This is a genomic window from Vibrio fluvialis, assembly GCF_900460245.1.
In the GTDB taxonomy this organism is placed as follows: Bacteria; Pseudomonadota; Gammaproteobacteria; order Enterobacterales; family Vibrionaceae; genus Vibrio; species Vibrio fluvialis.
In genome coordinates this window covers 3,111,362-3,169,032 of sequence record NZ_UHIP01000001.1, presented here as the reverse complement: position 1 = coordinate 3,169,032, position 57,671 = coordinate 3,111,362, and the positions used below count along the sequence as shown (strand labels likewise).

The 57,671-nt window shown below is 47.5% G+C and carries 43 protein-coding genes, 4 tRNA genes, 6 rRNA genes, 2 pseudogenes and 1 riboswitch (2 of these 56 running past the window's edge); of the genes and pseudogenes, 18 read left to right on the top strand and 37 right to left on the bottom strand.

What is annotated here, in order from left to right:
- The 4 genes and pseudogenes from glnL to add form a co-directional block, all read left to right on the top strand.
- Positions 1-261: part of a nitrogen regulation protein NR(II) coding region (gene glnL, locus DYA43_RS14995; RefSeq protein WP_256593274.1), annotated on the top strand (this coding region is incomplete at its 5' end). The annotated region extends 202 nt beyond the left edge of the window; the window shows 261 of its 463 annotated nt.
- 54 nt (positions 262-315) lie between these two features.
- Positions 316-1,718, top strand: a pseudogene (glnG, locus tag DYA43_RS14990) (nitrogen regulation protein NR(I)).
- 62 nt (positions 1,719-1,780) lie between these two features.
- Positions 1,781-4,338: pseudogene (gepA, locus tag DYA43_RS23275) on the top strand (phosphodiesterase GepA).
- Positions 4,339-4,419: 81 nt separating this feature from the next.
- Positions 4,420-5,424, top strand: coding sequence for an adenosine deaminase (add, locus tag DYA43_RS14980; RefSeq protein WP_061057121.1), 1,005 nt, complete (start codon positions 4,420-4,422; stop codon positions 5,422-5,424).
- A 428-nt stretch (positions 5,425-5,852) separates the two neighbouring features.
- Here add and DYA43_RS14975 read toward each other — a convergent pair.
- The 10 genes from DYA43_RS14975 to DYA43_RS14930 form a co-directional block, all read right to left on the bottom strand.
- Positions 5,853-5,929, bottom strand: a tRNA-Asp gene (locus tag DYA43_RS14975).
- Between the two features lie 32 nt (positions 5,930-5,961).
- Positions 5,962-6,077 (bottom strand): 5S ribosomal RNA (gene rrf, locus DYA43_RS14970).
- Between the two features lie 94 nt (positions 6,078-6,171).
- A 23S ribosomal RNA gene (locus tag DYA43_RS14965) occupies positions 6,172-9,057 on the bottom strand.
- Positions 9,058-9,349: 292 nt separating this feature from the next.
- Positions 9,350-9,425 (bottom strand) — tRNA-Ala (locus DYA43_RS14960).
- A 42-nt stretch (positions 9,426-9,467) separates the two neighbouring features.
- A tRNA-Ile gene (locus DYA43_RS14955) sits at positions 9,468-9,544 on the bottom strand.
- Between the two features lie 65 nt (positions 9,545-9,609).
- Positions 9,610-11,162 (bottom strand): 16S ribosomal RNA (locus DYA43_RS14950).
- A 294-nt stretch (positions 11,163-11,456) separates the two neighbouring features.
- A 5S ribosomal RNA gene (rrf, locus tag DYA43_RS14945) occupies positions 11,457-11,572 on the bottom strand.
- Positions 11,573-11,666: 94 nt separating this feature from the next.
- Positions 11,667-14,554, bottom strand: a 23S ribosomal RNA gene (locus DYA43_RS14940).
- A 301-nt stretch (positions 14,555-14,855) separates the two neighbouring features.
- Positions 14,856-14,931 (bottom strand) — tRNA-Glu (locus DYA43_RS14935).
- A gap of 100 nt (positions 14,932-15,031) precedes the next feature.
- A 16S ribosomal RNA gene (locus DYA43_RS14930) occupies positions 15,032-16,584 on the bottom strand.
- Together the 16S, 23S and 5S rRNA genes with 4 tRNA genes alongside form the textbook arrangement of a ribosomal RNA operon.
- Before the next feature lie 537 nt (positions 16,585-17,121).
- Between DYA43_RS14930 and DYA43_RS14925 the strand changes: the two genes are divergently transcribed.
- Complete coding sequence (locus DYA43_RS14925) at positions 17,122-17,583, top strand: RNA recognition motif domain-containing protein (protein ID WP_024373767.1); 462 nt, start codon at positions 17,122-17,124, stop codon at positions 17,581-17,583.
- Here the strand turns inward: DYA43_RS14925 and murI are convergent.
- From murI to DYA43_RS14910, 3 genes are all read right to left on the bottom strand, one after another.
- The gene (gene murI, locus DYA43_RS14920; protein WP_024373766.1) at positions 17,546-18,346 is read right to left on the bottom strand and encodes a glutamate racemase; all 801 of its coding nucleotides are present in this window, start codon (positions 18,344-18,346) and stop codon (positions 17,546-17,548) included. The two genes, DYA43_RS14925 and murI, sit on opposite strands and share 38 nt — an antisense overlap.
- A 73-nt stretch (positions 18,347-18,419) precedes the next feature.
- Positions 18,420-19,094, bottom strand: coding sequence for a Dph6-related ATP pyrophosphatase (locus DYA43_RS14915; RefSeq protein ID WP_061057120.1), 675 nt, complete (start codon positions 19,092-19,094; stop codon positions 18,420-18,422).
- Positions 19,095-19,137: 43 nt separating this feature from the next.
- Complete coding sequence (locus DYA43_RS14910; protein WP_061057119.1) at positions 19,138-20,961, bottom strand: TonB-dependent receptor domain-containing protein; 1,824 nt, start codon at positions 20,959-20,961, stop codon at positions 19,138-19,140.
- A 48-nt stretch (positions 20,962-21,009) separates the two neighbouring features.
- Positions 21,010-21,208, bottom strand: a riboswitch (cobalamin riboswitch).
- A gap of 150 nt (positions 21,209-21,358) precedes the next feature.
- On the opposite strand from DYA43_RS14910, the gene trmA reads away from it, so the two are divergent.
- Positions 21,359-22,468: a tRNA (uridine(54)-C5)-methyltransferase TrmA gene (trmA, locus tag DYA43_RS14905; RefSeq protein ID WP_061057248.1), complete on the top strand. Its 1,110-nt coding sequence runs from the start codon at positions 21,359-21,361 to the stop codon at positions 22,466-22,468.
- 245 nt (positions 22,469-22,713) lie between these two features.
- Here the strand turns inward: trmA and DYA43_RS14900 are convergent, their stop codons facing one another.
- The 5 genes from DYA43_RS14900 to DYA43_RS22965 form a co-directional block, all read right to left on the bottom strand.
- Positions 22,714-23,925, bottom strand: coding sequence for a RelA/SpoT domain-containing protein (locus tag DYA43_RS14900; protein WP_001280596.1), 1,212 nt, complete (start codon positions 23,923-23,925; stop codon positions 22,714-22,716).
- Entirely contained in the window at positions 23,922-24,389 is a 468-nt protein-coding gene (locus tag DYA43_RS14895) for a Panacea domain-containing protein (protein ID WP_000649312.1), read from the bottom strand. Before DYA43_RS14895 ends, DYA43_RS14900 begins: the two co-directional genes overlap by 4 nt.
- 219 nt (positions 24,390-24,608) lie before the next feature.
- A complete protein-coding gene (locus DYA43_RS14890) occupies positions 24,609-25,316 on the bottom strand; it encodes a hypothetical protein (protein ID WP_123946169.1) in 708 nt (235 codons plus the stop codon).
- A 26-nt stretch (positions 25,317-25,342) separates the two neighbouring features.
- Positions 25,343-26,980 carry an RNA-directed DNA polymerase gene (locus DYA43_RS14885; protein ID WP_061057117.1) on the bottom strand — a complete coding sequence of 546 codons (1,638 nt, stop codon included), beginning with the start codon at positions 26,978-26,980 and terminating at the stop codon, positions 25,343-25,345.
- 65 nt (positions 26,981-27,045) lie between these two features.
- Positions 27,046-27,183, bottom strand: coding sequence for a hypothetical protein (locus tag DYA43_RS22965; protein WP_155724448.1), 138 nt, complete (start codon positions 27,181-27,183; stop codon positions 27,046-27,048).
- Between the two features lie 216 nt (positions 27,184-27,399).
- Between DYA43_RS22965 and radC the strand changes: the two genes are divergently transcribed.
- The 7 genes from radC to DYA43_RS14850 all read left to right on the top strand — a co-directional run bounded on the left by radC (position 27,400) and on the right by DYA43_RS14850 (position 30,529).
- Positions 27,400-27,873 (top strand): RadC family protein, encoded by a 474-nt coding sequence (radC, locus tag DYA43_RS14880; protein ID WP_061057116.1) that lies wholly within the window; start codon positions 27,400-27,402, stop codon positions 27,871-27,873.
- A complete protein-coding gene (locus DYA43_RS14875) occupies positions 27,870-28,307 on the top strand; it encodes a DUF2787 domain-containing protein (RefSeq protein ID WP_061057115.1) in 438 nt (145 codons plus the stop codon). The genes radC and DYA43_RS14875 overlap by 4 nt, the downstream gene beginning before the upstream one ends.
- Before the next feature lie 51 nt (positions 28,308-28,358).
- Positions 28,359-28,802, top strand: coding sequence for a DUF2787 domain-containing protein (locus DYA43_RS14870; protein WP_055467186.1), 444 nt, complete (start codon positions 28,359-28,361; stop codon positions 28,800-28,802).
- Positions 28,803-28,805: 3 nt separating this feature from the next.
- Positions 28,806-28,982, top strand: a complete 177-nt coding sequence (locus tag DYA43_RS14865; RefSeq protein ID WP_001914530.1) for a hypothetical protein — start codon at positions 28,806-28,808, stop codon at positions 28,980-28,982.
- A gap of 138 nt (positions 28,983-29,120) precedes the next feature.
- A complete protein-coding gene (locus DYA43_RS14860) occupies positions 29,121-29,855 on the top strand; it encodes a WYL domain-containing protein (RefSeq protein WP_061057114.1) in 735 nt (244 codons plus the stop codon).
- A gap of 30 nt (positions 29,856-29,885) precedes the next feature.
- Entirely contained in the window at positions 29,886-30,254 is a 369-nt protein-coding gene (locus tag DYA43_RS14855; RefSeq protein WP_061057113.1) for a hypothetical protein, read from the top strand.
- 47 nt (positions 30,255-30,301) lie between these two features.
- The gene (locus DYA43_RS14850) at positions 30,302-30,529 is read left to right on the top strand and encodes a hypothetical protein (RefSeq protein ID WP_061057112.1); all 228 of its coding nucleotides are present in this window, start codon (positions 30,302-30,304) and stop codon (positions 30,527-30,529) included.
- A gap of 346 nt (positions 30,530-30,875) precedes the next feature.
- Here DYA43_RS14850 and DYA43_RS14845 read toward each other — a convergent pair whose 3' ends face one another.
- The 3 genes from DYA43_RS14845 to DYA43_RS14835 form a co-directional block, all read right to left on the bottom strand.
- Positions 30,876-32,627 (bottom strand): UvrD-helicase domain-containing protein, encoded by a 1,752-nt coding sequence (locus DYA43_RS14845; protein WP_061057111.1) that lies wholly within the window; start codon positions 32,625-32,627, stop codon positions 30,876-30,878.
- Positions 32,624-34,615, bottom strand: a complete 1,992-nt coding sequence (locus DYA43_RS14840) for an ATP-dependent nuclease (RefSeq protein ID WP_061057110.1) — start codon at positions 34,613-34,615, stop codon at positions 32,624-32,626. The genes DYA43_RS14845 and DYA43_RS14840 overlap by 4 nt, the downstream gene beginning before the upstream one ends.
- Before the next feature lie 141 nt (positions 34,616-34,756).
- Complete coding sequence (locus DYA43_RS14835; protein ID WP_061057109.1) at positions 34,757-36,274, bottom strand: EAL domain-containing protein; 1,518 nt, start codon at positions 36,272-36,274, stop codon at positions 34,757-34,759.
- Between the two features lie 236 nt (positions 36,275-36,510).
- Between DYA43_RS14835 and DYA43_RS14830 the strand changes: the two genes are divergently transcribed.
- Both DYA43_RS14830 and DYA43_RS14825 read left to right on the top strand, forming a co-directional pair.
- Positions 36,511-37,431 carry a LysR family transcriptional regulator gene (locus DYA43_RS14830; RefSeq protein WP_061057247.1) on the top strand — a complete coding sequence of 307 codons (921 nt, stop codon included), beginning with the start codon at positions 36,511-36,513 and terminating at the stop codon, positions 37,429-37,431.
- Positions 37,432-37,543: 112 nt separating this feature from the next.
- On the top strand, positions 37,544-38,722 hold the full coding sequence (locus tag DYA43_RS14825; RefSeq protein WP_001127567.1) for an MFS transporter: 1,179 nt from the start codon (positions 37,544-37,546) through the stop codon (positions 38,720-38,722).
- Between the two features lie 468 nt (positions 38,723-39,190).
- Here the strand turns inward: DYA43_RS14825 and DYA43_RS14820 are convergent, their stop codons facing one another.
- From DYA43_RS14820 to DYA43_RS14785, 8 genes are all read right to left on the bottom strand, one after another.
- Positions 39,191-40,030, bottom strand: coding sequence for a mechanosensitive ion channel family protein (locus DYA43_RS14820; protein ID WP_000400157.1), 840 nt, complete (start codon positions 40,028-40,030; stop codon positions 39,191-39,193).
- Positions 40,031-40,111: 81 nt separating this feature from the next.
- Positions 40,112-41,080: a calcium/sodium antiporter gene (locus DYA43_RS14815; RefSeq protein WP_061057108.1), complete on the bottom strand. Its 969-nt coding sequence runs from the start codon at positions 41,078-41,080 to the stop codon at positions 40,112-40,114.
- A 12-nt stretch (positions 41,081-41,092) separates the two neighbouring features.
- Entirely contained in the window at positions 41,093-41,896 is an 804-nt protein-coding gene (locus DYA43_RS14810; RefSeq protein ID WP_061057107.1) for an undecaprenyl-diphosphate phosphatase, read from the bottom strand.
- A gap of 375 nt (positions 41,897-42,271) precedes the next feature.
- Positions 42,272-42,718, bottom strand: coding sequence for a ribonuclease HI (locus DYA43_RS14805; protein WP_061057106.1), 447 nt, complete (start codon positions 42,716-42,718; stop codon positions 42,272-42,274).
- An 82-nt stretch (positions 42,719-42,800) separates the two neighbouring features.
- Positions 42,801-43,001 (bottom strand): AlpA family transcriptional regulator, encoded by a 201-nt coding sequence (locus DYA43_RS14800; protein WP_001211743.1) that lies wholly within the window; start codon positions 42,999-43,001, stop codon positions 42,801-42,803.
- Positions 43,002-43,065: 64 nt separating this feature from the next.
- Positions 43,066-43,662 carry a YagK/YfjJ domain-containing protein gene (locus DYA43_RS14795; RefSeq protein WP_061057105.1) on the bottom strand — a complete coding sequence of 199 codons (597 nt, stop codon included), beginning with the start codon at positions 43,660-43,662 and terminating at the stop codon, positions 43,066-43,068.
- A 54-nt stretch (positions 43,663-43,716) separates the two neighbouring features.
- Positions 43,717-44,391 carry an inovirus Gp2 family protein gene (locus DYA43_RS14790; protein ID WP_061057104.1) on the bottom strand — a complete coding sequence of 225 codons (675 nt, stop codon included), beginning with the start codon at positions 44,389-44,391 and terminating at the stop codon, positions 43,717-43,719.
- A gap of 64 nt (positions 44,392-44,455) precedes the next feature.
- Entirely contained in the window at positions 44,456-45,091 is a 636-nt protein-coding gene (locus tag DYA43_RS14785; protein ID WP_061057103.1) for an inovirus Gp2 family protein, read from the bottom strand.
- Between the two features lie 464 nt (positions 45,092-45,555).
- Between DYA43_RS14785 and DYA43_RS14780 the strand changes: the two genes are divergently transcribed.
- Positions 45,556-46,455: a hypothetical protein gene (locus tag DYA43_RS14780; RefSeq protein ID WP_061057102.1), complete on the top strand. Its 900-nt coding sequence runs from the start codon at positions 45,556-45,558 to the stop codon at positions 46,453-46,455.
- A gap of 73 nt (positions 46,456-46,528) precedes the next feature.
- Here DYA43_RS14780 and DYA43_RS14775 read toward each other — a convergent pair whose 3' ends face one another.
- The 3 genes from DYA43_RS14775 to fabR all read right to left on the bottom strand — a co-directional run bounded on the left by DYA43_RS14775 (position 46,529) and on the right by fabR (position 49,080).
- Positions 46,529-47,788 (bottom strand): tyrosine-type recombinase/integrase, encoded by a 1,260-nt coding sequence (locus DYA43_RS14775; RefSeq protein WP_000166747.1) that lies wholly within the window; start codon positions 47,786-47,788, stop codon positions 46,529-46,531.
- A gap of 279 nt (positions 47,789-48,067) precedes the next feature.
- Positions 48,068-48,439: a YijD family membrane protein gene (locus tag DYA43_RS14770; RefSeq protein ID WP_020331975.1), complete on the bottom strand. Its 372-nt coding sequence runs from the start codon at positions 48,437-48,439 to the stop codon at positions 48,068-48,070.
- Complete coding sequence (gene fabR, locus DYA43_RS14765; protein ID WP_020331974.1) at positions 48,439-49,080, bottom strand: HTH-type transcriptional repressor FabR; 642 nt, start codon at positions 49,078-49,080, stop codon at positions 48,439-48,441. The genes DYA43_RS14770 and fabR overlap by 1 nt, the downstream gene beginning before the upstream one ends.
- 289 nt (positions 49,081-49,369) lie before the next feature.
- On the opposite strand from fabR, the gene sthA reads away from it, so the two are divergent.
- On the top strand, positions 49,370-50,770 hold the full coding sequence (gene sthA, locus DYA43_RS14760; RefSeq protein WP_020331973.1) for a Si-specific NAD(P)(+) transhydrogenase: 1,401 nt from the start codon (positions 49,370-49,372) through the stop codon (positions 50,768-50,770).
- Between the two features lie 57 nt (positions 50,771-50,827).
- On the opposite strand, the gene dinF is transcribed toward sthA, so the two are convergent.
- From dinF to DYA43_RS14740, 4 genes are all read right to left on the bottom strand, one after another.
- Positions 50,828-52,132: an MATE family efflux transporter DinF gene (gene dinF, locus DYA43_RS14755; RefSeq protein WP_051141215.1), complete on the bottom strand. Its 1,305-nt coding sequence runs from the start codon at positions 52,130-52,132 to the stop codon at positions 50,828-50,830.
- Positions 52,133-52,242: 110 nt separating this feature from the next.
- Positions 52,243-53,055, bottom strand: coding sequence for a class I SAM-dependent methyltransferase (locus DYA43_RS14750; RefSeq protein ID WP_061057101.1), 813 nt, complete (start codon positions 53,053-53,055; stop codon positions 52,243-52,245).
- Positions 53,056-53,141: 86 nt separating this feature from the next.
- Entirely contained in the window at positions 53,142-53,768 is a 627-nt protein-coding gene (lexA, locus tag DYA43_RS14745) for a transcriptional repressor LexA (RefSeq protein ID WP_047459704.1), read from the bottom strand.
- An 89-nt stretch (positions 53,769-53,857) separates the two neighbouring features.
- Positions 53,858-54,220, bottom strand: a complete 363-nt coding sequence (locus tag DYA43_RS14740; RefSeq protein WP_024373760.1) for a diacylglycerol kinase — start codon at positions 54,218-54,220, stop codon at positions 53,858-53,860.
- 203 nt (positions 54,221-54,423) lie between these two features.
- Between DYA43_RS14740 and plsB the strand changes: the two genes are divergently transcribed.
- Positions 54,424-56,847, top strand: a complete 2,424-nt coding sequence (gene plsB, locus DYA43_RS14735) for a glycerol-3-phosphate 1-O-acyltransferase PlsB (protein WP_020331966.1) — start codon at positions 54,424-54,426, stop codon at positions 56,845-56,847.
- 57 nt (positions 56,848-56,904) lie between these two features.
- Here plsB and ubiA read toward each other — a convergent pair whose 3' ends face one another.
- Positions 56,905-57,671, bottom strand: the 3' portion of a protein-coding gene (gene ubiA / locus DYA43_RS14730; RefSeq protein WP_061057100.1) for a 4-hydroxybenzoate octaprenyltransferase. 88 nt of this gene lie beyond the right edge of the window; 767 of the gene's 855 nt are visible here — the last part of the coding sequence; the start codon falls outside the window, past its right edge; it ends in the stop codon at positions 56,905-56,907.

The window sequence follows — 57,671 nt, the reverse complement described above, 5'->3', positions numbered from 1 at the left end:
CTGCGCACCAGAACAGTGCACCAAGCCAATATTCACGGCCAGCGACATAAGTTGGTGGCCAGAATCGAAATTATTGATAACGGTCCGGGCATTCCGCTAGAACTGCAGGACACCTTGTTCTACCCCATGGTCAGCGGCCGTGAGGGAGGAACCGGGCTCGGCTTATCCATTTCGCAAAACCTGATAGACCAGCACAATGGAAAAATAGACGTAGAAAGCTGGCCAGGAAGAACAACATTTACGATTTATTTACCGATTTGAACGACGTGACCATTCTCACCATGAGAATGGGGGCTGCTGTTGAGGAACCAAACTATGAGTAAAGGATACGTATGGGTTGTCGATGACGACAGCTCGATTCGCTGGGTGATGGAGAAAACCCTGTCATCAGCCAACATCAAGTGCGAAACATTTTCCGATGCCGAAAGTGTGTTAATGGCACTCGAAAGAGAAACGCCTGACGTGCTGGTGTCCGATATTCGCATGCCCGGAATTGACGGCATTGAGTTGCTCCATCAGGTGCACTCACGCTCACCAGAGCTGCCCGTGATCATAATGACCGCGCACTCCGATCTGGATGCTGCCGTCAACGCTTACCAAAAGGGGGCATTCGAATATCTGCCTAAACCGTTTGATGTGGATGAAACCCTGACGCTGGTCGAACGTGCCATCGCCCACGGCCAGGAGCAGCGTAAAGAGCAGTCACAACGCCTGACCCCAACCTATGATGCTCCGGAAATCATCGGCGAAGCGCCGGCGATGCAGGAAGTGTTTCGCGCCATTGGCCGTTTGTCCCGCTCGTCGATTTCAGTGCTGATCAATGGTGAATCCGGTACCGGTAAAGAATTGGTGGCTCATGCACTGCATCGTCACAGCCCACGCGCGCAGAAACCCTTTATCGCACTTAACATGGCGGCCATTCCGAAAGACTTGATCGAATCAGAGCTGTTTGGTCACGAAAAAGGTGCCTTTACCGGCGCGAACAATGTGCGTCAGGGACGTTTTGAGCAGGCCAACGGCGGCACTCTGTTTCTCGACGAAATCGGTGATATGCCTTTAGATATTCAGACGCGCTTGCTGCGCGTACTGCCGATGGGCAATTTTATCGCGTCGGCGGTCACTCTGCGATCAAGGTGGATGTACGTATTGTCGCGGCCACACACCAGAATCTTGAGAAGCTGGTGCATCAGGGTAAGTTTCGTGAAGACTTGTTTCACCGCCTCAACGTGATTCGAATCCAGATCCCGTCATTGCGTGAGCGGCGTCAGGATATTGATAAATTAACTAAACATTTCCTCGCTTTGGCCGCAAAAGAGTTAGGCGTGGAGATGAAAACCCTGCATCCTAAGACCATCGAGATTCTTAATCGCCTCGACTGGCCAGGCAACGTTCGCCAGTTGGAAAACATGTGCCGCTGGCTGACCGTAATGGCGAGTGGGACAGAGGTACTGCCGAGCGACCTGCCTTCCGAGTTGCTGGCCGAGAAGAAAAACGTCGATTTCGACAGTGATGTCAGCTGGCAGAAACAGCTGGAGTCCTGGGCGAAATCCGCTCTCGCTTCAGGAGAAACTGAGATACTGTCTTACGCACTCCCGGAGTTTGAACGTATACTTTTAGAAGCAGCGCTCAACCATACCAATGGCCATAAGCAGGATGCCGCAAAAGTATTAGGCTGGGGACGCAATACACTCACACGTAAATTGAAAGAGTTGTATTAAAGGACTTTTGTTGTCTCCACTGCCAATGCCCGAATCACAGGCCATTATTGCAGAATCAGGATATGCCGTTCAGACAACAGATGACTTTGAAAACCGCTGTGTTATTCCCTTTCGTGATCATTATTCTGGTGACGATCGGTGTCATTGGAGCGGTTCAGAAATACAGCTACGAACAGATGGTGCAGGATGTGAGCCGCAAACAGCTCACCTTCCTGACCCACAACGTTGACCAACGCTTACACGCCTTTCTCGATGAACCGTTCCGTGCTAATCAGAGCATGAGCCACAGCATCGGCTTTCACCATCTGTATCAGCCCAATGACTCACAGCAGATCGAACAATTTCTGGTTTCCGGCTTCAGCGACCTGTACCGCCCGATTTCTCAAATCGATGTGATGAGTTTTGCTGGCATCAACGGCGAATTTGTCGGCTTTCGCAAGGAAGACAATCAGAGCTTCACGCTGATGCTCAAAGACAGCCGCACAAAGCAGCAGCTCACGATTTACCATGGCGATTCTGTCAGCGATGAAATCCGTTCCGTGATAGCCGGATACGATCCCCGTACTCGTCCCTTCTATACGCCAGTGGCAGCGAATCCACATCCGATGTGGTCATCGGTGTATACCAACATGGACGAACGCCAGGACATCACGTTATCTGCTCTGACACCAGTGATGCAACAAACCCAGTTTGTCGGCGTCATGGTCACCGACGTCAAAATCAGCACCTTTAACACTTTTCTCCACATGCTGAAACGTGAAACTAATGCCGACGTGTATATCTTTGACGAAACCCAGCGCCTGATCGCACATTCAGCGCCAACGGGCGTTGTCTCGTGGGGCACCGAGTATTCACCCAAAAGGATCGACTCACCACTCAGGAAAACCCGAATCCGGTGTTGAAAGCCAGTGCCATCGAGATTTCCCGCGTTCTGCAAAGCGCGCATACCCTGCCGAAAGAGGTGTTCAGTACCGAGGTCGATGGCGCGCGCTATTTCAACCAAGTGACGTCGGTCGAGGACGAACATGGGCTCAAGTGGTACATCAATGTCACCATCTCCGAAGCAGACCTTCTAGGCTCTCTGCCGCAAAACCAGCGCAACAGCTGGTTGCTGGGCCTGATCGTCAGCCTGTTTGGGATTGGCATCGGCTTTATCACCTTTAACCGCATCACGGCGCCCATTACCTCTACCGCGGCGGCAGCAAAACATCTGGCGCAGGGAGATTGGGACAGCCCAATGCCCAAACCGGGCAAGATCTACGAAACCAGTATGATGGTGTTTGCCTTTACGGAAATGGCGAACAACCTTAAAGCGTCATTTAAAGCGCTGCGCGAGCAACTCATCTACGATTTCGCTGACCAAGGTTTACAGTCGCGAAGGCATGATAGACAGCTGTAACCAATTGCCAACGTTGCATGGCAGCCTGTTCTTGATTGGCATCGATAAGTTTAGAGACATCAATGACAGCCTTGGCCATCACCAGGCCGATCAGCTGCTCGTCCTCATCGCCCAACGCCTGAAAACCGTCAGTCACGACAACAGCTACATCGCCCGTATCGGTGGTGATGAGTTCGCCATCTATCTTCCTCAATGCGATGACATTCGGCCATCAAGCAGTTTGCCCAACAGTTGCTGCAACTGTTCGCCACGCATTCAATATGCCGAATGAAAACATCGCCGTGAACATATCGGTGGGTATTGTTCATGGGCTTGAACCTGCCAGCATGACGGTGTGGCTGCGCAACGGCAGCATCGCATTAAGTAACGCCAAGCAAGACTCGACCCGTCTCAGTTACTATGTGCCGGAGATGGCCGATGTTTCTCGCAAGCGAACCCAAATGGTGACGCAGATTAAGCTGGCGCTGGAAAACCACGAGTTTGTTCCGTTCTATCAACCAAATAGTTGACCTGCACAGCGGCGAAGTGTTGGGAGCAGAAGCCTTAGCGCGCTGGCTGTCGCCAGAATACGGTTTAGTACCACCCATGGACTTCATCCCGATTGCAGAAGAAAGCGGGCTTATTAACGCGATTGGCGAACAAATCCTGCGACAAGCATGCTGCGATACCGTGAAAGGTATCGAGCAAGGGAAATGGGCCGCCGACTTCCAGATGCACGTTAATTTGTCAGTCAATCAGCTTTCCCATCCTGAATTCATGCCACAGCTTGAAGAAACGCTGCGTGTCACGGGCATGCAACCGAACAATCTGACGCTGGAAATTACCGAATCCCGTATCGTCAATAACGACCCGGTGATTTTAAACACCATGCACTCCATCAAGCGCTTGGGGATCCGTCTGGCGATTGACGACTTTGGGACCGGCTACAGTTCGCTCGCCTATCTGTATAAGCTGCCTTTCGATTGCCTTAAGATCGATCGTGCTTTCGTTTCTCTACTAAAGCAAGAACAGTATGAAAGCAGCATTGCAGCCACCATCATCAATCTGGCCAACAGTTTTAAGGTCAACATCGTTGCAGAAGGCATTGAAACACCTGAACAGGCCGAATTGCTAGCCAAACTTGGCTGCCCACAAGGACAGGGGTTCTTGTTCAACAAACCGATGTCGTACCATGAGTGGCCAACAGATCTGGTTAACATGAAGAGAATATCAGCAAAATAGCACTCGATTCGCCATTCTCACTACTGACACCGCAAGGTTTGGTTTTTATACTTAGCGCAGATTTTGACTTGGTAGACGATAATGATTACGAAAAATATTCCACTCACTGATTTACACCGCCATCTTGACGGTAACATTCGCACTCAAACCATTCTCGACCTCGGTCAAAAATTTGGTGTGGCTCTGCCAGCCTACACCGTTGCGGATCTCACTCCGCACGTACAGATCGTTGAAGCTGAGCCATCACTGGTTGCTTTCCTGTCTAAACTAGACTGGGGTGTGGCAGTACTGGGCGATCTGGACGCTTGCCGCCGCGTTGCGTATGAAAACGTGGAAGACGCACTCAACGCGCAAATTGATTACGCTGAGCTGCGCTTCTCACCGTACTACATGGCGATGAAACACAACTTGCCTGTCGCGGGTGTAGTTGAAGCGGTTGTCGACGGCGTAAAAGCCGGCGTGCGCGATTTTGGCGTACAAGCCAACCTGATTGGCATCATGAGCCGTACTTTTGGCACAGACGCTTGTCAGCAAGAACTGGACGCGATTCTGAGCCAGAAAGATCATATTGTGGCCGTCGACCTTGCCGGTGATGAGCTCGGCCAGCCCGGCGATCGTTTCGTCAGCCATTTTAAACAGGTACGCGATGCAGGCCTGCATATTACTGTTCACGCAGGAGAAGCGGCTGGTCCGGAAAGTATGTGGCAAGCGATTCGTGACTTAGGCGCGACCCGTATTGGTCATGGGGTGAAAGCGATTCACGATCCGCAGCTAATGGATTATTTAGCAAAACATCGCATTGGTATTGAGTCATGTCTGACATCCAACATTCAAACCAGTACAGTAGAAAGCTTGGCATTACACCCTCTCAAGCGCTTTCTTGAGTATGGAGTACTCGCCTGTCTAAATACTGATGATCCTGCCGTAGAGGGCATTGAGCTGCCATACGAGTATGAAGTTGCTGCTCCTCAAGCCGGATTGAGCCAAGAGCAGATTCGTCAGGCGCAATTAAACAGCTTGGAACTGGCATTCTTGTCCGATACCGATAAACAGACGCTGAAAGCCAAAGTCGCTCAACGCGTTTAGTATAAAGAATCTATCTCTTACCAAGCCGATGTCCTGCATCGGCTTTTTTATATCTTTGCTCTCCCCTAACCACTCAGAAACACCGCACCAAGGGTCACAACTTTCGGCCCAGATTCGCACACTCTCTTCCGCAAGCCTTCAAGACAAGGTTCTGTAGTGCACCAGTCTGAAGCCAACCTGAGCAATGCCAAGCAAGAGAAGCCAGGTCTATCTTTACCAAACAGAGGCGCGATGACAACAAAGCCGAAGGGGTAAGAGCCTGAGATAGGTAACAATCCGTTAGCCGTTAGGAATAACACTTAAGAGCGACAAAGCGCTGGGGCGAGAGAAAGAGGAGAGCGAAGCGCTCAGTGAGGCTGGTGAGTGTAGAGGTTTACCACTCCCAGATAACAAAAAACCCCAGCATTGCTGCTGAGGTCTTAAATAAGTGGCGGAGCGGACGGGACTCGAACCCGCGACCCCCGGCGTGACAGGCCGGTATTCTAACCAACTGAACTACCGCTCCGCACTGGTTAGACTCAAGAGTCTAAATTTAAAGCCTGGCGATGTTCTACTCTCACATGGGGAGACCCCACACTACCATCGACGCTGTTTCGTTTCACTTCTGAGTTCGGAATGGGATCAGGTGGGTCCAAAACGCTATGGTCGCCAAGCAAATTCTTAAAATTCGGAAAGCTGTTTTTCGTTCTCTCAACACATTCTTATGCGCTTAGCTTTGAGTCCACTACAAAACCCCTTGGGTGTTGTATGGTTAAGCCTCACGGGCAATTAGTACAGGTTAGCTCAACGCCTCACAACGCTTACACACCCTGCCTATCAACGTTCTAGTCTCGAACAACCCTTTAGGATACTTAAAGTATCAGGGAAGACTCATCTCAGGGCTCGCTTCCCGCTTAGATGCTTTCAGCGGTTATCGATTCCGAACTTAGCTACCGGGCAATGCGTCTGGCGACACAACCCGAACACCAGAGGTTCGTCCACTCCGGTCCTCTCGTACTAGGAGCAGCCCCTTCAATCTTCCAACGCCCACGGCAGATAGGGACCGAACTGTCTCACGACGTTCTAAACCCAGCTCGCGTACCACTTTAAATGGCGAACAGCCATACCCTTGGGACCGACTTCAGCCCCAGGATGTGATGAGCCGACATCGAGGTGCCAAACACCGCCGTCGATATGAACTCTTGGGCGGTATCAGCCTGTTATCCCGGAGTACCTTTTATCCGTTGAGCGATGGCCCTTCCATACAGAACCACCGGATCACTATGACCTGCTTTCGCACCTGCTCGAACCGTCATTCTCGCAGTTAAGCGGGCTTATGCCATTGCACTAACCTCACGATGTCCAACCGTGATTAGCCCACCTTCGTGCTCCTCCGTTACTCTTTGGGAGGAGACCGCCCCAGTCAAACTACCCACCAGGCACTGTCCTCACCCCGGATAACGGGGCTAAGTTAGAACATCAAACATACAAGGGTGGTATTTCAAGGACGGCTCCAACGCAACTAGCGTCACGTCTTCAAAGCCTCCCACCTATCCTACACATGTAGGTTCAATGTTCAGTGCCAAGCTGTAGTAAAGGTTCACGGGGTCTTTCCGTCTAGCCGCGGGTACACTGCATCTTCACAGCGATTTCAATTTCACTGAGTCTCGGGTGGAGACAGCGTGGCCATCATTACGCCATTCGTGCAGGTCGGAACTTACCCGACAAGGAATTTCGCTACCTTAGGACCGTTATAGTTACGGCCGCCGTTTACCGGGGCTTCGATCAAGAGCTTCGCTTACGCTAACCCCATCAATTAACCTTCCGGCACCGGGCAGGCGTCACACCGTATACGTCATCTTACGATTTTGCACAGTGCTGTGTTTTTAATAAACAGTTGCAGCCACCTGGTATCTGCGACTCTCATCAGCTCCATCCGCGAGGGACTTCACCATCAAGAGCGTACCTTCTCCCGAAGTTACGGTACCATTTTGCCTAGTTCCTTCACCCGAGTTCTCTCAAGCGCCTTGGTATTCTCTACCCGACCACCTGTGTCGGTTTGGGGTACGATTCCTTACAATCTGAAGCTTAGAGGCTTTTCCTGGAAGCATGGCATCAATGACTTCACTACCGTAGTAGCTCGACGTCGTGTCTCAGCCTTAGAGAGAGCCGGATTTACCTAACCCTCAAGCCTACGCACTTGAACCTGGACAACCGTCGCCAGGCCCACCTAGCCTTCTCCGTCCCCCCATCGCAATTGTAAGAAGTACGGGAATATTAACCCGTTTCCCATCGACTACGCCTTTCGGCCTCGCCTTAGGGGTCGACTTACCCTGCCCCGATTAACGTTGGACAGGAACCCTTGGTCTTCCGGCGGGGAGGTTTTTCACCCCCCTTGTCGTTACTCATGTCAGCATTCGCACTTCTGATACCTCCAGCATGCTTTACAACACACCTTCAACGGCTTACAGAACGCTCCCCTACCCAATACGATAAATCGCATTGCCGCAGCTTCGGTTTACAGCTTAGCCCCGTTACATCTTCCGCGCAGGCCGACTCGACTAGTGAGCTATTACGCTTTCTTTAAATGATGGCTGCTTCTAAGCCAACATCCTAGCTGTCTGAGCCTTCCCACATCGTTTCCCACTTAGCTGTAATTTGGGACCTTAGCTGGCGGTCTGGGTTGTTTCCCTCTCCACGACGGACGTTAGCACCCGCCGTGTGTCTCCCGGATAGTACTTACTGGTATTCGGAGTTTGCAAAGGGTTGGTAAGTCGGGATGACCCCCTAGCCTTAACAGTGCTCTACCCCCAGTAGTATTCGTCCGAGGCGCTACCTAAATAGCTTTCGGGGAGAACCAGCTATCTCCGAGTTTGATTGGCCTTTCACCCCTAGCCACAAGTCATCCGCTAATTTTTCAACATTAGTCGGTTCGGTCCTCCAGTTGATGTTACTCAACCTTCAACCTGCCCATGGCTAGATCACCCGGTTTCGGGTCTATATCCAGAGACTGAACGCCCAGTTAAGACTCGGTTTCCCTACGGCTCCCCTAAATGGTTAACCTTGCCACTGAATATAAGTCGCTGACCCATTATACAAAAGGTACGCAGTCACCCCACGAAGAGGCTCCTACTGCTTGTACGTACACGGTTTCAGGTTCTATTTCACTCCCCTCACAGGGGTTCTTTTCGCCTTTCCCTCACGGTACTGGTTCACTATCGGTCAGTCAGGAGTATTTAGCCTTGGAGGATGGTCCCCCCATATTCAGACAGGATAACACGTGTCCCGCCCTACTCGATTTCACTGAACATGCGCTGTCGGCTACGGGGCTATCACCCTGTTTCGCGGTCCTTTCCAGAACCTTCACCTGACGCATGTAAAGCTTAAGGGCTAATCCAATTTCGCTCGCCGCTACTATCGGAATCTCGGTTGATTTCTTCTCCTCGGGGTACTTAGATGTTTCAGTTCCCCCGGTTCGCTTCATTAACCTATGTATTCAGTTAATGATAACTGCTTATGCAGTTGGGTTTCCCCATTCGGAAATCTCAGACTCAAGTGGCTGTTACTGCCTAATCTGAGCTTATCGCAAGTTACTACGTCCTTCATCGCCTCTGACTGCCAAGGCATCCACCGTGTACGCTTAGTCACTTAACCATACAACCCGAAGGAGTTTCGGGTTGTTGTTAAACAACCTAGGTGTCACACATTTATTTTTCATGAGTGTGTGACTGATTTTGCCGGACTCAATTTGAAGACTTACTGAAACAGTAAGCTTCGATACCAAGCACACTTGAATGTGTTTGTTGGTGTATTCCGTTAAGGAATACATTGAGAACTTTACAAACAATCTTTTAAAAGATTGTTTTGTCAGCTTTCCAAATTGTTAAAGAGCAGATTTTCTACTGAAAACCATGTTTAAGAACACTTAAGCAAATGTGCTTAAAGATGGTGGAGCTAAGCAGGATCGAACTGCTGACCTCCTGCGTGCAAGGCAGGCGCTCTCCCAGCTGAGCTATAGCCCCATCAGGTGTTGATACTGTGTGCCAATCCTCTGGGAGGAAGATTGGTGGGTCTGAGTGGACTCGAACCACCGACCTCTCGCTTATCAGGCGAACGCTCTAACCACCTGAGCTACAGACCCAGTATCGTCTCTAAAACGTATAAACCATCAATCTGTGTGAACACTCATCGCAATAATCATTCGTATAAGGAGGTGATCCAGCGCCAGGTTCCCCTAGCGCTACCTTGTTACGACTTCACCCCAGTCATGAACCACAAAGTGGCAAGCGTCCTCCCGAAGGTTAAACTACCTGCTTCTTTTGCAGCCCACTCCCATGGTGTGACGGGCGGTGTGTACAAGGCCCGGGAACGTATTCACCGTGACATTCTGATTCACGATTACTAGCGATTCCGACTTCATGGAGTCGAGTTGCAGACTCCAATCCGGACTACGACGCACTTTTTGGGATTCGCTCACTTTCGCAAGTTGGCCGCCCTCTGTATGCGCCATTGTAGCACGTGTGTAGCCCTACTCGTAAGGGCCATGATGACTTGACGTCGTCCCCACCTTCCTCCGGTTTATCACCGGCAGTCTCCCTGGAGTTCCCGACATTACTCGCTGGCAAACAAGGATAAGGGTTGCGCTCGTTGCGGGACTTAACCCAACATTTCACAACACGAGCTGACGACAGCCATGCAGCACCTGTCTCAGAGTTCCCGAAGGCACCAAAGCATCTCTGCTAAGTTCTCTGGATGTCAAGAGTAGGTAAGGTTCTTCGCGTTGCATCGAATTAAACCACATGCTCCACCGCTTGTGCGGGCCCCCGTCAATTCATTTGAGTTTTAATCTTGCGACCGTACTCCCCAGGCGGTCTACTTAACGCGTTAGCTCCGAAAGCCACGGCTCAAGGCCACAACCTCCAAGTAGACATCGTTTACGGCGTGGACTACCAGGGTATCTAATCCTGTTTGCTCCCCACGCTTTCGCATCTGAGTGTCAGTATCTGTCCAGGGGGCCGCCTTCGCCACCGGTATTCCTTCAGATCTCTACGCATTTCACCGCTACACCTGAAATTCTACCCCCCTCTACAGTACTCTAGCCTGCCAGTTTCAAATGCAATTCCGAGGTTGAGCCCCGGGCTTTCACATCTGACTTAACAAACCACCTGCATGCGCTTTACGCCCAGTAATTCCGATTAACGCTCGCACCCTCCGTATTACCGCGGCTGCTGGCACGGAGTTAGCCGGTGCTTCTTCTGCAGCTAACGTCAAAAGATACCGCTATTAACGATACCTCCTTCCTCACTGCTGAAAGTACTTTACAACCCGAAGGCCTTCTTCATACACGCGGCATGGCTGCATCAGGCTTGCGCCCATTGTGCAATATTCCCCACTGCTGCCTCCCGTAGGAGTCTGGACCGTGTCTCAGTTCCAGTGTGGCTGATCATCCTCTCAGACCAGCTAGGGATCGTCGCCTTGGTGAGCCCTTACCTCACCAACTAGCTAATCCCACCTGGGCATATCCTGACGCGAGAGGCCCGAAGGTCCCCCTCTTTGAGCCGAAGCTATCATGCGGTATTAGCCATCGTTTCCAATGGTTATCCCCCACATCAGGGCAATTTCCCAGGCATTACTCACCCGTCCGCCGCTCGCCGCCCAACAAATCCCCCGAAGGTTCAATGTTGTCGCTGCCGCTCGACTTGCATGTGTTAGGCCTGCCGCCAGCGTTCAATCTGAGCCATGATCAAACTCTTCAATTAAAGTTTTGGCTCAATGAATACTGATAACATTACTATGTAATGTTGAATTGACTGTGCTCGATACCGAAGTATCAAATTGGTCACTCAGTTCATTGATAAATCTTTTGCGATTATCATCAACGAGTGCCCACACAGATTGATAGGTTTATATTGTTAAAGAGCTTTGCTTTCAGTGCGTTAGCACGTAGGCAGGACGCGTATATTACGCTTCACACCGTGAAAGTCAACATAAAACTCTAAGTTTTTTAGAGCCCTATGGTGACTTGCTTAAAGTTTAAGCAAGTGCAAATTAAAGCCTGGCGATGTTCTACTCTCACATGGGGAGACCCCACACTACCATCGACGCTGTTTCGTTTCACTTCTGAGTTCGGAATGGGATCAGGTGGGTCCAAAACGCTATGGTCGCCAAGCAAATTCTTAAAATTCGGAAAGCTGTTTTTCGTTCTCTCAACACATTCTTATGCGCTTAGCTTTGAGTCCACTACAAAACCCCTTGGGTGTTGTATGGTTAAGCCTCACGGGCAATTAGTACAGGTTAGCTCAACGCCTCACAACGCTTACACACCCTGCCTATCAACGTTCTAGTCTCGAACAACCCTTTAGGATACTTAAAGTATCAGGGAAGACTCATCTCAGGGCTCGCTTCCCGCTTAGATGCTTTCAGCGGTTATCGATTCCGAACTTAGCTACCGGGCAATGCGTCTGGCGACACAACCCGAACACCAGAGGTTCGTCCACTCCGGTCCTCTCGTACTAGGAGCAGCCCCCTTCAATCTTCCAACGCCCACGGCAGATAGGGACCGAACTGTCTCACGACGTTCTAAACCCAGCTCGCGTACCACTTTAAATGGCGAACAGCCATACCCTTGGGACCGACTTCAGCCCCAGGATGTGATGAGCCGACATCGAGGTGCCAAACACCGCCGTCGATATGAACTCTTGGGCGGTATCAGCCTGTTATCCCCGGAGTACCTTTTATCCGTTGAGCGATGGCCCTTCCATACAGAACCACCGGATCACTATGACCTGCTTTCGCACCTGCTCGAACCGTCATTCTCGCAGTTAAGCGGGCTTATGCCATTGCACTAACCTCACGATGTCCAACCGTGATTAGCCCACCTTCGTGCTCCTCCGTTACTCTTTGGGAGGAGACCGCCCCAGTCAAACTACCCACCAGGCACTGTCCTCACCCCGGATAACGGGGCTAAGTTAGAACATCAAACATACAAGGGTGGTATTTCAAGGACGGCTCCAACGCAACTAGCGTCACGTCTTCAAAGCCTCCCACCTATCCTACACATGTAGGTTCAATGTTCAGTGCCAAGCTGTAGTAAAGGTTCACGGGGTCTTTCCGTCTAGCCGCGGGTACACTGCATCTTCACAGCGATTTCAATTTCACTGAGTCTCGGGTGGAGACAGCGTGGCCATCATTACGCCATTCGTGCAGGTCGGAACTTACCCGACAAGGAATTTCGCTACCTTAGGACCGTTATAGTTACGGCCGCCGTTTACCGGGGCTTCGATCAAGAGCTTCGCTTACGCTAACCCCATCAATTAACCTTCCGGCACCGGGCAGGCGTCACACCGTATACGTCATCTTACGATTTTGCACAGTGCTGTGTTTTTAATAAACAGTTGCAGCCACCTGGTATCTGCGACTCTCATCAGCTCCATCCGCGAGGGACTTCACCATCAAGAGCGTACCTTCTCCCGAAGTTACGGTACCATTTTGCCTAGTTCCTTCACCCGAGTTCTCTCAAGCGCCTTGGTATTCTCTACCCGACCACCTGTGTCGGTTTGGGGTACGATTCCTTACAATCTGAAGCTTAGAGGCTTTTCCTGGAAGCATGGCATCAATGACTTCACTACCGTAGTAGCTCGACGTCGTGTCTCAGCCTTAGAGAGAGCCGGATTTACCTAACCCTCAAGCCTACGCACTTGAACCTGGACAACCGTCGCCAGGCCCACCTAGCCTTCTCCGTCCCCCCATCGCAATTGTAAGAAGTACGGGAATATTAACCCGTTTCCCATCGACTACGCCTTTCGGCCTCGCCTTAGGGGTCGACTTACCCTGCCCCGATTAACGTTGGACAGGAACCCTTGGTCTTCCGGCGGGGAGGTTTTTCACCCCCCTTGTCGTTACTCATGTCAGCATTCGCACTTCTGATACCTCCAGCATGCTTTACAACACACCTTCAACGGCTTACAGAACGCTCCCCTACCCAATACGATAAATCGCATTGCCGCAGCTTCGGTTTACAGCTTAGCCCCGTTACATCTTCCGCGCAGGCCGACTCGACTAGTGAGCTATTACGCTTTCTTTAAATGATGGCTGCTTCTAAGCCAACATCCTAGCTGTCTGAGCCTTCCCACATCGTTTCCCACTTAGCTGTAATTTGGGACCTTAGCTGGCGGTCTGGGTTGTTTCCCTCTCCACGACGGACGTTAGCACCCGCCGTGTGTCTCCCGGATAGTACTTACTGGTATTCGGAGTTTGCAAAGGGTTGGTAAGTCGGGATGACCCCCTAGCCTTAACAGTGCTCTACCCCCAGTAGTATTCGTCCGAGGCGCTACCTAAATAGCTTTCGGGGAGAACCAGCTATCTCCGAGTTTGATTGGCCTTTCACCCCTAGCCACAAGTCATCCGCTAATTTTTCAACATTAGTCGGTTCGGTCCTCCAGTTGATGTTACTCAACCTTCAACCTGCCCATGGCTAGATCACCCGGTTTCGGGTCTATATCCAGAGACTGAACGCCCAGTTAAGACTCGGTTTCCCTACGGCTCCCCTAAATGGTTAACCTTGCCACTGAATATAAGTCGCTGACCCATTATACAAAAGGTACGCAGTCACCCCACGAAGAGGCTCCTACTGCTTGTACGTACACGGTTTCAGGTTCTATTTCACTCCCCTCACAGGGGTTCTTTTCGCCTTTCCCTCACGGTACTGGTTCACTATCGGTCAGTCAGGAGTATTTAGCCTTGGAGGATGGTCCCCCCATATTCAGACAGGATAACACGTGTCCCGCCCTACTCGATTTCACTGAACATGCGCTGTCGGCTACGGGGCTATCACCCTGTTTCGCGGTCCTTTCCAGAACCTTCACCTGACGCATGTAAAGCTTAAGGGCTAATCCAATTTCGCTCGCCGCTACTATCGGAATCTCGGTTGATTTCTTCTCCTCGGGGTACTTAGATGTTTCAGTTCCCCCGGTTCGCTTCATTAACCTATGTATTCAGTTAATGATAACTGCTTATGCAGTTGGGTTTCCCCATTCGGAAATCTCAGACTCAAGTGGCTGTTACTGCCTAATCTGAGCTTATCGCAAGTTACTACGTCCTTCATCGCCTCTGACTGCCAAGGCATCCACCGTGTACGCTTAGTCACTTAACCATACAACCCGAAGGAGTTTCGGGTTGTTGTTAAACAACCTAGGTGTCACACATTTATTTTTCATGAGTGTGTGACTGATTTTGCCGGACTCAATTTGAAGACTTACTGAATCAGTAAGCTTCGATACCAAGCACACTTGAATGTGTTTGTTGGTGTATTCCATTCAGGAATACATTGAGAACTTTACAAACAACAATAAATTGTTGTTTTGTCAGCTTTCCAAATTGTTAAAGAGCAAGATTCACTTTCTGTATCAGAAAGAAACCATTTTTAAAGATTCTAAAGGTAAAACCTTTAAAGATGGTATCCCGTAGGGGAGTCGAACCCCTGTTACCGCCGTGAAAGGGCGGTGTCCTAGGCCTCTAGACGAACGGGACACAGCAGTGTATCTCCGCACTAAAGGGCAGAGGTACGAATCTCTTCACTTTATTAAACACTATCAATCTGTGTGAACACTCATCGCAATAATCATTCGTATAAGGAGGTGATCCAGCGCCAGGTTCCCCTAGCGCTACCTTGTTACGACTTCACCCCAGTCATGAACCACAAAGTGGCAAGCGTCCTCCCGAAGGTTAAACTACCTGCTTCTTTTGCAGCCCACTCCCATGGTGTGACGGGCGGTGTGTACAAGGCCCGGGAACGTATTCACCGTGACATTCTGATTCACGATTACTAGCGATTCCGACTTCATGGAGTCGAGTTGCAGACTCCAATCCGGACTACGACGCACTTTTTGGGATTCGCTCACTTTCGCAAGTTGGCCGCCCTCTGTATGCGCCATTGTAGCACGTGTGTAGCCCTACTCGTAAGGGCCATGATGACTTGACGTCGTCCCCACCTTCCTCCGGTTTATCACCGGCAGTCTCCCTGGAGTTCCCGACATTACTCGCTGGCAAACAAGGATAAGGGTTGCGCTCGTTGCGGGACTTAACCCAACATTTCACAACACGAGCTGACGACAGCCATGCAGCACCTGTCTCAGAGTTCCCGAAGGCACCAAAGCATCTCTGCTAAGTTCTCTGGATGTCAAGAGTAGGTAAGGTTCTTCGCGTTGCATCGAATTAAACCACATGCTCCACCGCTTGTGCGGGCCCCCGTCAATTCATTTGAGTTTTAATCTTGCGACCGTACTCCCCAGGCGGTCTACTTAACGCGTTAGCTCCGAAAGCCACGGCTCAAGGCCACAACCTCCAAGTAGACATCGTTTACGGCGTGGACTACCAGGGTATCTAATCCTGTTTGCTCCCCACGCTTTCGCATCTGAGTGTCAGTATCTGTCCAGGGGGCCGCCTTCGCCACCGGTATTCCTTCAGATCTCTACGCATTTCACCGCTACACCTGAAATTCTACCCCCCTCTACAGTACTCTAGCCTGCCAGTTTCAAATGCAATTCCGAGGTTGAGCCCCGGGCTTTCACATCTGACTTAACAAACCACCTGCATGCGCTTTACGCCCAGTAATTCCGATTAACGCTCGCACCCTCCGTATTACCGCGGCTGCTGGCACGGAGTTAGCCGGTGCTTCTTCTGCAGCTAACGTCAAAAGATACCGCTATTAACGATACCTCCTTCCTCACTGCTGAAAGTACTTTACAACCCGAAGGCCTTCTTCATACACGCGGCATGGCTGCATCAGGCTTGCGCCCATTGTGCAATATTCCCCACTGCTGCCTCCCGTAGGAGTCTGGACCGTGTCTCAGTTCCAGTGTGGCTGATCATCCTCTCAGACCAGCTAGGGATCGTCGCCTTGGTGAGCCCTTACCTCACCAACTAGCTAATCCCACCTGGGCATATCCTGACGCGAGAGGCCCGAAGGTCCCCCTCTTTGAGCCGAAGCTATCATGCGGTATTAGCCATCGTTTCCAATGGTTATCCCCCACATCAGGGCAATTTCCCAGGCATTACTCACCCGTCCGCCGCTCGCCGCCCAACAAATCCCCCGAAGGTTCAATGTTGTCGCTGCCGCTCGACTTGCATGTGTTAGGCCTGCCGCCAGCGTTCAATCTGAGCCATGATCAAACTCTTCAATTAAAGTTTTGGCTCAATGAATACTGATAACATTACTATGTAATGTTGAATTGACTGTGCTCGATACCGAAGTATCAAATTGGTCACTCAGTTCATTGATAAATCTTTTGCGATTATCATCAACGAGTGCCCACACAGATTGATAGGTTTATATTGTTAAAGAGCTTTTCCGCTATCGACCTTGCTTTCAAAGCACTGTCGCTAGGGGTGCGTATAATACGCTTAAATTTCTGAGAGTCAACAGTTATTTTCAAACTTTCTTAACTCTTCACCGCTAACCACTTTGTGATGTTTGTCTCACTCCGTGTCGGTGAGGCGGCATTATAGGGAGGTCTGGAATTATGACAAGCACTTTTTTCAAATAATTTTTCGTTCGATTAAAAAGCCAGCAAATCGCTGTTTATCGAATAAAATTCCAACATTTGAGGGGGGTCACAGCAATTGGTTGGAAAAAAACCAAGCATATACGTAAGATTCATGTGTCTATTTTGTTAATCGTAGACATGCATCTTATTTTTATCTGATAAGTAGTATTTCAATATGAACTCTAATAAATCGATGTTATGGATTATCGCGCTGGTTATTCTGGGCGCTGTTATTTTCTCTCAGGTATCGACTCATCCTTCGGTGAGTTTTGTTCTTGGTGTAGTGGCTGCAGCTATTATCTTTAAACTTTTTACTTCTACTTCTTCACCCAAGGAGTCTCATGACGAGTCTTCGACTGCAACCAAAACACTGTATGTTGGTAACTTGCCTTACAAGGCGAATGAATCCCATGTGCGCGATCTGTTCGCAGAACATGGTGATGTGTTTGCTGTTCGCTTAATGAAGGATAAACGTACGGGTAAGCGTCGTGGGTTTGGTTTTGTGGTTATGGCCGCCGGTCATGCACAAGCGGCCATCGATGCTTTAAATGAGCAGGATTATATGCAGCGTACATTAAAGGTACGAATTGCGAATGATCCTAAGCACCCTGAAGAGGGAATGGACGAACAGGACTAAATCCTAGTTGTTCCAGCTTTTCATTCAGTGCGTCTTCCTCCCAGGGAGGCGCACTGGAGAAAATGCTGTGTCGATGTCCTTGTGCACAGCCTGTCTCTAAACGCAGTAAATCTTGTACCCGCCTTGCAATCGCTTCTCCCGAATCCACCAGCATGACATCCTTGCCTAATACCGCCTGAATTTCTTCTTTAATAAGAGGGAAATGGGTGCAGCCAAGTACAGCGACATCAATTTGCTGACGAAGCGGACTTAAGATACTTGCCAATTCATCCATATCAACGGCTTTACCACGCAGCTTTTCTTCCGCCATATCGACCAGACGTGTTGAGCCCAGCAGTTCGACATTTTTATCAGAAGAGAAATCGCGGATCAGATCATGCGTATACTGCCGTGTAATTGTTGCAGGAGTGGCGATAAGCCCAACTGCTTTACTGGCTAACATGGAGGCTGGCTTTATCGCTGGCACAACACCAACCACCGGAATAGAGAGTTTCGCCCGCAGACGTGGCAGAACAACCGTGCTGGCAGTATTACAGGCGATCACGACGATATCGAACCCTTGCTCGGCCACCAACTGTGTGATCAGCATATCAACGCGCTGCAGTAACGTTTCCTGAGCCAACTCGCCATAAGGATAGGCAGCGTTATCAAACAGGTAGGTGTAACTTACTTGCGGCAGACGCGCCTGTATCTCTCGATAGACAGACAACCCACCCACGCCGGAATCAAAAATAAGCGCTTTATATTGAGGATGTTCAGACACGCAATACCCCGATGGTTAGCATCAGTCGGAAAAGAAAACGCTCCGATCATACTCCCTCTTTGTGAATAGGCAACTACTGCTCAATCTCCTCCAGCGATGCCTGATAACGTTGATGGCAAAACCGCTCGCCACGTTGCACATGCGTCAAAGTAAGTTGAATAGGCTGTCGGAACCCAGGCGCAAATGTCACTAATGTGTGGAATTCACCATCTTCACCACAGGGATCCACATTCTCCGGTAAGCTTTGGATAAACTCAGTGCTGTACCATTGCCCACAATAGGATGCATCCAACGCCTGACCATCCGTGGTGACCACCAGCGTTACAATGCCGCGCGCTACGATTTCCTGAGCCAGCGCAGACGAGTCTTCGCCCAGTAACGGCAACACGCATTCCCAGCCAGCTGGCTCAATGTAGCTTTTGCGATACTCGGCAATGCCGTTACAGAACATGTCGCCAAACGCGACAGCTTCCACACTCAGCCCACAGCGCTTAATCCCGTCAACAATCAGAGATTGATAGACCGGGTTACTGGGAAACACTTCGGGTAATGCAATCTTGACCAAGGGTAACCCGAGTGCCTCGGCCTGCATCTCGACCACATTCAATGGCGTGGCCTGAAACGGCACTTCATCAGCCACATACGTGGTGTACAACCCCACCACTTCGTAGCGTGGGTCTTCTTGCAATCGCAACAGTGTCAGCGTCGAGTCTTTGCCGGATGACCAGCTCACAATCACTTTTTTCATCTTTGCCTCTGGATAACAAAAGCCGCCCGAAGGCGGCTTGAGGTTAGAACTGGTAACTCGCGTTCAGGTAGTACGCTCTTTCTGGCGAACGATACCCAACTGCCGTTTCATACTGTTCATTGAATAGGTTTTCAACTCGGGTACGCACAACAAAAGCGTCACTGACCCAGTAACCCACCGAGACATCCCATAAATTAGTGGCTGGAATGTAATCCTCATCGGTCGCCTCTGTTTTTGGCAGATCCAGACGTTTACCCGTAAAGGTGTAAGTGGTGTTGACTTCAACGTCGCCAAATTGCGCTGAGGTGATCCACTTATAGTTTTGTTTCGCACGGCGAGCCAATTGAACACCGTTATCATCTTCATGATCTTTAAATTCAGCCACGAGCGTATGGTTAATTGGACCGGTATCGAAGTTAACATCCATCTCCAGCCCTTTAATACGGGCATCAACGTTGTCTGAATACCAACCGCTGCTGCCTTCGTACCAAATAATCAGGTTATCGACTTTGTTATCGTAAGCAGAAATATTCCAACGGGCGAATGAGTAATCACCTGACACACCGACTTCAATGTTGCGTGATTCTTCTGCTTCCAGATCTGGGGTGGTCGTCAGGTCGCTATAGCTCGGCGCTTTATAAGCCGTACCGTACGACGCTCGCACACGGTGATACTCACCAAGCTGATAGCCTGCGGCAACAGACCAGGTCGTATGTTCATCATACTTATCATGCTTGTCATGACGAACATTAGCTTCAAGTACCCAATCGCTGATGGTTAGCTTGCCTGAACCGAAGATGCCTTTCGTGTCACGGCTCTCTCCCGCCAACGAATGAGCAGAACCGTAGCTCAGTGCATCATCACCAAGAGATTCACGGCGCCCATCAACACCACCGCCCAACTCAACGTACTCATTCAATTGATAGATGTTGGCCCATTGAATCTGGGTCAGATCGATATTGGCACGGGTGCTGGCGTTATCCTTACCTTCACTCTGGCTGTAGTCCAGATTCTCTGTTTGTTGGTAGTTGAGGGTAACGAGGCTCTTTAGTTTCGCGCCTTCATAGTTCAGTTGACCCGTAAAACTCTGGTTATCAGAAAAACCATGGTACACACTGCCTGATGAGTTGTACTCCACATCACTGTCAAACCAGCTGGCCGACACATAACCCAGCCAGTTGTCATTAAAGCGATGCTCGTAACCACCCATCAGATTCTGGCTTTCATAACCGTAATCGACACCCGTCTGTGTGCTTTTGATATCGTAACCGTCGGTTTTCTCAAAACCAGCCGCCAGTTGCAGATGGCCTTGCTCATTCACATCCGCCTTAGCAACCACATCACCTTTACGGGTCTGGTTGCTACCAATGCCAGCTGTCACTTGCTTAAGATTATTGCCACGATGAGAGCGGGTAATAATGTTGATCACACCACCTACTGCATCGGAGCCATACATAGCCGCGCCGGGACCACGGATCACTTCTAAGCGTTCAACCAAACCTAGCGGAAAATGGTTAATCGCCACACCACCGGCTGCAGAGTCAATACGCACACCATCAACCAGCACCAGTACATGATCGCTGTTGGTACCGCGCATAAACACTGACGCGTTGTGACCACGGCCACCATTCTGGGCAATTTCGACACCCGGAACTCGGCGCAGCACTTCCGTGAGCGAGTTAGCTTGGTACTGTTCGATTTCCTGACGGCTAATCACCGTAGTTGCAGATAAAACAGAAGCTTGCTTTTGCTCAAAACGGTTCGCAGTCACCACAACGGTTTCGTCTGCGGATGTGTCCTGAGCGAATGAAAAAGAGGCGTAAGGAAGCAGCGACGCCACTGCCACCGCTAGAAGGGATTTATTCATTATATTGTCCTAAATCGCGTTAATCCGACTGAGCATGGCTTCTTGCCGCTTCTTCGCTCAGTTGCTGGCAGGTCTTCGGACTTGAGAGCACTGTCACCTACTAACTCGACTTCCCGCACATTGCAGTGTCACCTGAGTGTTCGTTCTCTCTTACCGCTGCGCGTCAGTTCTGGATTCTCACCAGATTCCCTTTTCAGTCATTTAGCCATCTAGGTAGCTAAATCACACCAGCTTGGCGCTGATAGTATTGAGCAATTAATGAATTGTCTAGCTCAGATTGGCATAAGCTATAGTTTTACAGACGCGATTTTCACCAATTCAGGGACAAAACTGGACAAGCGCGAGGGATTGAATAAAATCTGCGCTCTTTATTTGAATGCACCCAAAAGGTAAAACCATGGCGACTCTCGACGTAAACCCGAACCACTACCAAGCTCAGCTGGACGACAAGGTCACTCGCCTGACCGACATGTTCCAGGCCTATCAGGTACCGGAGCTGGAAGTGTTTGAGTCGCCGCAGCAACACTACCGTATGCGCGCTGAGTTCCGCGTGTGGCATGAAGGCGAAGACATGTACTACATCATGTTCAACCCGGAAACCCGCGAAAAGTACCGTGTCGATCAGTTCCCGGCGGCAAGCCGTTTGATCAATGATCTGATGCCTCTGCTGATGGATGCCATGAAAGGCGATGACACGCTGCGTCGTAAACTGTTCCAGGTCGATTTCCTTTCGTCGCTGAGCGGTGAAGTGCTGGTATCGCTGCTTTACCACCGCCAGTTGGATGACGCGTGGACCGCGGCTGCGAAGAAACTCAAACAGCGCCTGAATGATGAGGGCTTCAACCTCAACCTGATTGGCCGCGCACGCAAAATGAAAATCGTGCTGGATCGCGATTACGTGGTGGAAAAACTGCACGTGAACGGCCAGCCGTACATTTATCAGCAAGTTGAAAACAGCTTTACCCAGCCCAACGGTAAAGTGGCGGAAAAAATGCTGGAATGGGCCGTCGACTGCACCCAGGAAAGTAAAGGTGACTTGCTGGAGCTGTACTGTGGTAACGGCAACTTCTCTCTGGCTCTGGCACAAAACTTTGAGCGTGTACTGGCCACCGAACTGGCCAAGCCTTCTGTAGAATCAGCGCAATACAACATTGCCGCGAACCATATCGACAACGTACAGATCATCCGTATGTCAGCAGAAGAGTTTACTCAGGCAATGGAAGGCAAACGTGAGTTTAACCGCCTGAAAGATGCGGGCGTAGATCTGAAGAGCTACAACTGCAACACTATTTTTGTCGATCCACCGCGCTCAGGTATGGATATCGACACCTGTAAGATGGTGCAAGGTTACGAGCGTATTCTTTACATCTCGTGTAACCCGGAAACACTAAAAGAGAACTTGGATGTCTTGTGCGAAACCCACAATGTGACCCGTTTTGCACTGTTCGACCAATTCCCTTACACCCACCACATGGAAGCGGGTGTGCTTCTAGAGCGCATTAAGTAAAGTATTTGACGGGTTTCACATTCAATAAAAATCAATCTGGGTACGGCGTGGGGTACGGCAACATTAAAAACCGACTTCACGCCATAACATAAAGTTCTTTGTCATCTAGTTGTAAGTTTGATAAAGATTTTCAGCCTAAAACAAAAAAATTAGCTTTCCCCTTCATTGAAGGCAAAAACCAGTACGTTCGACCAATTGTGATATGAGGCAATACAGCTATCGCGAATAAAAAGACAGGATATATTTTAATTCTGGCCCGATTGCATAGCGTCTTCAAGCAGAGTGATGAATGAAGCACAGTCACCTAGATAGTTGGGGTATGCTTCTGATAGTTGCCCCATATTTTTCGTAGATATAAGAAGGGTGTTTAATCTCGCATGACTACGAGTCATTTTCTCAGCTGCGTTGTAAACCGAGATAGCTTGGGTATAATTCTCAAACTCTTCACTAAAAATCATTTCTAACGAAGTTTCGTCAATAACTAACAGAACATGTTCTATTGAGCCATCACGACAACCTTCAACTTTTTCAGATAAGATTTTAAAGCTTCTCAATCGACTCAATGCATTGATTTCACGATTCAATTCAATCAGTCTATTTGAAAACTGAGTCCTATTGTCATTGCTTAACTCTATTGCACCTTCGGCGTCAGCAATATACTGACTCATGATGGAAAGTAGCTCTTCCCACTGAACCTGCAACTTCTCTTTGTCTTCATCTGGGCTATGGGAATGCGTCTTAATCTTAGTACCTTCCAAAATATCGACGATTTCTACTGTTGTCGCCCAAAGATGCTGAAGACGAGTACGTAGCTGAGCTTCTATATTAAAACTTTTACCGCTGGCATGGTCATAACGATATATAACATGCAAACTTCGGTATCCGCAGTCATTAGGTTTAGGATTAGTGATGTAGTCATCAATGTCCTTAATCTTAATTCGACCTACTTTTTCTACGGTAACTTGCAGGCGCTCTTTTGCTTTCTCCAACGATTCAAGATCAGGGAAAATTGCCCGACAACCACCAATATCGTTCATATTGGTTACACAGGTCGCATTCGTAGTTTCACCATCAAGAGATTTACGCTGTAGCTTATCTACTATGGTTTCTAAACGCTTCAGTCGTGTCACTGGTTTAACATCTATCCCAAGCTCTCGACAACATCGACCAACAAGGTAGGCGATAGTATTCAGTGGTTTTTCATGGGCTGCGCGAAACTGCTGGATGGTCGCAGTCGCGGATTTAAGATCGCCTTCTTTCTTGCGTAGTCGTCGCCCTGCTTTCTTAACTCCGTTATTGGAGTATGAGAAATCTTCAGCGGCACTTTCATCAACCGTTCTTTCAAGAAAATCTTGGAAGCACAGCTCATAGTCGTCTTGGAAGTTTTTTGATGCCTGTTCGGCGGTGGGAGTGTCGTCAATTTGAAAACTGACGACACGTTTTTCTTTATCACTCACAGGCTAGCTGTTCGCCCTGATTGTTTGATCTGAGTGTAATGAGCTTGAATCAAATGGTCAGGGATCACTTTTTGATGTGTGCCATCCCATACTTGATGCCATGGACTACCCTCACGGTGAGTCAGATCTACAAGCTGCGGGCCGGTTAAATGCCCCAGTTGTGATACTACATCTTTGACAATAGATTCACTTTCATGATCTAACACCACATCACATTGTTCGGTGATCACGTTACTGCCATACGATTTAAAGCGAAAATAGACAGAAGGAACTACGGGACCAAATTTCCAAGCAAATACGTCATCCACAACAAGAGGACGCTGGAAGTGTGCCAATGATAAACCGTGGCAAACATAGGTAAGTTTTTGTAGCTGCAAATTGGAGAAGCATTTACCTTGCTCTTTCGCATGCTTAAGCAAGCTCCATGCAACGTCTACAGCACTGTATGTGTGATATGCTTTCATCTTCTTATTCCAATTTCGTCTAAATAGTTTACATAATCCAGTCGATGCAACGTAAAAAGTGTAAACCATTGCTGTATTTAAAGACAGTAATTTTATTCACAGTTAGATGCTCGTTCGCAAAATTTAGCAACATATTCATGTGAATAACCCACCTCCATAGATACTAACGCACTACAAACCATACACTACGCACCTGTTCACCAAGGCTACCCAATAAAATTAAATTAGCTTAGCTCTGGCTGACAATATTGTATTTTGAAGCAACTCTACCGTTTCAATCACATTTCTCCCACCAGCGACTAAACGGTGTAAATCCTCAAAATTCACTTTCACATACTTGTTTTTCCTAGGATTAAAAATTACACCATATCTCCAAGCTATCATCTCAGGATTAGACAATGAATACGTGAAGTTTAGAAGCCAGTAGAGAAGAGTTTGACGGTAATCACCCGCTGAAAAATTCTTGTTCGTGCATTTCACTTCCACCAAGCAATCATCAAAACAAAAGTCTCCTTGGCTAGAAGATATCCACTCCAATCCAGCAATAGATGGGGAAATAATGATCTCTTTTCCCTTTGACAGTTCGCCTAGCCCCAACACCAAATTACTTGCAACTAATTGAATTAATTCTCTGTCTTCATCAGTTAGCTGACTAGGAGTTTGAGCATCAAAAAAGCGTGACTGCCTTTTTAAGGCCACATCTAGATAATCATCCTCAATAAGTTCCTCTCCTCGGAGTAAAAACTCGGCTCTAGCACAAGCTATCTCATAAAGCATAGCCGGACTTAAACTCATCTTGCAGAGTTCGGCCTCTGAAACTGCCTCTATATTCTCAAGTTCCAACCATGTTTGGTTTAACCCCGCTACTATACCGGGAACCAAACCCGGGAATAGAATTTCGCAAATTCCAGGAATGTCTCTAGCCACTGTTCGGGGATCTGTAAATGGAAGCCTTAGGAATCGCATGATGCGGACCACCCCTTATAAAGTTCAGCGAATGAATTTGAAACTTCGCTCTCAAACCCTAAGGCCCAAGAGTGTTCAATTTTTTTCTTTACCCTGCCTCTAAAGTGATTCCCCTCTTCCCCAAATTTGTATGACGCCAGCCAGAACATTCGTTGCAATTCCTCATGGCTAGTATCGTATCTGTTACTCGCTGATAAGAACCGCGATCTGCTTTTCCAATGTCGCCAACAATCCACACTAGCTCGTTTAACTGTGACAAACTCTGAATTGTTAAATCGTTCCTGTACAAAAACAGCTCGTTTGGGCGTTTCTTTAAATCTAATAGCCCTCATGAAATGTAAGCAATTGGCTTCTGGCAGTAATAAATGTTCACAACTATCGATAACACGGTCCAAGCTAAAGTCTATTGTTGCATGTATAGAACCAAAATTTTCATCCGACCTTATTTTCGAAATCCCCCTCATTATTTTTGACCACGATGCTCTAAATGCATTCAAGTTTTTAGGTTTCAACAAGGTTTGACAAAGCTGCGCTGCTGCTTGAGGACTCTGAAATTCCAAAGTTCGGCTTATTTGAGCGACCAAGTATGAATCAGGCTGACTCTTAAACGTCTCTGCTTGTAAAAGGTTTACTACATCAATCTCATTTACTGCCTGTTTTAGCTCTTCATACTCTGCGTGAGGGTCATCAGTGTAAGGGTCAAAATACAAATCAATTTCTTTGAGCTTACCAGCTTGCTCATCATCAGAACTAAGTTGTGCCGTAACAAAATTCTTATAGTGCAGTGCACTTAAAAAAGTTGTCTTAGTGCGATTAAGAGACAACCCATAATCTGCAAGATATCTAGACAATGAGGATAGTGATTTGTAAGCATCCGATTGGCTGCTGGCGATCAAAGTATAATCATCAACATAACGGTGCCAGACTATGCCTGATGATGTAAGTAACTCATCAATTGCATGCATTAGCACTTCAGCCAGTACACGCGAACACTGCCCCCCAACAGGAAGTCCAAACGATCTTCCCGAGCTCATTTGATTAAGTATTCTGTCTAACTGAGTAGAAACCGTAGAGTGCTCTGAGAAAAGGTCACCTATTAGATTTTCCAAGCGATGATGGTAAATATGCTCATAGAAACCAGATACATCTGTTTGAACTACAACTGATTTATCATCTGTCAATAATTCTTCATCGAGCGTTGTTGACTTGTATGAGTACCAAGAATGCTCTTGCAAAAATAATCTACTCTCTTCATCTGAATGCCGATATGAATGCGCTCTGTCGTGTCTAAGAGGGGCTAGTTTTTCAGAAATGGCAATTGCAAGACCATTTATGTATACGTTCCAAAACGGGTGGATCTTAGTTGTAATCCGAAAGCCACTCGTCCCGCTTGGTACAAGTAGTCTCTCATGAAAAATGGAAAGAGAGTCAATTGTCTGCCTAGCACTCTTTTTTCCACCCTTCTCTAAGGTTTGAAAAAGATCGTAAGCAACCCGTGCAATATCTACATGGCAATCCGAAATAAACCTGTTATCAAGATCAAAAGGGAGGGTGTCATTATCGCCGTGAGCTCCAACCTCTCTAGCAGCCTTGGTAAAATGTTCTAAAGTCACTTCTTTTGACATTTCACTACCTATTCTGGTTATTGATAAAAAAAAAGAGTACGCACAAAGGCGTACTCAATAAGAAGTTATCTTTTTACTTTCGAGGTACGTTTGTTAGTAGCTTCGGCTTCATCATAAGCTTGTCCAACAAGCTCTAGCTGTTTATTAAAGAGATCATCGCTATCATTTACACCTCGTGAAAATTCAAAATTTGACGAAACCATTCGTGTTCCTATGCCAACTAAAACCTAGATGCAGTTTACATGATTTTATATTCACTCCGGTTGATATTGAGTCATTAGACATGAGAATAATCACACTTCCTCGTAAAACCGTACAGATGTCTTCAGTTCACATAGCTAAGTCCCCCTCAACCCAAAAATCTTCAGGCATATGTCATCAATGTGAAACCCCATCATTGATTCCGACAGGAGCCCGAAATGAATCCCAAAACACCCGATTACCAAAAGCAGCAACGCTATCAGGAAAATGAAATCCTAGAGCATGCCGCTGAGATACTGGCTACGCGCTACGTGCGTGGTGATGCCCTCACAAACCCTGATGCCACCAAAGAGTATGTGCGCTGTAAGCTAGGCAGCTATGAGCGTGAAGTGTTTGCCTTATTGCTACTAGATAACCAAAACCGACTGATTGAATTTAAAGAGCTGTTTCATGGAACAGTGGATGCGGCCAGTGTCTACCCGCGAGAAGTGGTGAAAGCAGTCTTGGAAGTCAATGCCGCAGCGGTGATATTCGCCCATAACCATCCATCTGGAGACTCAACGCCATCTCAAGCAGACAGACGCATAACCGAAAGACTCAAAGATGCTTTAGCGCTGGTGGATGTACGAGTTCTCGACCATATCGTGACAGGCGATACCTGCACCTCATTTGCTGAAAGGGGGTGGTTATGATTGAGCAACATTATGGTGAGCTTTCTATTGATGATGCGCTACATACGTCATTGGAAGCACTTCTGAATAGATACGACATCTTGGACAATGCGGAACGACTCGTGCTGAACTGCCGCCAAATGAGTTACTACCGACATCGACAAGGTTTACATCCCATTGAGGTGCAACTTAAACGTGAGTCAGCCTCTAGCCCTTGGCTGGTGGTGTTCTTTGCCAGCTTCTCTTATCCCGATGACAACAGTACAACCGTTGAGCCTGAGTTGTACTTTCACCTTGCTAATCGTTGGTGCTATCAACCCGATGTGGGGAGCACGGATTTATCCCACCCAGAGGTACAAGAACTGCTCTCAGTATGGATGAAAGCCTTTGCTCGCCACCTTTCTAGAAACGTCTTTGATAACGTGCAACTGACAATGGTCGGTACGTTCCACTAAATTCTCACTCTCTCATTTCTTATTTGAATCCTGAAACAAGGAGGACTCACTATGTCCAAATTAACCTTCACAGCATCATCACTACCTGTGTCCAAGAAACTGCATAAGCTGCTAAGTGAACAGTTCACCGCTCATTTGCTGAGTAATGAAGCACTGACCACCAGCCGTTATCTAGTGTTTAATTTTCGCGATAAAAGTTACAGCGCGGAGGAAGGAGGCTTCCATCCGGTTGAGATGGCGATTTGCCAAACTTCAACAGGGGAATGGAGCATTGAGTACATCACCGACTTTGCTTATATGGGTAACTACTATCCAGAGCTAGAGCGCAACTTGGATTTCGATTTTCGGGTTGGGCAGTTCTTTATGGCCTATCGTGGCTGGCTACCGATGCAAGGTAGCCGTGATGCCAAAGAGCTGTATCGGCTATGGGAGAATAACTTTCTTGCCTATGTCGATACGGACGCTTACAACGAGATAGCCGTCACCCCGCAATAACTCATGACTTCCCTTCTTCTACAAATCATCAAACTTGTCACCGCCCTCATTACGCTGTTTTCACTCTCCCCGTTTTTCGGCGCTATTGGAGCCCTATCCACTTTAGGGTTTCTGGTGGTGCTGTTGATTGGGTTATTGGTAGCGATTGCCGAGCTCAGTGATAAGCATAAGCCTCGTTAATGTTAATCGGCTCACGCTTTGGTGATGCCGATTGATGCTGTTTTCACCGTTGGACATTATGTGTCTGACCCACCTCTATTCTCCCGACATTAAATGTCCGACTCCGGTGTGGAGCTTTGATGTATTGAGAGCGTAGTCATGAGCAATAAAACCAGCATTGAAGGGTTATCCGCTTTGCTGCACACGCTGATGCTTATTCCTCAACATCGATGGATCACCGTTAGGGAGTTGCAGCAGCAGTTAGCCCTACTCGATATCCACCGCACCACGCGCAGCATTAAACGCTACCTCGATGACATCATTGTCGAAGTGTTTAACGTGGAGTGTGATTCGATGAGCATGCCCCATGTTTATCGCAAAACCTCAGAGCAATTACTGAAGCTCAACAAGCAGGAAATGCTCTATTGGCAACTGACCAACAAGTACTTACTGCCGCTTGTTCCTGATGCACTGAATTATGGGCAAGGGTCCTCCTCGGAGAGAGACAAACCCTTGCCACACAAGGGTTCAGCACATTCAAAAGAGCAAGAATGGTTAGCAAAAGTACATGTGGCATTGCCCACTATTCGCGAGTGGAGTGACGAGCAACGGCAAGTGTTGAATGCGGTACACACGGCATTACTGCACAACCGTATGCTCAAGATATCTAGCCAAGTATTGCAGCAAGAGAAGGCGCTCATTGAGCCACTGGGACTCTCGGTTCAGTGTGACGCGCTCTTGCTGCTCTTTCGATTAACCGGTCAACACACGATACGCACCCTAGCTTTGCCTTTGATTGATGAGGCCAGTGTATCGACGTTTTCTTTTACCTATCCGACTGATTTCAATCTTGAGCGGTTCATGCGTGAACACGATGGAATCAGTGCGTCCTGAATTTCACTCACCGATAAGGAGAGCACCGTTATGACATTAATCAACACCCTACTCCGATACGCCGCTATGAACGTGCTGTTTATCGGACTCACCGCTTGTGGAGACCAAAAAGAGGCTCAAGCAGCAACAGCAGATATTGAAGTGTCGATATCAGCTAACCCTCACTGGGGAACATTGGCCTTTGACCTACAAGCCATCACTGACAACACCGTAATTAGCAATGTGGTGGTTAACCGAGGCAACTGCCGATTACCCGCAGGCACGACCTCAGAGCTATCAAGAAACGTTTCATTAAACTTCGGCCAAACCTACACCGGATACAGCAACAACTGCACCGTCGACAACGTGAAAGAAATCGAAGTCACCTCCAGTGCAGGTACCTTTGTTTACACCTTCTAACTCTCTATCCCTCAATAACACACTAAAACAACTCGTAAGGATCAACTATGAACAAGTCATCTCTACTTATCACTACAGCGTTAGTTTTCTCTACCTCTTCAGCCTTTGCTGGTGGAACACTAGGCGGCAACCCATCCGCAGATTCGGGAGCCGTCAACGTCAGTGTGGGCAAATGCACTCAATACAAAATGGATGTGAAAGAGGCGCAACAGAAAGGTAAGGACGTAGCGACCATTACTGTTCCTGACGGCTGTGAAACAGTCAAAGAAAAGTAACGCCACCAGCAGCGGTAAAAATGACAATGGGGAGCAATTACGCTCCCCATTCTTTTTTTTGCTTCTATACACACAAGCTGCACAATCAATAAGTCAGCCTTCTAAACTCATTTTTGGACAAAAGCTTCTAAGCGAAAATGACTTAGTGGCATCCGTTCAGATAATAGAAAGTATCTTGAATCATTAAACACTTTGTATGTGTGGTGAAATTGGTTCATATGGTATTTCACTTTCTTCACCGAATGAAGACTCAGCCAGTTCAATTTCGCCAATTGATGTATAGACATCAAAAAGCTCGCTATACGCCTGACCACGACACTCAAATCTTGTTTAATTTATTTCAAAACTAAAATGGGCTGCCTTTGATATTTTCGTTCCCAAAGATTTTACCAAGGGCAGTAAGTGATTTATCAGAGAGGTGCTGCGTAAAGAGGAGCGTGAGGTTATGTTTCGCCCGAGAACAGCTGACATAAAACAAGTTTCTATTTCGTTCAAAAGTCTCGTATCTTCCTTTTGGGACACCGTCATCTATCCATTCAAGCATTTGATCCCAGTTGTAGTGATTCCAGCCACGACCGCAGACTACTAGTACATTATCAAACTGGGCACCTTTTACTCCATGCTTGGTTGAAAACGGGGTTTTATCATTTATGTACTCGGCCAAATTTATGACTTCAGAGTAAGACACAGCGCGAAGACGCCTAATTTTGTCGACGAAACTCAATTCATCTGGCTCCAATGAATTTTGGTCACGGGCAGATAGTGTCTGATAGCGGACTTCAGAATCTGCGACTTTTGCCGGTACTCTCGGCATACTAGTAATTATCAACAGGTCTAAAACATCACCGATTGTAGATGTGTCTCTAAGTCGCATTAACTTTTCTAAATTCTCAATCCAAGCAGTTTTGTCAGCTTGCGACGTTAAGTAGGAGCGGTTTTTCTTTTTAATCTGAAGCAATTCACCATACTTACGTTGTTGGAAAGCTAGCGCCGTTAACTCGACAGTATCAACAAAGAACTCAATGTATTTGTCATTTTTTTTCAGATAGTCTTCTGAATATTTGAAACAATCAGCCAAAGTCTTAAATTTCTGTTCGGTAGCTATCAAGTTATTCGTCAGAAACAATATTTTGGTTTTAGATAACGACATATCCCAACCATGTTCAACCATTAATGATTTGGTTTGCTGGATAAATCGTCTAGTTTCTTCCTCAGAAAGATCATCTTTCCAATGTGCACCAGTTTGACGTGCACCTTGCCAATCATTTGAATGGTAGACCTTTATACCTCCAACAGAGCTTGGGTCGGATTCGGCTTGAGGTAATTCCGGGCGCATGCGATTCAGGCATTCAACGATGTTTTTATCAGAACGGAAATTGGCTCGTTTGCCAATCTCGATGATTTTTCCTGCAGGGCTCTGGATCAACCCACAGGCTGACGAGCCGTAAATTTTTTGCCAGTGATCACCAAAAAGGCCAACCACAACTCCCGAATCATTATCAATCAGGTTTTGCACGATACTTTCGGCAAGTGCGCTATCAGTGTCTTGATATTCATCGATAAAGATAATTGGGAATTTACTTTTCAGTAATTTCTGGAATTTGGGAAAGGCCAACATGCGAGCCATTAACGCGACTACATCGTCATGATGCAGAGAAATTTCATGCTCTTTAATCGACGCATAACCTATATCGTACTTAACAGTTTGATGACTAATTCCCGCCGATTCTGCAATTCTCTCTTGCCACTTTTCTCCCAGCGTAGGAATAAGTTGTCTCAACTGCTCCTGGTAGTTTTGCAAAATACTCCAAATGAACGCATGAATCGTATCCGCAAAAATGACTGGATTATTATCGGTTCTTGCCTTGATCTCATCTTTCGCCACGTTTGTGTAAGTGATGCATGCAACCTGTTTTCCTGAGATGGCCAACTCATTCGCTCGTAAAGAAATTAGATACTTGAGCGACTCAATTAACGAATATGTTTTACCTGCTCCAGCCCCAGCTTCCAGTCTGAAACATTGTCCTTGGTCAATACAACCTCTCAAGCTTTCAAGTGTCTCTACCGACGCCTGTGCTGCGGGGTTCAATGCAGTCATGATTGCACTCCTTCAACAGCAACTGTTGGGTCTTCGTCTAACCATGCGCACCCTTCTTGGATATACTTGGGGACGAGCCAATCCGTATTACTTATACAATATTCAATAGCAAAATCAGCTTTGCTCTTTTTGCCGATATCTTTTGCCTTGTCATAAACAGCGTTCTCAAGTGCGGAACCAGTTAAGTTATTTAGCTGGAATAACTGGCTATTAACCAAGATAAATGCATCTTCAAAGCTGCGGCCACATAAACCACTAACATCTTCATCTACCTGAAAAGCAAGTCGCCGACATCCGAGAATTTTAGAATCTGAATCTTTAGCTCTAATAGTGGCTAAGTCAGAATACCCCTCCTCGCCAAACCATTTCGAAATTCCTACGTTACTCGATCTATCCCCCTGGCTCACCATTACAGCGGCATGATGTTGTTTTGAGTCAACTGCGTCTAAGTCAGTAATAAAGAGGGTTTTAAGCTCAAGAAAATCTATGAATTTGTAGAAGTGGTGTGCATAAGCGCCACCAATTTCGACGACTGACAGGTATTTCTGTCTTAAGTTAGTCCCTAAAGCTGCGTCAACTTTTTTAATCATTTGAGGCAACAATATCCTTTCAGTCGCCCCTTCAACGAGGATCGCTCGGTCTGCAAAATACAGGTCGCATTTTGTGAGCGTCAGGTATTTATGCAAAAACTCTTTGTCGCCCGCTGCTTCGGCACTTTGGAAAGCAACGCCCAGATCCTTAACTTTGGTCTCATTTCCATTTTTGGATAGAAAATAACGAACCTTGCTAAAATCAGCTTCGTTGGCAATATGCGAGGAATGAGTACTCACGATAAATTGTACAGGCCACACCTGTTGACCATTCAGCTCGCGCTGGAACTGTTCGACGATTTGTTCAAGTTGTCGAATAAATACTTCCTGCATTTGCGGATGAAGATGAGCTTCGGGTTCTTCTATGAAAATTACATGTCCTTTCGGTGGCGTTTGATGGCTTTGAAACTCACGGAAATATTCATAAATTCGGAAGAGGATAAATATTAGATTCCGCATTCCCAGCCCGTTATAGGTTTCAGGCAATGTAAAATGGTCATCTCGTTGATAGTAAACTCGGGTATGACTTTCCAGCAGTGATTTCACATTGAGTTCGGTTGCAGCGCTTAAATTGGGATCATTCAAGCCCGGATATCCAAAAATATTCAAGGTAGGCAATAACGCTTGAACTCTCTGTTGAAAATCAGTATCAACGATTTCCTGCAATTCTTCGACGACTGTATTGATCTCAGCTGATTGCGCCTTAAAAGCTTCAGGCGCTCCAACGCTGCTCGCACTTTTGAAAATATTACCTAACGATTTACCAAGCACATCACGTTCATTGTGCGTTTCGTCATCTAAACCGCGTTGCGCATTTATAAGCCCTGACAGCAGTAATTTTTTAAATGACGCAAACTCAAGCCTAGCGCTATTGCTCTGGTTTGTCGGCTCGACCGCGTAAACGGTAGCCTCGTAGTAATGCTCTATCCTCGCTCTAAGATCCGAGAAATATTGCTTTCTGTTGGCGCTATCGAGCCCACTAAAAAAATCGCTGATCTTGCCATCTTTTAATTGATAAGAAATCAGGATAATTGTTTCAAATAATTGGTCATCAAAATCGATAATAAAATCGCCAAGGACGCCATATTCATCTGCATTATCTTGATAATTAATGAGTAACTCTAGCTCGATTGTTGGAAGCATCGGCCTCACAACATCATCTTCAGCACCGCCTTGAAGAGCATTCAGTGCATCTTCGAAACCTGTCAGACAAGATTGATTGAAATCCTCATAACGCACCTTGGGACCGGCATGATTCAGAAAACTGCGAAAAGCCTCAGCAAATGAAGTTTTCCCAGTATTGTTACGCCCAACAATAATGGTTGTTTTTTCATCAATCGAAAATGACACATCTTTGAGCAGACGATAGTTTTTAATTCGTACGTTTTTTATTTTCACTTTTCATCCCTGACTCAAATTTTATCCGATATTAATAAGCACTTTGTAGCATTACTAAAATTGGGTCAATCGTCGCGTTTCAGAGTGAGCCTAAAGTCACGTTACTAAATCACTTAATGGAGCAAAAACAATTTAACAGTATCAATGAACAGCTTTTAGAGCCCCAACAAAATTGTCTAAGCTCAATGGCTTGTAGAAGAGATAGCCCTGTAAATACTGAACACCTTTAAGTCTTAAAGCCTCGGCTTGTTCTTTTGTCTCCACGCCTTCAGCCACCACATGGACTTTCAAACGGTTTGCTAGGTCCACCATATTATCAATCAGACTCGCACTGAGCTCATCACTCGGATATCTGTCCACAAAACGCTTATCGATTTTCAAACCACCAATGTTGAGCTCCAGTATGTTCTCAAGCGAAGAATACCCTGTGCCAAAATCATCGATAACGACAATAATGCCCATATCATGCAACTTACGTATGGTTGCAAGCGTTTCAGGGGTGTAAGAGACAATTTGTCTTTCGGTTAACTCCAACACGACCTTAATGAATTTTAACTTCGAACACTGTCGAAACTTAGCCACGGAGTTAAGTAATCCTTGCGCATGAGGCTTGGTCAGTTGAATGGGGCTAATGTTGAATGCAACATGAAACTCGGGCGATACCGCGTAATAGTGTTTAAGGAAAAACTCATAGGTTTTATCTATAAGCTGGATACTCATTGGCACTATCAGTCCGGATTTTTCAGCAATCGGGATAAAGTCATCTGGACGAATCAACGACGATTTGTAGTTCCAACGCATGAGTATTTCACAACCCGTTAGAACACCGTTTGAATCGGTCACCCCTTGGGCATAGGGCTCAAATTCCCCTTTTTTTAATCCCTTGCTTAATGCTTGTACTACCTCTCTTTTTGAATCATAGAAGAAATAGAACGCACTGATTGCAGAAGAAAAAAGTAACAAGATCAGTAGTGACCAAACATCTGACTTCAAGAAGTATAAAAACATCTTCTGATAGTCATACCTGGTGCTGATGGAATACGGAAAAGCTCCCGACTCAATGTACAAGGTATCAGGGTTTTCAGTGGCGACTAGCTGCCCCTTCTCATTAACCCAACCCGTATTGGTGTTGATATGAAAAGGGGTTTCCATTTCCAGAATTTTGACAACACCAAATAAGATGAACCCATGAAGTGACGCGGCGACAGCAAGGTCATCATTACCCGACTTGATAACAACGATAGTTTTCCCTGGCACAACGATGTTTGAAGTGATGACATTGAAATTGATAAACGTGGTAGACGGAAGGACGCCTCCAATGTTGGGTTCAAAAGTTGAGCACACAACCGTGCCCTGTTTAACCACATTGAGACTTTGAATGCTAGGAACCGCGATTATCGTATTGCCTAATGCATTAACGTCTGCGGAGCAATCCCCTGTGATGTGCCTGAGCACATTGTCGACCGCCTCTGTCGCTGCTTGAAATTGCCCATCGAGAACCTCCAGAGACAAGCTCAGTCTAGATCTGGTTTCTGACTTATAGTTTTGAACTGACTGAAAAAACAAAACGCCATAGGTGAGGAGTACCAAACCGATAAATAGATAGCAGCTATGGAAGAGTTTAAGCCTTCTAAATGGGCTTTTATTGTTCAACGTCACATAATACCCTTTGCCAACAACTTTACTCTGTTTTTCATAAAGTTGTTTTCCTTACCCTATATGAACTCATTATAGAAGATAATATATCGAACATCATACAGCCTGTAGCACGTATCATCCACCACCAACCCATTCCAAAGCCCCAAACTCGGACAATCAGTCAAATGGATCTATCGCTATACAATTGAGTACTCAGAGTCAATAATAACTGCATGAATATCTAAATGGTCAACTCAATGTCTACATTTAATTCAGATGAATCTCTACGTGGCATTACAAACTTTGTCGTTGCTGCCAATTCTTCTAGTTTCACTGAAGCCAGTGAAAAACTGGGGATCACGAAATCCGCCGTTGGGAAAAGTATCGCCAGGTTGGAGGAACGCTTGGGCACCAAACTTTTCCATCGCTCAACGAGGAAGCTTAGCCTGACAGGTGATGGTGAAGCTTATCTCAACAGTTGTACAACGGCGCTAGAGATCCTCGATTCAGCCGAAAACTCCCTAAGCCGACGCCAAGATAACCCTTCGGGGGTCATCCGTATTGATATGCCCGCTTTTTTTGGCCGCCACCTGATGATGCCCATTCTGACAAACTTCTCTCAACGATACCCTGAGATCCGATTTGAGATGTCGTTCAATGACCGTCTGGTTGATCCAGTAGAAGAAGGTTTAGATCTGGTTTTGAGATTCAGTGAGCTCAAAAGCACGAATGAATTGAAATCTCGCTGTCTAAGTGACCAACACCTGTATTTGTGTGCCACCCCTGAGTATCTTGAACAATATGGAACACCAACACACATTGATGATCTGGCAAACCATCACTGTATTATGGGCTATCGAAGTCGCGCACCATTGGCATGGAAACTTAAAAATGAGGAAGGAAAAACTATCCAATACATCTCGGATAAACCTCATCACATCGGTGATGGCGATGCCTTGTTAAAAGCATGCTTGGGTAATATGGGGATCGTTCAACTTCCCGAAAGTATGGTAAGAGAGCACATAGATTCAGGCAGTCTTACTTCTATCCTCCCCGAGAGTTCACCTGCCCCTGTTGCTCTACATATTCTGTGGCCGTGCAGTAAGCACTTAGTGCCGAGGGTTCGCTTGCTCGTTGATGAGTTAGTCCAAAAAGCCAGAGAGGGCTATTTCGGCTAAAGGTAGAATTCAACTCTACATTAAGTGTACTTGGCATGCATTTATCGACTCATAATTTACGATTAAACTCATTTCTACCAATGATTAATCAAATTATATTGAGGAGAAAATTATGCCACTAGCACTCTGGGCTTTGGCTATCGGTGCCTTTGGTATTGGTACGACCGAGTTTGTCATCGCAGGTTTGTTGCCTGCGATAGCCGAAGAGTTCCAAATAACCATTCCCATCGCAGGTTACTTAGCCACCTCTTACGCATTGGGCGTCTTTTTTGGCGCACCTGCACTTATCATCTTTGGCTCAAAAATACCGCGTAAGGCCATGCTTATTTTCGTCATGGTCTTGTTCATTATCGGCAACTTGATCACGGCATTCGCACCAAGTTTCGGTGTTGCCATACTTGGCCGTATTGTCACCTCACTCGCACATGGCGTGTTCTTTGGTATCGGTTCTATTATTGCCGCAGATATGGTTGCGCCATCAAAGCGAATTCAAGCCATTGCATTTATGTTTATGGGATTAACGGTTGCTAACCTGATTGGCGTTCCGGTCGGAACTTGGATTGGTGAACACCTAACCTGGCGTCTGACCTTTGGCCTTGTTGCTATCGTCGGTGTCATGACCGTACTGAGCGTTTGGCGACTTATTCCTCATCAACCCTCGGCTAAAGATCAACAGTTCTCTAAAGAGATTAAAGCCTTTGGTAACATCAATGTGCTGTTGGCTATGGGTATCACCGTTTTAGGTCCCGGCGCATTTTTTACATCCATCACTTACATTGCTCCTATGATGACGGAGATAGCTGGCTTTAGCAGTTCTAACGTCACTTGGTTAATGTTGGTGTTTGGATTGGGCTTGTTTGTCGGCAACCATCTTGGCGGTAAATACGCAGACAAGGCGCTAATGCCGATGCTTTACATTACGTTAGGCGCTCAGGCGATAGTCCTATTTGTCTTCAACTATGCCGTTCATAGCCAAATCATGTCAGTCATTTGTATTTTCCTAATGGCCGCATTTGGCTTCTCAACCGTCTCTCCAATTCAAAAGCTTGTCATGGATAAAGCCAAAGCAGCAGGCGCATCGACCTTGGCTTCAGCAGTTAACATTGGTGTTTTTAACCTGGGTAACGCAGTCGGAGCCTGGTTTGGTGGGCTGGTCATTGCTGCCGGTTTTGGACTTCAATCCCCTAACTGGGCGGGAGGTCTACTTTCCGCAGGTGCGTTGGTACTCGCCATCATATCCGGATTAACGGACAAAGCAGAACAAGGGCAACCCATCTCTTCAACAAACTGATTTGATGCAAGGGGGCTTCGGCTCCCTTTCTAATGGGCTATCCATCACTCTTTCACAACAGTATCCAATAAGCCGATGTGTGAGAACAATGAGAAACCAGTCTATTGAAAACGAACTGTGAGGTGGCACTGAGTAGCCAAGCCCATCATTTGTCATCACATAAGATACAGCACCTTAATAACGTGTTCATTGCGATGTATTATCACAATACCTCATGTTGAAAAGAGGAGAGAAATCACAGGGGAGAGAAATCTACCCAAACACGCTTTTGGACAAAAGTGAGGTTCGGGAACTAGAAAATTAGCATTTAATGAATTACCTAAAGTATGGAAAAGAACCTTAACTCTTCGCCCAAAACTTCTGGCGCAGGTCAAAAAATGGTGGACAGAAATGGCGAGATCTAGAAACGAAATCTCCAATCAGAGGAAGTTACAAATAACATCGTAACTTCCTCGACTTATGCATTGGTTAATGTTTGGACGATTCTTTATCAAGCCACTTCATGTTCAAATCTCTCTGTGGGAAAGGAATGGTTAACCCAGCCGATTCGATATTCGGCTTCACTTGCTTCTGCACTGACCAATAGGTTTCCCAGTATTTATCTGTTGGGCACCAGGCGCGAAGTTGGAGGTTCACGGAGCTATCAGCCAGCATGTGGACGATCACTTGAGGCTCAGGATCTTTAAGAATGTGTGGCTGAGATAATGCCAGTTCTTTAAGCACATTCAATCCGACCTCGACTGAATCCTGATAAGAGATGCCAACCGTGATATCCATTCGACGTTTGTTGTTTCGGCTAAAATTACGGATAGTTGAATTCCAAACGGCACTGTTCGGGCTGGAAATGTAGAGGCCATCCGCCGTCTCGAACACAGAAGTGAATAGGCCAATATCGACCACGCTACCAGAGTAGCTTCCGAATTCAACGAACTCGCCTTTTTTGATCGGCTTCAGAAATAAAATCATGATACCTGCGGCGATGTTGCTCAGTGTGTCTTTCAGAGCAAGGCCAATAGCTAAACCCGCAGCACCGACTAAGGCAACCAAGCTGGCGGTATTCACACCAAAGAGGTCTAAAACGATGACCAACGCGACTAAATAAACCGCATACGAAGCCACTTGAGAAAGCAAGCGAGCGATAATTTCATCCCCACCGCTGACTTTCTCTGTCGCTTTAAATACTCCGCGATTGACGAGCTTAGATATCACAGAAGCCAAGATAAAAATAAAAATCGTCAAGAGCGCATTTTGCAAGATCTGCATAATAAGCGCCTGATGCGTATCGTAAAAACCCGTGATATGTTCCATGGTTACTCCTCTATCTCTTTTTGTACGGATTGATAATGGTTACTACGTGACTCAATAAGTTCACCGTTCAGTATTTGTGTATTACAGCGCTCCATAGATGAGATAACCGTTGTACCCCAAATAACACAACAACAGAACAGCGCCTTCACTGCGAGAAATCGTCTGTGATTTGCCAAAACGAGCGGCGGTCAACAGCAGTAATCCCGTGACAAAAAGCATCGATGTCCAGTCACGCCAGAAGACTTCAGCACCAATATTAGCAATAGGTTCAATGGTGCCAGCAATACCGATGACGGCTAAGGAGTTAAACATATTTGAGCCGACCACATTACCCACAGCTATATCATGCTCGCCTTTACGCGCTGCCACGATGGATGCTGCTAATTCGGGTAAGGACGTTCCTAAGGCCACAATAGTTAGACCAATCAATAAATCGCTGACACCGAGTTGTTGTGCGATTTCCACCGCTCCCCACACCAAAATACGCGAGCTGATAATCAGTAACACTAACCCTGTAATCAGCCAGAAAATGGAAGACTTCAGCGACATACTTTGGCTAGACAGTTCTTCGTCCATCTCTTGTTCTAAATGGTCTCCCTTTGAGCGTAATGCGCTCCAGATTGACCAACCAATCAAAAGCATGAATCCACCAATCAACGCCCAGGCTTCTAACGTGCTGATATGGTGATTCCACAACATTGCGCCAATGACAAGTGTGACGAGTAAAAGAATGGGAAGTTCTTTACGGATGATGCTTGAATGCACAGCAATCGGTGCAATGATCGCGGTCACACCGAGTATTAAGGTAATGTTGACAATATTCGAACCGACGGCATTTCCAAGCGCCAGAGCAGGATTGCCATCCATAGCCGCCATAGCCGAAACCACCATTTCGGGTGCCGATGTACCGAATCCGACGACCAGCATACCAATCAATAAAGGTGGCATTCCCGCATAGTTGGCACTAGCGGCTGCGCCTTCAACAAATTTATCTGCACTCCAGACAAGCAGTGCAAAGCCAGCGATAATCGCGAGTGTCGCTAATAGCATGTTTAATCCCTATTAAATAACGTAAAAGTATAGAATAACGGCCAAAATTAATCGGTAGATGACATAAGGCATCATCCCAAATTGATTCAGGAATTTGAGGAAGTAGTGGATCGCCAGTATTGCGGTGAGAAAAGAGGTAACGCTACCAATTAAAAGTGCCAGCCAATCTACGGTTACCGAACTATCCATCGCTACTTCAGCGATTTTGGCTGCTGCCGCGAGAGCAGTAATCGGTATGGCAAGCAAAAAGGACAGGCGAGAGGCTGCTTGTCGATTAAATCCTAGTATCAATGCTGCGGTGATGGTTACGCCTGAACGAGAGGTGCCAGGGATTAAGGCTAATGCTTGCGCACACCCGACAATCAGTACATCTCTCCAACCGAGAGATTCTAACTCTCTAACTTTTCGACCAAAGATATCGGCTAAACCCAGCATCACGCCATAAGCAACGGTTGTAAACAGAATAACCATAACAGAGCGAAGCTGGTCATCGATTAAGTCAAGAAGAAATAACCCAGCTAATGCCGTAGGAAAGGTTCCCCACAAAATCGCCCAGGCTAAGCGACTGTTGGCGGAGGAATATTGACGCTGAGTGATCGATTTACCCCATTCAGTGATCAATAGCGCAATATCTCGTCGAAAGTAGACGAGCACGGCGAGCAGCGTACCGATATGAGTGGCGAGATCGAAGCTAACTCCCTGATCGACTACACCAAGGATGGTAGGCATTAAGATCAAATGAGCAGAGCTAGAAATGGGGAGAAACTCGGTGATTCCTTGCACAATCCCTAAAAACAAAGCGTACCATGCATCCACAGCAGGTTTCCTTTTGTCATTTCGGGCAGGCAAAAAACAAAAGCTAAATCGCGATCCTACCCGTATCGCGATTTAGCTTAAGTCTTGCCAGAACATGTCGAACGTGAATACCACAAGCGTGAGGCTTGGAGACTGTTGATATTCACTCCACTACTAATCAGTAGTGGAAGGCTACTCCCTTAAACGAGCTGAATTGTAACGAATAAATACGGCCAATATCAAACATTGAATATATCAGCGATAAATCCGAGATGACTCAAGACACGTAGCCTAATTTCGCAACCTATCTGCATTCAGTTATATGTTATCTAGAAAAACGCAAATAACAGGTAATAGCGGCTTGCAGGCATCACCCCCACAAGCCGCATTGTCACATCAATCTGTATCGCTTCTAGCTGCATCAACTGCTAGAGAGTCCGCAATCTCATTCCCTCTGACACCAGAATGCGCTCTAACTTTTTCGACTTCGACATACTTGTCTGAGCGTAGCTCATCGACTGTCTGCCACAGGCGTCGATTCTTAATTGATTTCTTATCGGCTTTGCGCCAGCCTTTCTTCTTCCATCCATCAAGCCAAAGGTTGAAACCTTTTACGCAGTACTCACTGTCTGAGTAGATAACATCACCATCTTCGGCATATTCCAGCCCTTCGATAAGTGCCAGTAACTCCAGCTCTGCACAATCTGTCTCTCGGTCAATGGTAATGCTCTCTTCATGGACGATATCATCGTTCTCATTGAAGACCACCAGCCCTATGCCACCTCGTTTGCAACCGTGTTGGTTGTTTGGTGCAGCGCCGTCTACGTAAATTGAATAGCTCATTTTTTATCTCTCTCTAATTGCAAAAAGGGCGCATGACTTTGCTTAGCCAGCGCCCCGTTGATGATGTGATTTGATGTTTGTGTTACTGAAAGGATTCTGCGTTGTCTCGCATGCTCAGGCGCGACTCCATCCATTCCTCGATTTCACTTTCTACCCAAGCTACCGCTCGTCCACCGAGTGGCACACTCTTAGGAAAGTCGGTTTCATCTGCCATGAACTTGTAGATAGTTGAACGGCCTAGCCCTGTAAGTGACATCACTTCTTTTAGTCGTAGAAATCTCATGGGAATTGTCTCCTCTTGTATATACCCATGTGATAAGCCGCAACTGTAAAAAAATGCAGTCGGCCTACTCCAAGCTAGAGCCAAAGAAATAACGCGTCTCGCTCCAAGCTTCAGCAAGACTGCTCATCCGTTTATAGACGCAGTTCTTTATGTCAGTGTCTTTGCTTTTACAGCGTGTACCCAGGCTATAGTTCCCTCGGTCGTTCAGTTGAACCATTGAGCGCTCATTGCCTTTGTAGTGCTTTTTAATCGCATCTCCCCAAGCTGTTTTCAGATGCCCCACAATTTCATTACGCTTGTCCCAACAAATAGCATCACCAAAATTCTGCTTATAATCAGTAAACAACATCACTTGATAATGGTGCGAAGGGCTATCCGCTCGCTTACGCCACACGTAATGCAACGAATCGGTGTTCAGCTTCTCTTTCAGGATTTTAAAGTAGTCCTTAAGGGTACTGAGATCAGTGTCTTGATGATCTTTAGGCAGGTATAAGTCCAAACGTGTAGCGAGAACGGCTTCAAACTGACTGAGTGCCAGCTCAAAGACATCGACCATCGAGGTCAGTGCTGATTCGTATAACCCCTTGTCGCTGTAATACAACGGGTAATCTTCAAAAGTTCTATCAAGGGTTATGCTTGGGAGGTAGTTTCTATTCGCCATGAGTAATGCCTTTTTGTGTGTGAATGACATAGGCATTACTCGCGTTGTATTTTTTTAAGGTGAGTCGTGACTGCAACCAAAGCTCTTATTGCGGTGATCGTTCCGGTTGGCAATGGGCTTCGCTAGACGACTGATTCGATAAAAGAACTCGTTTAACTGTAACGGGAACACTTCAGCGTCAGACAACAGCTCAAAACCTTCATTCGTAGGAGAGTAGGCTAATCCAGAGCATGGTTGGCTGTAATAAGCTTCAACCACCCTATCCCATGTCTTCCTCACTTTTTTGTAGAGAAAACGACTCCAACCCTCTCGACCAGTACCGAAGTTTTGAAACAGATCCCTATCAAAGAGCAAGATAAGATGATGATGCTGGCTAGTGGATTCGCTCGCCTTAGCCCAGATATAGCGAATGACCGTTTGCTGGTATCGATAAGTTCTACCCGTGTATTTGTCCTTACAGAGCTCGTTAGTCTCCGATTCTAAAATACGAAAGAAATGGGCAAACACCGTTAGGTAATCTCCCTCAAAGTCACTCGGTAGGTTTAGGTTGATGTGAACAGCATAGATTCTTGGATATTGGTTTAGTGCTTCTTTCAGCACTCGGTCTATCTCCTCTAGGTATTCGAGGACGAGACCATTCTCAAAGTAGTAGAGTGGTTTCCCATTGAAGGTTCTGTCATGAGTGATAATGTGGGCTCTTTGATGAGCCACGTTGAGTTGATGAGTCATGATTGGTTCCTGTGGTTTGTTGTGATTCCCACAGGAACTGTTTCCAACGTAATTTTTAAGGGGATTAAGAGCTAGTAGCGAAGTTTCTCATAGTCCCTCCGTATACCTTTGAATTAGGTTTAGCGAAATAACACACCCTTTTGAATAGCTCATTCTTCGATTGTTCAATATCCGATGCTTTCAGGTTTAAGCGATACACACCATTCTTGCAGAAATGAACTAGTGCTGCTTTCTCCTGTTTGATAGCACTGCACCACGCTTGCTTAATTAGGTCGGCTAGAGAGCCGTCTGACGCTCCTACATCCCCGAGTTGATAATAGATATCTTTGTTCAGGAAGAGTGCAACATGGTAGTGGTACTGCTCAGAGGTATTCTTCTCTTTTGCCCAGATGTAACTGGTCTTGTTCTTTAACCCCCTTCCCCAGCTTTTCTCTTTACGTTTTATATCTACGTCCAATTTGGCATTCAGGGATTTGAAGAATCGAGTGATGACTTTCGAATCTGCATCATCGAAATCTTCGGGTAAGTGTAGGTCTATCCGAAAGACGGATAGCCTAGGGTGATACTTCAATGCTTTCTCTATCAATTGAGAAATCTTGTAGAGGTGAAACTTACGATAGAAGAATCGTTTCTTTCGTTTCGTTGGTTGAGGTAGGTCGTAGTTGTTGAACTTGTCTTCAGATGTGTACTGGTGATTCATGGTGTTGTTATCCCTATTCGTGTGTCTCTCATACACACAGGGAGTAACGTAAATTTTAATAGTTGGTAGTTATGTATATTACCTATACCAACAACGATACATCACGGTGTTGTGAACACAGTGTCACAAATAACACGCTTACATTAGCTCATTTACTCTTTCCTCTTCTTCAAAAACAGTTAACCAACTGAAAAAAGAAATATTTCCCTTTACGTCACTCGAACATTATCATGAAAAAACCATTGCAAAAATGTCTAAAACAAAGCGACAGGCCCTGTAATTACTAGATTTAGAACTAACGCCGTTCATAATCAAAGTATAATTTAGGAACTTTTTTACTACAAAAAACCATCAGAAAAACCACATATTAAACTCATTAAAATTGACATTAAATCATTTAAATAACTTCATTAAAACTACAATTTTGATACAGTAAGTCATCAAATAGACATCGATAAATCATCATGAATAAAACAGAAAAAGAACTTGCTGATAAGGGATTGTTTAGAGCAAACAACATCCGATACTTAAGATTTTATGCTGCTTATATTTCCGCCCATGCAGACATACGCTTCACATTTCAAAGCCAAGATAAAGAAGAGTTACAGCGTAAAATTAAGTTGGCACTAGATAATCAACGTAATGACCTAGAGCCTAAGATTGAAGATATGAACAAACAGGCTTTAAAGTCATTACTAGCTGATCGTTCATTCGCTTGGATAGATAAAAAAGAGGATAGAATTGTTTACTTTGCTTGGTCGTTACTAAGATTTGTCTCAACTATCTCAGATGACTTAGATGTCCATAAGCGAGGATTTGACTACGACTTTGGAACGCTATACTGTAAAAACAATTTACATAATGAAGAGACAAATCCGTATAAAAAATCAGGCTTAAATCAGTTACCATTAAGCCGAATTGAAGCTCATGAGCTTATCTATGAGTTCTTTGACCAATGGCAAGCTAATACGTTAGCTAAAGATAGGTTGATGTCGCTTCTAAAGGAGAAATGGTTATACATAGCTAACGAGCTACGCCCCGACTATTCATGGATAGATCCGAAGAATAAGAAGCAAAACATATGGATTTACAACTACATAAAATCAAAGCTTGAGTTTTTACCTCATCTAACACCGCCAATATCGACAGCACAGTATTACAATACGAATATCGCGTTATTAGATACATTATTTACATGTAGAAATGGGGCAGTAAGAAGAGAAAAGCCTCTTCCACGAGAATTAGAGTTATCACCACTACGTACATTCAACTTACTTTCTAATGAAGTTATGTACACAATGATGAAAGCATGGAAGCAAAAGCAGTATCGAGAAAAGACCGGACGCGCATCAGCTAAATCTTAACCAAGCTATACACAATTCGAACAGACACCGCTCCATAAAGAGCGGTTAATCTGACCGTAAAGAAAAGACTAAATTAGGCCATCTTAGCAGAGGGTAACGGGTGGACGTTCGCTTCCATTAGCGATTGCAACTTGTTACCCCATGCCTCCAGAACCTTCAACTGCTCATCGATATAATCATGATGGTTATAGACTCTGAGCATACCTGGCAGCTGGTGGCCGACTGTCTTTTCAATCGCTACGATATCTAACCCCATTTCACTACAACGACTGATAAAGGTACGACGCAAGTCATGAGGTGAAAAGCGCTCAAAGTCGCTAGGTAGATTACGTTTGATCAATGCCCGTACAGCCGCAGGTTCTTGCACTCTATCGACCATTAGTTGGGGCCATACCAACTTCCACTTACTTGGCACACTGTCACGCTGCTCGTTTAGAAGTGCAAGCAAGTAGCCACTTAAAGGCACTTTACGTGCGTCTTGGCTTTTAGTGTGCCGCTCTTCTGAGCTGGCTGGTAATAGCCAAATTCCCTCATCAAAATCTAACTCACTCCAACGCATTTCCAGTACGGCACTAATACGCTGTCCACAACCAAGTAAGAACTGCATTAAACGGATGTTCGAGGGATCTGTACGCCATGACGGCATACTCGTTAACAGAATCTTTAACTCTGAAAAGCTTAAATTACGTTTTGTGACTTTAGAGCCGCCACCAACGTCTTTTGCTTTCAGTTGGGGTGCAGGATGAGTATCGAGCATATTTAGCGCTAGGGCATGGTTAATCACTTGGTTGATGATTTTATGGCAAACTCCAATGGCCCCCGCCATACGCTTACCGTCTTTATCAACCTTAGCATCAAAGACCCTATTAAGGTCATATATGCTTAAATCTGCCAATTTGATGTTACCGAGAACTGGCTTGATATCTCGATTGTAAATGGTCCTCGACTGGTCACCCCGTAGCTGTTTTGATAGCCGTTTCTCATCAAAGCTAATAAACGCATCATCAAAGGTTTTCGCTTCATCTTGCGCTCGTTTCTCTATATCTAGTTCAACCTTTGGGTTCTTACCATTCTCCAACCAACTTCGATAACGGCCAGCTTCCTTTCGCGCCTGATCCAATGTCATCCCGCGCTCTGGTTTGATCTTAATGTATCGACCCATAGAGATTTTTTCGTGTTTCTTCCCTACTTGAAAACGAAAGATCCAAGTCATTGTGCCTGTTGGACGAACTCGAATGTTCAATCCTTCGACCTTCTTATCGGGGATCGAGTATTCCTTATCCTGTGGCTTCAATGCTTGCAACGTTGCATTGGTACTGATTCGTTTCGTCATCGTTGGAAAACCTCTGCATTTCTGGGTACGGCTCTGGGTACGGCGTGGGGTACGGGAAACACCGAGTTTCTATTGTAAGGCTTTGGACTCCAACGGACAATAAGATCATAAAAAATACTACAAATCATTACCTTACAATTAAAATATATAACTCTGTAGACTTTGATGGACAAAAGTTTCTATTTACCCACCACATGGAAGCAGGTGTGCTGCTGGAACGTAAAGCTTAACCATAAAAAAACGAGCCGATTGGCTCGTTTTTTTTCATTCGTTTGCCTCTCAGGCGGCGCGGCCGAGATAACCCAGCTTGCGGCCAATCCACACCAGCAGCAGCAATGCGACCACAATCGCAAAGAAGTTGGAGCCGGAATCCGGATACTGCGCTTTCACAAACGCATTGTGGCCAAACGCGCCAACAAAGAAACACGCTAAGCCGACCAGAGGAATATCCTCTGACACCGGATGACGCAGGTATTCCTGATACAGCGCCTGCACCGAGAGCACCAGCGCAATCAGAGGGAAAATAGAAAAAGAGACTTCGCTCATCGTCATCCACGACAACAATGCGTCGCCACACATACCAGCAATCAATGCCAGTACCAGCGTTTTACGTTCTGAACCGTGATTGGTTTTATTGCTTTCCTTCGACATTAATCTATCCCGCCTTTCAGTCGATTACGTTCACGTTCTTTGCGATACCAGAAAGCCCCTTTGGCAATCATTCGCAATTGTAATATCAGACGTTCAGCCAGTTCCTCGCGAGAACGTCTGTCTAAATCCAGAGCTTCTGCTCCCGAGCTGAATACCAGTGTAACCGAGGCTTCCGCCTGCGTTATTGCTTCTTCGCGGTTCATACCCGTATTCACCAGATATTCGGTCAGTTCAGCCGAGAAGTGCTGAATCTCGCGCGCCACTGCAGTACGAAACTCAAACGAAGTACCGGAGCGCTCACGCAGCAGCAAACGAAACACGTTCGGGCTGCTCTCAATAAATTCCATGAAGGTTTCGATCGAGGTACGAATCACGCTGCCCTCTTTGACGATGCGCTGGCGCGCCTGACGCATCAATTGACGCAGCAGCAAGCCACCTTCATCCACCATGGTTAAACCCAACTCATCCATATCTTTGAAATGGCGATAGAACGATGTCGGGGCAATCCCCGCTTCACGGGCCACTTCCCGCAAGCTTAAATTAGAAAAACTGCGATCAGCACTTAATTGGCTGAAGGCGGCATCAATCAGTGAACGACGCGTTTTCTCTTTTTGTTGTGCACGAATACCCGTAGATTTCATACTGCGTAAGTTCTCTGCCTGTTCCAATAGTGGCCCATACTATAACGCGAATGTGAAACTTGTCTAAGAGACAAAATGCGTCCGTTTGAGCCAGCAGACAATTTATCCTGCCGTGTGGTTCCCTGTTACTCGCGTGCAGCCACCCGGCCAGCACTAGAGTGAAACACCTAATATTTCTTGCGATGACGTGATCCCCTGCACTCTCTGATGGGAACACGATTTACCGCATCGCGGAATCAGTTAAAATCTCGCTACAGCAATGTTAAGCGAAAATAACAAGGAAATCCTTATGGCACAGAACAACCACTTTGACGTCATCGTAATCGGCAGCGGACCAGGCGGAGAAGGTGCCGCGATGGGGCTCAGCAAAGCGGGATTGAATGTCGCCATTATCGAGAAAGAGAGCAGCGTCGGTGGCGGTTGTACTCACTGGGGTACCATTCCGTCTAAGGCACTGCGCCATGCGGTCAGCCGTATCATCGAGTTCAACAGCAATCCGCTGTTTTGTAAGAACAACACCAGTCTGCATGCCACCTTCTCAACCATTCTCGGCCACGCCAAAACCGTCATCGACAAACAAACTCGCCTGCGTCAGGGGTTTTATGACCGCAACCAGTGCTCGCTGATTTTCGGCACCGCACAGTTTGTGGATGCCAACACCGTGGCGGTAACCAAAAGCGACAACACGGTCGATCTCTACACCGCTGATAAGTTTGTGATTGCCACCGGCTCTCGCCCTTACCGTCCGAATGATGTCGACTTCAACCACGCTCGCGTGTACGACAGCGACTCGATTCTTAATCTGAAACACGACCCGCGCCACATCATCATTTACGGAGCAGGCGTGATTGGCTGTGAGTACGCGTCGATTTTCCGTGGCCTGGGCGTGAAGACCGATCTGATCAATACCCGTGACCGCTTGCTGGCGTTTCTGGACAACGAAATCTCCGACGCGCTGTCGTACCATTTCTGGAACAACGGCGTGATCATCCGTAACGACGAAACCTACGAGAAAATTGAAGGCACGGAAGATGGCGTCATTGTGCACCTGAAATCCGGCAAGAAGATGAAAGCCGACTGCCTGCTGTATGCCAACGGCCGAACCGGTAACACCGATAAACTCAATCTGGAAGTGGTTGGCCTGTCACCGGATTCACGCGGTCAGCTCACCGTCAACACGAACTACCAGACCGAGGTTGACCACATTTACGCGGTCGGTGATGTGATTGGTTACCCAAGCCTTGCCAGCGCGGCGTACGATCAGGGCCGTTTTACCGCGCAAGCGATCGCCAAAGGCAACGCGACCAATCAACTGATTGCCGATATTCCAACCGGCATTTACACCATTCCGGAGATCAGCTCGGTTGGTCGTACCGAGCAGGAACTGACTGCGGCGAAAGTGCCGTACGAAGTGGGCCGCTCGTCGTTCAAACATCTGGCGCGCGCGCAGATCTCCGGAAAAGACGTCGGCAGCCTGAAAATCCTGTTCCATCGCGACACCAAAGAGATTCTCGGCATTCACTGTTTTGGTGAACGCGCGGCAGAAATCATTCACATCGGTCAGGCGATCATGGAACAGAAAGGTTCGGCCAATACCATCGAGTACTTCGTAAACACGACCTTCAACTACCCGACGATGGCTGAAGCGTACCGCGTGGCAGCGTTGAATGGTCTTAACCGCCTGTTCTGACCCCGACGCCAAGCAATAAAAAACGCAGCCTTGAGCTGCGTTTTTTATTGGCTGTGATCAGGCGAGAAAAGTCCCCAGCCGCCACTGACGAAGCAACACAATACCCAAACTTAAACCGCGCATTGCCATAAAGCTCAGCATCGCCAGCCACAGGGCATGGTTACCCCAGAAAGCAAAGCCGTAGAACACCACAAAGAAGGTGCAAGCAGCAACGAACATACTGTTACGCATTTCGCGCCCCTTGGTCGCGCCAATGAAAATGCCATCCAACAAAAAGCACCACATAGAAGTCAGCGGCATCGCCACCAGCCAAGGTAGATAAACCTGCGCCGTTTGCTGCACCGCGCTGATATCAGTGATCAGCCGGATCAGCGCCGATCCATACCAGCCAAACGCCAACGTTAACAGCAAGCAGATGACCACACTCCAGAACGCACTGCCAATCATCGCGGCTTTGAGCTGAGTTTCACTTTTCGCGCCAATCGCCTTGCCCACCATGGCTTCCATCGCGTAGGCGAAACCGTCCATGCCGTAGGAAATCATCATCAGGAAACTCATCAGCACGGCATTGGCCGCCACCGTTTGATCACCAAACGCCGCGCCCTGAAACGTCATAAAACTAAATGCCGCCTGCAGGCACAGTGACCGCAGAAAGATATCGCGATTGAGACGCACAAAGCGACTCAGCCCCTGAGTGGATTCACGCAGCAGGGCCAGCGGCGATGGCAACTGATGTTGCAGCCAATAACGCCACACACACCACAGACCAAACCCCATGCCCGAATAATCGGCGATCACCGAGGCTAACGCCACACCCTGCACTTTCCAGCCGAGGCCAAGCACAAACAGCAAATCGAGAACAATGTTGACCACGTTCGTGATGATCACCATCCACATCGGCGCACGTGAGTTTTGTGTCCCCAGCAGCCAGCCGAGCAGCACAAAGTTAACCAGCGAAGCAGGCGCGCTCCAGGCACGAATCACAAAATATTGCTGCGCGTAAAGTTTCACCTCGGCACTGGCCGAACTGAAACCGAACACCCCATCGGCGATGAAGCGATGGAGCAGCAAAAACACCGCCGCAAACCCAAGCGCCATCAGCATGCCTTGCAGCCACACGCGCGCCAGCCCGGCGCTGTTATCGGCACCAAACGCCTGCGCAGTCAGTCCAGTCGTCGACATGCGCAGAAAGCCCAGCAACCAGAACGTCACACTGATGACGGTACTACCCAGCGCCACCCCGCCCAGGTACCAAGCGTGTTCAAGGTGACCAATCACTGCGGCATCGACCAGTCCCAACAACGGTATGGTGATGTTCGACAGCACCATCGGAATGGCCAGCCACAGCACCTGCCGATGCATGGCTTTGTTGGAAAGAGTCTGGAAAAGAAATTGCACTGCTTCGCCCTCAAGTCATTGAGAGCAAAGTGTATCGAAGATGAGCTGCAACGGCTATGTTTTGCGCGGCGTGATTACCAGCGGGCGTAAACCACCACGGGCGTATAGCGATGTTTGAGCGCACCGATTTTACTGAGCACGCGCTGCCAGAATTTCCAGCGGCCGCAATGGCGATCCAGAGGTGAGTGAGTGCTGACTGAGCGTGCCCACGGTAGACAATCCAACACAGCTTCACCCGCATGAGTAAAACCATGCTGATACTGACCCGATCCCATTTTCTGCCCCAGACGTGATGCTGTGCGATCGCCCGCCAACACCAAACACGCACTGGCATTGACGAAGTTTAACCCTAACGCACGAATAAAACGGGACACCTGCGCACGGTCACCATCAAGCAGTGCATGCTCGCAGACAATCAGGATAGGTGCGTACTCCGGAACAGGTAAGCTGTCGAGCCAGGATAAATCGGTCACGCTACCACAGCAGTGCTGGTAACGCTCACTGCTGTGAAACAGCTTCTGACGCCACAACAGGTTTTCCGTAATATCCAATTCCAACCAGTGACAGCGGCCGTTGTCGACGCGATAAAAACGCGTATCCAGCCCCGCGCCCACATTGATAATCCAGCCGTCCGGGTGCGCTTCAAGGAAGCTGCGGACCTGCTGATCACACAGTTGGGTCAGAGTGACGTGCAGAAGTTGTTTTTGATCGATATCGCCAGACAGGCATTCCGGCGCTAGAAGACAACGCTGACAAGCGGTCGCCGCAATCGGGTCATAAACCAAACCGTTATCAACCAAGCTTTCGCGACTACGCAACCACAACGGCTGCATCAAATTCGCAGGTATCGGATAACGTCTTGCTGAGGGGGAACGAGTTGAGCGCATTATCATCTTCCTTACATCGCACAAAGAAGATGATAATGAATATCAATTAGATTGACAAGTTATTGAGAATGGCTCTCAAGAGTATTTTACATCCAGTCGGTATTACGAATGATGCCAACCGCGATGCCTTCGATGGTCAACTCCTGACAACTCAGGTCGACTTCGATCGGAGCAAACTCTTCGTTTTCCGCATGCAGCAGCACTTTCGCGCCTTTACGCTCCAGGCGTTTTACGGTGACATCGTCTTCAACGCGGGCAACCACAACCTGACCGTTGTGTACATCCTGCGTTTTGTGTACCGCCAGCAGATCGCCATCCATGATGCCGATATTTTTCATACTCTCACCGTGCACTCGCAGCAGAAAGTCTGCTTGTGGACGGAACATCGCCGGGTCGACCTGATAATGCGCTTCGACATGTTCCTGAGCGAGAATCGGTTCACCTGCAGCCACACGGCCAATCAAAGGCAGGCCAACGTCATCAGCACTGTCGTTCGCCGCGTCCACCAGAATACGGATACCGCGAGAGGCGCCCGGTACGATTTCAATCACTTGTTTACGTGCCAGAGCTTTCAAATGCTCTTCCGCCGCATTGGCAGAACGGAAACCCAGTTCACGCGCAATTTCAGCACGAGTGGGTGGCATTCCGGTTTCATCGATCTTGCTTCTGATAAGATCGAACACTTCTTGTTGGCGTGGCGTCAACGGCTTCATAAGTCACCTGTCTTTTTATACAGTTGCCTGTGAGTATATCCAGTATTTGGTGAAATGCAAACCAATTGCTCGTTTTTTATATCAACGGGTTAGATAAACAGCGCTTCCACCCAGATGTAGCCACTGATGACCATCGCGATAAAGACCGCCGCTGAGCCCATATCTTTGGCACGTCCGGCCAGTTCGTGATGTTCCGGGCCGATGCGATCCACCACCGCTTCCACTGCGCTGTTAAGCAGTTCCACCACCATCACCAACAATACGCTGCCAATCATCAGCATGCGTTCCAGTTGAGAGACGTCGAGCCACACCGCCAGCGGAACAAGTACGCAGGCGAGGATGACTTCTTCACGAAAAGCAGCTTCGTTTTTAAACGCCGCACAGAGCCCTTGATATGAGTAGCGCGTAGCCTTGATGACGCGTTTGATTCCTTGAGGATTTTTCTGATGCACGTGTATTTCCCGTTCCAGACATTTCACGCAGAAATGACGTTTTGGTAATCAATAAAATTAAAAGGTTCGACCAGTTTCTGTTATGCTTGCTGCTCAAAAAAAGACACCGATTGAAGTGTATCTCAATTTTCATGCTCTCTGTTTCTTATGAAAATAGACATGCGCTTCAGTTTTTGTATGTATTCTTGAGGCCTTGAACTCTTATGTCTTCCGGACACTCATTTTCGCGTTCCTTGTTAAAGTTACCACTGTCTGTGTTGGTAAAGGGAACCGCCATTCCATCCAATCCGATAGATGATCTCGACATCGATATTAACAAGCCGATTGTCTACGCACTACCGTTTCGCTCCAATGTCGATCTGCTGACGCTGCAAACACACGCACTGCAGGCTGGTCTGCCCGATCCACTTGAGCCGCTGACCATCAACGGCCAGACACTCAAGCGTTACGTGTTTATCTCTTCGCGCCCAACGTTGCTGCAGGATGATAACTATGTTCCAACCGACTCCATCGCAACGTTCAGCGAGCTGTTGAGCCTGCATCAAACCGATTCAGAGCTGGATGTGCAGGTCATTCCTGCCACTGTGCTGTGGGGACGCAAACCGGGCAAAGAAGGCCGCGAACGTCCTTATCTGCAGGCACTCAATGGCCCACAAAAAGCCAAAGCGGTGTTTACTGCCGGACGTGATTGCCTGGTGCGTTTCAGCCCGGTGGTCTCGCTGCGCTACATGGCCGACTCACACGGCACCGATGCATCAATTGCCCACAAACTGGCACGCGTAGCGCGGATTCACTTCTCGCGTCAGAAGCTGGCAGCGTCAGGCCCTAACCTGCCGCAACGCTATCAGCTGTTCCAGCGTTTGATGAACTCTCCGGCGATTGAGAAAGCCATCGCGGATGAAGCGGCATCAAAAAACATTTCGCTGGAAAAAGCGCGTAAAGAAGCGCACGACATGCTTGATGAGATTGCGGCCGACTTCTCCTACTCACTGGTGAAAAAAGGCGATCGCATTCTGGGCTGGTTGTGGAACCGTATTTATCAGGGCCTGAACATCAATAACGCCGCGACCGTGCGTCGCCTGGCGCAAGATGGTCACGAGATTGTGTATGTGCCGTGTCACCGCAGTCACATGGACTACCTGCTGCTGTCGTACGTGTTGTATCACGAAGGCATGGTACCGCCGCACATTGCTGCGGGGATTAACCTCAACTTCTTCCCGGCGGGTCCGATTTTCCGTCGTGGCGGCGCGTTCTTTATCCGCCGCAGCTTTAAAGGCAACAAACTGTACTCGACGATTTTCCGTGAATATCTGGCCGAGCTGTTTGCCAAAGGCTATGCGGTTGAATATTTCAGCGAAGGTGGCCGTTCACGTACGGGTCGTCTGCTGCAGGCCAAAACCGGCATGCTGGCGATGACCATTCAGGCTATGCTGCGCGGGCTCAACCGCCCGGTCACGCTGGTCCCAGTGTACATCGGCTATGAGCACGTGATGGAAGTGGGCACTTACGCCAAAGAGCTGCGCGGCAAACGTAAAGAGAAAGAGAATGCCAGCCTGGTGCTGCGCACCATTCGCAAACTGCGCAACTTCGGCCAGGGTTATGTCAACTTTGGTGAGCCGATTCCACTCAATCAGTTCCTGAATGAGCAAGTGCCAGAGTGGACTCAGGATATCGATCCGATGGGCGCCAGCAAACCACAATGGATGACACCGGTGGTAAACAAGCTCGCGACTAAGATGATGACGCACATTAACGATGCGGCCGCGGCTAACGCAATGACGCTGTGTGCCACAGCGCTACTGGCGTCCCGTCAGCGCGCACTGGCACGTGACAATCTGGTCAAGCAGATCGACTGTTACCTGCAACTGCTGCGCAACGTGCCTTACTCCAGTACATTCACCGTGCCGCAAGATAATGCCGAAAGCCTGGTGCAACACGCGGAGTCGCTGGATAAATTTGTGGTAGAAACCGACACCATGGGCGACATCATTTCGCTCGATCGCAATCAGTCGATTCTGATGACTTACTACCGCAACAACATCATTCATTTACTGGCGCTGCCATCACTGATTGCGCAGATGCTGATCCGCCAGCAGCAGATGCCAGTTGAGCAGATTCAGACGTGCGTCGCAAAGGTGTACCCGTTCCTCAAACAGGAGTTGTTCCTCAGCTACGACGAGTCGCAGCTGGATGATGTGGTGATGCACTATCTGGCCGAGCTGCAACGTCAGGAACTGGTGACGTTGGACAATGGCGTTGCCACCATCAACCAGTCCAAAACTCAGGTGTTGATGCTGCTGGGCCGCACGATTTCGGAAACGCTGCAACGTTACGCGATTGCGCTTAACTTGCTGGTTGCCAATCCGGACCTGGGCAAATCGGACCTGGAAAACAAGAGCCAGGAAATTGCGCAGCGTCTGGGTCGCCTGCATGGCATCAACGCGCCGGAATTTTTCGATAAGGGCGTGTTCTCCGCGCTGTTCGTCACGCTAAAACAGCAAGGCTACCTCGACAGCGACGGTAACTGCCATCTGGAACAGACCAAACACTTCTCGCGCATGCTCTATACCATGCTCTATCCGGAAGTGCGTCTGACCATTCAGGAAAGTATCTGTCAGGTTGAATAACTCAGCGTCAGAAACACAAAAGGCATCCCGAGGGATGCCTTTTTTCTTGTGCGAGGTTTACAGGAAAGAGATAAACAGGCCCACAGCAACCGCCATACCGACGTAGTTGTTGTTGAGGAAAGCCTGAAAACACGGCATACGTTCGCGATGGCGAATCAAATGCTGCTGATACACAAACAGGCCACTGGCCGCCAGCAATCCCCAGTAGTAGCTGGCGCCCAATTGGTAGCTGTAACCCAACGCAATCAACATGGCGACGGTCAGTAATTGCAGCACCCCGATGATCAACTTGTCAAAGCGGCCGAACAAAATCGCCGTGGATTTCACGCCAATCAGCAGGTCATCATCTCGGTCCACCATCGCATATTGAGTGTCATACGCCACCGTCCACAGCACGTTTATGACAAACAGATACCATGCGACCAGCGGCAACTCTCCCGCCTGAGCAGCCCACGCCATCGGAATCGACCAGCTGAATGCCAATCCCAGAAAGAATTGCGGCAGATGAGTATAGCGCTTCATAAACGGATAGATGAATGCCAGTACCAGGCCAGCAAACGACAGTTTGATCGTCAGCGGATTCATGGTCAGAACTAGCAGAAAAGACAGCAACGACAACACCAGAAACAGCGTAAACGCTTCACGCGCCGTGACTTTACCCGCAGGTAACGGACGCTGCGCCGTTCGTTTGACATGTCCATCGACTTTGCGGTCAGCGAAATCGTTGATCACACACCCCGCCGAGCGCATGGCAAACACACCAATCACAAACACGGCCAGTACCTTCAAATCCGGCATGCCGCGCGCAGCTAAAATCAGAGCCC

Coding starts and splice junctions, on each gene's coding strand:
- plsB (WP_020331966.1), top strand. CDS start 54,424: ATGTCTTCCGGACACTCATTTTCGCGTTCCTTGTTAAAGTTACCACTG.
- DYA43_RS14885 (WP_061057117.1), bottom strand. CDS start 26,980: ATGTCAAAAGAAGTGACTTTAGAACATTTTACCAAGGCTGCTAGAGAG.
- dinF (WP_051141215.1), bottom strand. CDS start 52,132: ATGCATCGGCAGGTGCTGTGGCTGGCCATTCCGATGGTGCTGTCGAAC.
- DYA43_RS14815 (WP_061057108.1), bottom strand. CDS start 41,080: ATGCTATTAGCGACACTCGCGATTATCGCTGGCTTTGCACTGCTTGTC.
- DYA43_RS14915 (WP_061057120.1), bottom strand. CDS start 19,094: ATGAAAAAAGTGATTGTGAGCTGGTCATCCGGCAAAGACTCGACGCTG.
- DYA43_RS14750 (WP_061057101.1), bottom strand. CDS start 53,055: ATGCGCTCAACTCGTTCCCCCTCAGCAAGACGTTATCCGATACCTGCG.
- DYA43_RS22965 (WP_155724448.1), bottom strand. CDS start 27,183: ATGGTTTCGTCAAATTTTGAATTTTCACGAGGTGTAAATGATAGCGAT.
- DYA43_RS14800 (WP_001211743.1), bottom strand. CDS start 43,001: ATGAGATTTCTACGACTAAAAGAAGTGATGTCACTTACAGGGCTAGGC.
- DYA43_RS14910 (WP_061057119.1), bottom strand. CDS start 20,961: ATGAATAAATCCCTTCTAGCGGTGGCAGTGGCGTCGCTGCTTCCTTAC.
- DYA43_RS14775 (WP_000166747.1), bottom strand. CDS start 47,788: ATGACGAAACGAATCAGTACCAATGCAACGTTGCAAGCATTGAAGCCA.
- DYA43_RS14820 (WP_000400157.1), bottom strand. CDS start 40,030: ATGGAACATATCACGGGTTTTTACGATACGCATCAGGCGCTTATTATG.
- DYA43_RS14825 (WP_001127567.1), top strand. CDS start 37,544: ATGCCACTAGCACTCTGGGCTTTGGCTATCGGTGCCTTTGGTATTGGT.
- lexA (WP_047459704.1), bottom strand. CDS start 53,768: ATGAAGCCGTTGACGCCACGCCAACAAGAAGTGTTCGATCTTATCAGA.
- DYA43_RS14895 (WP_000649312.1), bottom strand. CDS start 24,389: ATGAAAGCATATCACACATACAGTGCTGTAGACGTTGCATGGAGCTTG.
- add (WP_061057121.1), top strand. CDS start 4,420: ATGATTACGAAAAATATTCCACTCACTGATTTACACCGCCATCTTGAC.
- DYA43_RS14870 (WP_055467186.1), top strand. CDS start 28,359: ATGTCCAAATTAACCTTCACAGCATCATCACTACCTGTGTCCAAGAAA.
- DYA43_RS14785 (WP_061057103.1), bottom strand. CDS start 45,091: ATGAATCACCAGTACACATCTGAAGACAAGTTCAACAACTACGACCTA.
- DYA43_RS14865 (WP_001914530.1), top strand. CDS start 28,806: ATGACTTCCCTTCTTCTACAAATCATCAAACTTGTCACCGCCCTCATT.
- DYA43_RS14925 (WP_024373767.1), top strand. CDS start 17,122: ATGAACTCTAATAAATCGATGTTATGGATTATCGCGCTGGTTATTCTG.
- DYA43_RS14875 (WP_061057115.1), top strand. CDS start 27,870: ATGATTGAGCAACATTATGGTGAGCTTTCTATTGATGATGCGCTACAT.
- DYA43_RS14845 (WP_061057111.1), bottom strand. CDS start 32,627: ATGACTGCATTGAACCCCGCAGCACAGGCGTCGGTAGAGACACTTGAA.
- DYA43_RS14805 (WP_061057106.1), bottom strand. CDS start 42,718: ATGAGCTATTCAATTTACGTAGACGGCGCTGCACCAAACAACCAACAC.
- DYA43_RS14770 (WP_020331975.1), bottom strand. CDS start 48,439: ATGTCGAAGGAAAGCAATAAAACCAATCACGGTTCAGAACGTAAAACG.
- fabR (WP_020331974.1), bottom strand. CDS start 49,080: ATGAAATCTACGGGTATTCGTGCACAACAAAAAGAGAAAACGCGTCGT.
- DYA43_RS14830 (WP_061057247.1), top strand. CDS start 36,511: ATGTCTACATTTAATTCAGATGAATCTCTACGTGGCATTACAAACTTT.
- DYA43_RS14795 (WP_061057105.1), bottom strand. CDS start 43,662: ATGGCGAATAGAAACTACCTCCCAAGCATAACCCTTGATAGAACTTTT.
- DYA43_RS14780 (WP_061057102.1), top strand. CDS start 45,556: ATGAATAAAACAGAAAAAGAACTTGCTGATAAGGGATTGTTTAGAGCA.
- DYA43_RS14850 (WP_061057112.1), top strand. CDS start 30,302: ATGAACAAGTCATCTCTACTTATCACTACAGCGTTAGTTTTCTCTACC.
- radC (WP_061057116.1), top strand. CDS start 27,400: ATGAATCCCAAAACACCCGATTACCAAAAGCAGCAACGCTATCAGGAA.
- DYA43_RS14855 (WP_061057113.1), top strand. CDS start 29,886: ATGACATTAATCAACACCCTACTCCGATACGCCGCTATGAACGTGCTG.
- sthA (WP_020331973.1), top strand. CDS start 49,370: ATGGCACAGAACAACCACTTTGACGTCATCGTAATCGGCAGCGGACCA.
- DYA43_RS14790 (WP_061057104.1), bottom strand. CDS start 44,391: ATGACTCATCAACTCAACGTGGCTCATCAAAGAGCCCACATTATCACT.
- DYA43_RS14860 (WP_061057114.1), top strand. CDS start 29,121: ATGAGCAATAAAACCAGCATTGAAGGGTTATCCGCTTTGCTGCACACG.
- trmA (WP_061057248.1), top strand. CDS start 21,359: ATGGCGACTCTCGACGTAAACCCGAACCACTACCAAGCTCAGCTGGAC.